At 44.5% G+C, this 57,671-nt stretch carries 55 protein-coding genes and 1 pseudogene (1 of these 56 running past the window's edge); 12 read left to right on the top strand and 44 right to left on the bottom strand.

Features of this window, described 5'->3' with window-relative positions:
* The 4 genes and pseudogenes from NX845_RS18620 to guaB form a co-directional block, all read right to left on the bottom strand.
* Positions 1-1,032, bottom strand: a pseudogene (locus NX845_RS18620) (Na+/H+ antiporter NhaC family protein) (it extends 518 nt beyond the left edge of the window).
* 274 nt (positions 1,033-1,306) lie between these two features.
* Positions 1,307-3,016: a chitinase gene (locus NX845_RS18615; protein ID WP_260257065.1), complete on the bottom strand. Its 1,710-nt coding sequence runs from the start codon at positions 3,014-3,016 to the stop codon at positions 1,307-1,309.
* A gap of 323 nt (positions 3,017-3,339) precedes the next feature.
* Positions 3,340-4,893, bottom strand: a complete 1,554-nt coding sequence (gene guaA / locus NX845_RS18610; RefSeq protein ID WP_017106473.1) for a glutamine-hydrolyzing GMP synthase — start codon at positions 4,891-4,893, stop codon at positions 3,340-3,342.
* A gap of 364 nt (positions 4,894-5,257) precedes the next feature.
* Positions 5,258-6,721: an IMP dehydrogenase gene (gene guaB, locus NX845_RS18605; protein ID WP_004735127.1), complete on the bottom strand. Its 1,464-nt coding sequence runs from the start codon at positions 6,719-6,721 to the stop codon at positions 5,258-5,260.
* A gap of 269 nt (positions 6,722-6,990) precedes the next feature.
* Here guaB and xseA point away from each other — a divergent pair, with 269 nt between their 5' ends.
* A complete protein-coding gene (xseA, locus tag NX845_RS18600) occupies positions 6,991-8,337 on the top strand; it encodes an exodeoxyribonuclease VII large subunit (protein WP_029405079.1) in 1,347 nt (448 codons plus the stop codon).
* A gap of 125 nt (positions 8,338-8,462) precedes the next feature.
* Here the strand turns inward: xseA and ureG are convergent, their stop codons facing one another.
* The 34 genes from ureG to trmJ form a co-directional block, all read right to left on the bottom strand.
* The gene (ureG, locus tag NX845_RS18595; protein ID WP_260257064.1) at positions 8,463-9,104 is read right to left on the bottom strand and encodes an urease accessory protein UreG; all 642 of its coding nucleotides are present in this window, start codon (positions 9,102-9,104) and stop codon (positions 8,463-8,465) included.
* A 46-nt stretch (positions 9,105-9,150) separates the two neighbouring features.
* Positions 9,151-9,831: an urease accessory protein UreF gene (locus NX845_RS18590; protein WP_017079883.1), complete on the bottom strand. Its 681-nt coding sequence runs from the start codon at positions 9,829-9,831 to the stop codon at positions 9,151-9,153.
* Positions 9,832-9,873: 42 nt separating this feature from the next.
* A complete protein-coding gene (locus tag NX845_RS18585; RefSeq protein WP_260257063.1) occupies positions 9,874-10,470 on the bottom strand; it encodes a HupE/UreJ family protein in 597 nt (198 codons plus the stop codon).
* A gap of 74 nt (positions 10,471-10,544) precedes the next feature.
* Positions 10,545-10,997 (bottom strand): urease accessory protein UreE, encoded by a 453-nt coding sequence (gene ureE, locus NX845_RS18580; protein ID WP_004735122.1) that lies wholly within the window; start codon positions 10,995-10,997, stop codon positions 10,545-10,547.
* An 81-nt stretch (positions 10,998-11,078) separates the two neighbouring features.
* Positions 11,079-12,782, bottom strand: a complete 1,704-nt coding sequence (gene ureC, locus NX845_RS18575; protein ID WP_017095400.1) for an urease subunit alpha — start codon at positions 12,780-12,782, stop codon at positions 11,079-11,081.
* Positions 12,783-12,821: 39 nt separating this feature from the next.
* Positions 12,822-13,157 carry an urease subunit beta gene (locus NX845_RS18570; protein ID WP_004735120.1) on the bottom strand — a complete coding sequence of 112 codons (336 nt, stop codon included), beginning with the start codon at positions 13,155-13,157 and terminating at the stop codon, positions 12,822-12,824.
* A gap of 11 nt (positions 13,158-13,168) precedes the next feature.
* Positions 13,169-13,471: an urease subunit gamma gene (gene ureA, locus NX845_RS18565; RefSeq protein ID WP_004735119.1), complete on the bottom strand. Its 303-nt coding sequence runs from the start codon at positions 13,469-13,471 to the stop codon at positions 13,169-13,171.
* Between the two features lie 133 nt (positions 13,472-13,604).
* Positions 13,605-14,552, bottom strand: a complete 948-nt coding sequence (locus NX845_RS18560) for an urease accessory protein UreD (RefSeq protein WP_260257062.1) — start codon at positions 14,550-14,552, stop codon at positions 13,605-13,607.
* Positions 14,549-15,244, bottom strand: a complete 696-nt coding sequence (urtE, locus tag NX845_RS18555) for an urea ABC transporter ATP-binding subunit UrtE (protein ID WP_260257061.1) — start codon at positions 15,242-15,244, stop codon at positions 14,549-14,551. Before urtE ends, NX845_RS18560 begins: the two co-directional genes overlap by 4 nt.
* Before the next feature lies 1 nt (position 15,245).
* Positions 15,246-16,088, bottom strand: a complete 843-nt coding sequence (urtD, locus tag NX845_RS18550; protein ID WP_260257060.1) for an urea ABC transporter ATP-binding protein UrtD — start codon at positions 16,086-16,088, stop codon at positions 15,246-15,248.
* Positions 16,085-17,257, bottom strand: a complete 1,173-nt coding sequence (gene urtC, locus NX845_RS18545) for an urea ABC transporter permease subunit UrtC (protein WP_017095402.1) — start codon at positions 17,255-17,257, stop codon at positions 16,085-16,087. Before urtC ends, urtD begins: the two co-directional genes overlap by 4 nt.
* Positions 17,258-17,267: 10 nt before the next feature.
* Complete coding sequence (gene urtB / locus NX845_RS18540) at positions 17,268-18,896, bottom strand: urea ABC transporter permease subunit UrtB (RefSeq protein WP_102482363.1); 1,629 nt, start codon at positions 18,894-18,896, stop codon at positions 17,268-17,270.
* Between the two features lie 160 nt (positions 18,897-19,056).
* A complete protein-coding gene (gene urtA, locus NX845_RS18535) occupies positions 19,057-20,343 on the bottom strand; it encodes an urea ABC transporter substrate-binding protein (protein WP_004735113.1) in 1,287 nt (428 codons plus the stop codon).
* A 294-nt stretch (positions 20,344-20,637) separates the two neighbouring features.
* A complete protein-coding gene (locus NX845_RS18530; protein WP_004735111.1) occupies positions 20,638-20,865 on the bottom strand; it encodes a zinc ribbon domain-containing protein in 228 nt (75 codons plus the stop codon).
* A gap of 36 nt (positions 20,866-20,901) precedes the next feature.
* The gene (locus NX845_RS18525) at positions 20,902-21,903 is read right to left on the bottom strand and encodes a diguanylate cyclase (RefSeq protein WP_065682656.1); all 1,002 of its coding nucleotides are present in this window, start codon (positions 21,901-21,903) and stop codon (positions 20,902-20,904) included.
* Positions 21,904-22,192: 289 nt separating this feature from the next.
* Positions 22,193-23,113 carry a metal-dependent hydrolase gene (locus NX845_RS18520; protein ID WP_065682655.1) on the bottom strand — a complete coding sequence of 307 codons (921 nt, stop codon included), beginning with the start codon at positions 23,111-23,113 and terminating at the stop codon, positions 22,193-22,195.
* 133 nt (positions 23,114-23,246) lie between these two features.
* A complete protein-coding gene (der, locus tag NX845_RS18515; protein ID WP_004735108.1) occupies positions 23,247-24,728 on the bottom strand; it encodes a ribosome biogenesis GTPase Der in 1,482 nt (493 codons plus the stop codon).
* A 158-nt stretch (positions 24,729-24,886) separates the two neighbouring features.
* Positions 24,887-26,047: an outer membrane protein assembly factor BamB gene (bamB, locus tag NX845_RS18510; RefSeq protein WP_017084409.1), complete on the bottom strand. Its 1,161-nt coding sequence runs from the start codon at positions 26,045-26,047 to the stop codon at positions 24,887-24,889.
* Between the two features lie 10 nt (positions 26,048-26,057).
* Positions 26,058-26,672, bottom strand: a complete 615-nt coding sequence (locus NX845_RS18505) for a YfgM family protein (protein ID WP_065682654.1) — start codon at positions 26,670-26,672, stop codon at positions 26,058-26,060.
* Positions 26,673-26,751: 79 nt separating this feature from the next.
* Positions 26,752-28,020 (bottom strand): histidine--tRNA ligase, encoded by a 1,269-nt coding sequence (gene hisS, locus NX845_RS18500; protein ID WP_017084408.1) that lies wholly within the window; start codon positions 28,018-28,020, stop codon positions 26,752-26,754.
* Positions 28,021-28,090: 70 nt separating this feature from the next.
* On the bottom strand, positions 28,091-29,212 hold the full coding sequence (gene ispG, locus NX845_RS18495) for a flavodoxin-dependent (E)-4-hydroxy-3-methylbut-2-enyl-diphosphate synthase (protein WP_004735104.1): 1,122 nt from the start codon (positions 29,210-29,212) through the stop codon (positions 28,091-28,093).
* 7 nt (positions 29,213-29,219) lie between these two features.
* A complete protein-coding gene (gene rodZ, locus NX845_RS18490) occupies positions 29,220-30,155 on the bottom strand; it encodes a cytoskeleton protein RodZ (RefSeq protein WP_260257059.1) in 936 nt (311 codons plus the stop codon).
* Positions 30,156-30,595: 440 nt separating this feature from the next.
* Positions 30,596-31,738: a bifunctional tRNA (adenosine(37)-C2)-methyltransferase TrmG/ribosomal RNA large subunit methyltransferase RlmN gene (locus tag NX845_RS18485; RefSeq protein ID WP_004735102.1), complete on the bottom strand. Its 1,143-nt coding sequence runs from the start codon at positions 31,736-31,738 to the stop codon at positions 30,596-30,598.
* Positions 31,739-32,211: 473 nt separating this feature from the next.
* Positions 32,212-32,646 carry a nucleoside-diphosphate kinase gene (gene ndk / locus NX845_RS18480; RefSeq protein ID WP_004735101.1) on the bottom strand — a complete coding sequence of 145 codons (435 nt, stop codon included), beginning with the start codon at positions 32,644-32,646 and terminating at the stop codon, positions 32,212-32,214.
* A 106-nt stretch (positions 32,647-32,752) separates the two neighbouring features.
* Complete coding sequence (pepB, locus tag NX845_RS18475; protein ID WP_065206950.1) at positions 32,753-34,048, bottom strand: aminopeptidase PepB; 1,296 nt, start codon at positions 34,046-34,048, stop codon at positions 32,753-32,755.
* Positions 34,049-34,254: 206 nt separating this feature from the next.
* The gene (gene iscX, locus NX845_RS18470; protein WP_065682653.1) at positions 34,255-34,455 is read right to left on the bottom strand and encodes a Fe-S cluster assembly protein IscX; all 201 of its coding nucleotides are present in this window, start codon (positions 34,453-34,455) and stop codon (positions 34,255-34,257) included.
* Positions 34,456-34,547: 92 nt separating this feature from the next.
* Positions 34,548-34,886, bottom strand: coding sequence for an ISC system 2Fe-2S type ferredoxin (fdx, locus tag NX845_RS18465; RefSeq protein ID WP_004735098.1), 339 nt, complete (start codon positions 34,884-34,886; stop codon positions 34,548-34,550).
* A 20-nt stretch (positions 34,887-34,906) separates the two neighbouring features.
* On the bottom strand, positions 34,907-36,757 hold the full coding sequence (hscA, locus tag NX845_RS18460) for a Fe-S protein assembly chaperone HscA (RefSeq protein ID WP_065682652.1): 1,851 nt from the start codon (positions 36,755-36,757) through the stop codon (positions 34,907-34,909).
* 22 nt (positions 36,758-36,779) lie between these two features.
* Positions 36,780-37,295: a co-chaperone HscB gene (gene hscB, locus NX845_RS18455; protein ID WP_009848288.1), complete on the bottom strand. Its 516-nt coding sequence runs from the start codon at positions 37,293-37,295 to the stop codon at positions 36,780-36,782.
* An 80-nt stretch (positions 37,296-37,375) separates the two neighbouring features.
* A complete protein-coding gene (gene iscA / locus NX845_RS18450; RefSeq protein WP_004735095.1) occupies positions 37,376-37,699 on the bottom strand; it encodes an iron-sulfur cluster assembly protein IscA in 324 nt (107 codons plus the stop codon).
* 103 nt (positions 37,700-37,802) lie between these two features.
* Positions 37,803-38,180 carry a Fe-S cluster assembly scaffold IscU gene (iscU, locus tag NX845_RS18445; protein WP_004735094.1) on the bottom strand — a complete coding sequence of 126 codons (378 nt, stop codon included), beginning with the start codon at positions 38,178-38,180 and terminating at the stop codon, positions 37,803-37,805.
* Between the two features lie 33 nt (positions 38,181-38,213).
* A complete protein-coding gene (locus NX845_RS18440; RefSeq protein WP_004735093.1) occupies positions 38,214-39,428 on the bottom strand; it encodes an IscS subfamily cysteine desulfurase in 1,215 nt (404 codons plus the stop codon).
* Positions 39,429-39,455: 27 nt separating this feature from the next.
* Positions 39,456-39,977 carry a Fe-S cluster assembly transcriptional regulator IscR gene (gene iscR, locus NX845_RS18435; protein ID WP_017079865.1) on the bottom strand — a complete coding sequence of 174 codons (522 nt, stop codon included), beginning with the start codon at positions 39,975-39,977 and terminating at the stop codon, positions 39,456-39,458.
* 116 nt (positions 39,978-40,093) lie between these two features.
* A complete protein-coding gene (gene trmJ / locus NX845_RS18430; RefSeq protein ID WP_102445228.1) occupies positions 40,094-40,822 on the bottom strand; it encodes a tRNA (cytosine(32)/uridine(32)-2'-O)-methyltransferase TrmJ in 729 nt (242 codons plus the stop codon).
* A 180-nt stretch (positions 40,823-41,002) separates the two neighbouring features.
* Between trmJ and suhB the strand changes: the two genes are divergently transcribed.
* Positions 41,003-41,806: an inositol-1-monophosphatase gene (gene suhB, locus NX845_RS18425; RefSeq protein WP_004735090.1), complete on the top strand. Its 804-nt coding sequence runs from the start codon at positions 41,003-41,005 to the stop codon at positions 41,804-41,806.
* A 259-nt stretch (positions 41,807-42,065) separates the two neighbouring features.
* Here suhB and secF read toward each other — a convergent pair whose 3' ends face one another.
* From secF to queA, 5 genes are all read right to left on the bottom strand, one after another.
* Positions 42,066-43,013 (bottom strand): protein translocase subunit SecF, encoded by a 948-nt coding sequence (secF, locus tag NX845_RS18420; protein ID WP_004735089.1) that lies wholly within the window; start codon positions 43,011-43,013, stop codon positions 42,066-42,068.
* A 14-nt stretch (positions 43,014-43,027) separates the two neighbouring features.
* On the bottom strand, positions 43,028-44,884 hold the full coding sequence (secD, locus tag NX845_RS18415) for a protein translocase subunit SecD (protein ID WP_004735088.1): 1,857 nt from the start codon (positions 44,882-44,884) through the stop codon (positions 43,028-43,030).
* Between the two features lie 20 nt (positions 44,885-44,904).
* A complete protein-coding gene (yajC, locus tag NX845_RS18410; RefSeq protein ID WP_004735087.1) occupies positions 44,905-45,234 on the bottom strand; it encodes a preprotein translocase subunit YajC in 330 nt (109 codons plus the stop codon).
* Between the two features lie 110 nt (positions 45,235-45,344).
* Positions 45,345-46,481: a tRNA guanosine(34) transglycosylase Tgt gene (tgt, locus tag NX845_RS18405; RefSeq protein ID WP_004735086.1), complete on the bottom strand. Its 1,137-nt coding sequence runs from the start codon at positions 46,479-46,481 to the stop codon at positions 45,345-45,347.
* 194 nt (positions 46,482-46,675) lie between these two features.
* Positions 46,676-47,728 (bottom strand): tRNA preQ1(34) S-adenosylmethionine ribosyltransferase-isomerase QueA, encoded by a 1,053-nt coding sequence (gene queA / locus NX845_RS18400; RefSeq protein ID WP_017092445.1) that lies wholly within the window; start codon positions 47,726-47,728, stop codon positions 46,676-46,678.
* Between the two features lie 334 nt (positions 47,729-48,062).
* Here queA and NX845_RS18395 point away from each other — a divergent pair, with 334 nt between their 5' ends.
* From NX845_RS18395 to NX845_RS18370, 6 genes are all read left to right on the top strand, one after another.
* Complete coding sequence (locus tag NX845_RS18395) at positions 48,063-48,506, top strand: CBS domain-containing protein (protein ID WP_065682650.1); 444 nt, start codon at positions 48,063-48,065, stop codon at positions 48,504-48,506.
* A gap of 275 nt (positions 48,507-48,781) precedes the next feature.
* The gene (locus NX845_RS18390; RefSeq protein WP_017095410.1) at positions 48,782-50,722 is read left to right on the top strand and encodes a methyl-accepting chemotaxis protein; all 1,941 of its coding nucleotides are present in this window, start codon (positions 48,782-48,784) and stop codon (positions 50,720-50,722) included.
* A 443-nt stretch (positions 50,723-51,165) separates the two neighbouring features.
* Positions 51,166-51,576, top strand: coding sequence for a hypothetical protein (locus NX845_RS18385; RefSeq protein ID WP_017084401.1), 411 nt, complete (start codon positions 51,166-51,168; stop codon positions 51,574-51,576).
* A complete protein-coding gene (locus NX845_RS18380) occupies positions 51,573-52,013 on the top strand; it encodes a hypothetical protein (protein ID WP_065682648.1) in 441 nt (146 codons plus the stop codon). The genes NX845_RS18385 and NX845_RS18380 overlap by 4 nt, the downstream gene beginning before the upstream one ends.
* Before the next feature lie 163 nt (positions 52,014-52,176).
* Entirely contained in the window at positions 52,177-52,575 is a 399-nt protein-coding gene (locus NX845_RS18375; protein WP_065682647.1) for a hypothetical protein, read from the top strand.
* Positions 52,568-52,969 (top strand): hypothetical protein, encoded by a 402-nt coding sequence (locus NX845_RS18370; RefSeq protein ID WP_065682646.1) that lies wholly within the window; start codon positions 52,568-52,570, stop codon positions 52,967-52,969. The genes NX845_RS18375 and NX845_RS18370 overlap by 8 nt, the downstream gene beginning before the upstream one ends.
* Positions 52,970-53,033: 64 nt before the next feature.
* Here the strand turns inward: NX845_RS18370 and NX845_RS18365 are convergent, their stop codons facing one another.
* A complete protein-coding gene (locus tag NX845_RS18365; protein WP_004735078.1) occupies positions 53,034-53,939 on the bottom strand; it encodes a hydrogen peroxide-inducible genes activator in 906 nt (301 codons plus the stop codon).
* A 209-nt stretch (positions 53,940-54,148) separates the two neighbouring features.
* Between NX845_RS18365 and NX845_RS18360 the strand changes: the two genes are divergently transcribed.
* The 4 genes from NX845_RS18360 to NX845_RS18345 all read left to right on the top strand — a co-directional run bounded on the left by NX845_RS18360 (position 54,149) and on the right by NX845_RS18345 (position 57,529).
* Positions 54,149-54,757: a peroxiredoxin C gene (locus NX845_RS18360; protein ID WP_004735077.1), complete on the top strand. Its 609-nt coding sequence runs from the start codon at positions 54,149-54,151 to the stop codon at positions 54,755-54,757.
* A 319-nt stretch (positions 54,758-55,076) separates the two neighbouring features.
* Positions 55,077-55,820, top strand: a complete 744-nt coding sequence (locus tag NX845_RS18355) for a copper homeostasis protein CutC (RefSeq protein ID WP_102501051.1) — start codon at positions 55,077-55,079, stop codon at positions 55,818-55,820.
* A 99-nt stretch (positions 55,821-55,919) separates the two neighbouring features.
* Positions 55,920-56,849 carry a LysR family transcriptional regulator gene (locus NX845_RS18350; RefSeq protein WP_102501052.1) on the top strand — a complete coding sequence of 310 codons (930 nt, stop codon included), beginning with the start codon at positions 55,920-55,922 and terminating at the stop codon, positions 56,847-56,849.
* A gap of 128 nt (positions 56,850-56,977) precedes the next feature.
* Positions 56,978-57,529 carry a porin family protein gene (locus NX845_RS18345; protein ID WP_004735074.1) on the top strand — a complete coding sequence of 184 codons (552 nt, stop codon included), beginning with the start codon at positions 56,978-56,980 and terminating at the stop codon, positions 57,527-57,529.
* The last annotated feature ends 142 nt before the right edge of the window (positions 57,530-57,671 follow it).

The following is a 57,671-nucleotide window of genomic DNA, read 5'->3' as shown; positions in this document are numbered from 1 at the left end:
GGTGCTTAATGCCCAAGCCAATACCAAGATGATCGCGACTGGCATCATGTTTCCCATACCTTTTAAGTACACAGAAACACCATCTGAAAGCTTTCTTACACCGTAGTAAGCCATTAGCGAGATTAAGGTAATCGCCGCAAAGAAGTAAGCCGATGATAAAGCAGCTCTGAACGATGAACCCGCGACCTTTTGGAATGGGAAGCCTTGAGGAACTAACATCGCACACAACACCACCAGCATCACTAACAATGGTGCCCAGACAAAAGATGCCTTTGCATTTTTATGCGAGAACGGATTTAGTGATTCGTTATTCACGCCAGAGTTAATTCCCGCTTGGCAATCACGCTCAGCTTTTGCCATTGGCCCAAAATCTAAACCTTTAACGGACACTAACGGGACGATGAAAATCGCTAGGAATGCGTAGAACTGAAAAGGAATTGCACCGATGAAAGCATCCCAATCAGACATGTTGACATTCAACGCCGTGAACTCTTTTTGAATTAGACTCATGATGTAAACGCCCCACCCAATGAAAGGGATAAGAATAGCAACAGGCGACGAGGTTGAGTCGATGATGAATGCTAGCTTCTGTCTTGAGAGTTTTAGTTTATCGAAAAGAGGACGAAAAACAGGGCCAACAATTAAAGGGGTGCCTAAGTCTGAGAAAAATATCACGATTCCACCCAACCATGCTGAAATTTGAGCTTGGCATTTGTTGCTTACCCATTGAGTAACACGTTTTGCAAACGCAACACCACCACCCGACTTCTCCATCAGAGCAACAAAGCCACCGATGAACACCAACAGCATGATCACACCTGCGTTATAGCTGTCGGTAAGTTGAGGGACTAAGTAACCTTTCACCATGGTACCAAACGTATCAAGCGGGTTAAGTTCGCTAAACATACCAGTGAGCATTGCCACACCACTCAGCACGCCTGCAAATAAGCCTATCACCACATTCCTTGTCGCCAACGACAACACTAAAGTAATCACAATGGGGATGAGTGACGTGATATCTGTCTGTTCCATAGGTACACCTTAACCCTAAAATAAAAGGAATAAATATAAATTAAATTTGAATATAAATTCACAACTACCATTTGTACAGAACTTTATCCTCTAACTGGATAATTAGTCTTTGAATGCGCTTCAACATAGCCAAATAGACCAATAGCCCTCCTTAGATAGCCAAGTTCGAAACGAAAAAAAGCCGAAAGTAGAAACTTTCGGCTTTTGATTATTTATATCATTATGGTCGTACTACTGAACTCGTCGGTTAGACCGCTTTTCAGTATTCAAACGATCAATTACAGCTAATTTCATCCCAGAACCAATTCGACTGAACAGGGCTTTCCCATACACCTGGGCCGTTTTTAGCCACGAAACACTTGCCGTTATGCGTCACTTTATCACCGTTACTCACTTGGCTAACGCCCGCTTGCCATGTGATAAACACCGATGGGTCAACGACGACAGGCGGCTCGGTAACAGGTGGTTCAACTGGTGTTGGGTCAACCGGATCAGGATCGACAGGTGCAGGGTCAACTGGCGATGGATCTGTCACGGGTGGAGTTGGCTCTCCAGCAACCAATTTCCAAGGGCCGCCATTGGCAGGGTCATCCCCTTGTGTCCACCATTTCGCTTCGTAGGTTGCACCATTGTGAGTAACTTGGTCGCCAGCGTTGTAAACCTTGGTCGCACTCCAACCGTTACCACCGGGATCAGTACCAGGATCTACCGGATCCAGCTTATCGACCACTTTCACTTCAGGCCAACTCGCATGAGAACCATAAAAGTTGGTCACACACTTCTCGTAATCGCCAGCCACCAGCGCAGAATAAGCGGTTTGGAAGCCCACAAGCTCACATTCAAATGAGTAGCCTTCTGGGCGGTCTGCGTAGTATTTCCAGTTGCCATCCCAGTTGGTGTACAACACATCGGTCGCGCCGTTGAGATTCAAGCTTCCGTAAGGCGTTTGCTGCCAACAAATATTGGCTTCATCCGCTTCTACCGGAATTTGATAGTGCGCCGCTAGCCCTTCCCAGTAACGAATACGGTTAACGGGTTGGCCTTTATCTTTGTTCTGCTCACCACATTCAATACCACCATTAATCACGTTGATTGTGGTACCAAAGCCATAACCAATACCTGCACCCAACTCGCGTTGAGAGGGAGTCCAAGTACGGTCAATCACGTGCAGCATGGCTGGTTTAGGAGCTTGAGGCGTAAGGAAGAACCAGATAGCAGAAGCCAAGTTCAACCAAGAATCAGCAACCAAGCCTGGATTATTCAATAGAACCGTCGCATCACCATCAAACATCACTTCCGAGAACGCGCCGTAGTTAAAATGGTAAGAAAGCTGTTTAGCACCACGTCCGAAGTAACCCTGCCCCGCGGCACATGGCCAACGTGCATTCTGCCAATCGTTCTGACCACAACCCGTGGTATAACCTTCTTGGCCTTCAGACCAACCCATTTCACGAACATGCACCAGCGCTTGCTGCCACTCTTCTAGAGCTAATGGGTTATCAGAGGTGTTGTCTATCGCGATATGACCGCCCGTCTCTTGCGAGAAATGAGCAAAGGCCGTAATGATGGACTTTTTACAAATGGCGTCGGAGTCACGGCCGTCGGTGTACTCTCCACAGAAGGCTGGGAACTTGCCAATCGCACGTAAGAAGCGAGTGTAAGTATATTCTGACGCTGCCATCTGAGTGAGGAAACCCCATTCAGATTGGGGGAAAACACGCTCGACTCGTTTCACGTTTTCAGGATTCGAGGCTAAGCCCGGTTCTATCGCTTCAACAATACTATTGGGACGAGTCTGTAATGCTTGTGACCAGATCGCATACATAGGATCGGATGTTTTCGCTTGTTCAGCAGCTTGTAGGGCCGACTTTTCAACAAGGTAACCATTCGGGTTTTGCGGATCAGGTTGGATGTTCAAAGACGCATGACTTTGCGCTGCCAATGTGCAGCCGAGCACTGTCGCCAAATATTTGATTTTTAACATGATGGATTCTCTTATCTGTCCTTAATAAGTCCATCAAAGAGTATGCTTCACATGTGAAATGGCCTAGCTGTAGCGGTGTGAATTTATAAAAAGTGCGAGTGATCTTTTTGATATATAGCTCAACACAACAAAGCGTCTCATGGTTTCTTGAGCTGATATCTAGTTTCCAACTGATTTGGTGTTTAGTTGTCAGCTATAAGCTTTTAATACCCTGAGTCAGAAATAAAAAAGCCCCGAACTGAGTTCGAGGCTTTTAATAACTAAGTCAAATCATGGCTAAGTCAAATAATAGCTAAATCAAAACTGGTTAAATCTCTAAGAGATTATTCCCACTCGATAGTTGCTGGTGGCTTACCAGAAATATCGTAAACAACACGTGAAATGCCGTTAACTTCGTTGATAATACGGTTAGAAACCTTACCTAGGAAGTCGTATGGTAGGTGTGCCCAATGAGCAGTCATGAAGTCGATAGTTTCTACAGCACGTAGAGATACAACCCAATCGTACTTACGGCCATCGCCCATTACGCCAACTGAACGTACTGGTAGGAATACCGTGAATGCTTGAGATACTTTGTGGTAAAGGTCAGCAGCGTGAAGCTCTTCAATGAAGATAGCATCAGCGCGACGCAGTAAATCACAGTACTCTTTCTTCACTTCGCCAAGTACACGAACACCTAGGCCTGGACCCGGGAATGGGTGGCGGTAAAGCATGTTGTATGGAAGACCAAGCTCTAGGCCGATCTTACGTACTTCATCTTTAAACAGCTCACGTAGAGGCTCAACAAGGCCCATTTCCATATCATCAGGAAGACCACCAACGTTGTGGTGAGATTTGATTACGTGTGCTTTGCCAGTCTTAGATGCTGCAGACTCGATTACGTCTGGGTAGATAGTACCCTGAGCAAGCCATTTAGCATTCTTCAGTTTCTTAGACTCTTCGTCGAAGATATCTACGAATACGTGACCGATGATCTTACGTTTCGCTTCAGGTTCAGCTTCGCCTTCCAGAGCGTTAAGGAAACGTTCTTCAGCATCAACTTTAATGATGTTAAGGCCGAATTGGTCACCAAACATGTCCATAACCTGCTCGCCTTCGTTTAAACGAAGAAGACCGTTATCAACAAATACACATGTTAGTTTGTCGCCGATAGCGCGGTGAGCAAGCATCGCTACTACTGATGAATCAACACCACCAGAAAGACCAAGGATAACTTCATCGTCACCTACTTGTTCTTTAATACGTGCAACTGCATCTTCAATGATAGACGCTGAAGTCCACAGACCTTCACAACCACACGCGTTAAGAACGAAGTTCTCAAGCATTTTTAGGCCGTTTTTAGTGTGCGTTACTTCTGGGTGGAATTGAACACCGTAGTATTTCTTATCTTCGTTTGCCATTGCTGCGTATGGGCAAGTGTCTGTCTCTGCGATTTTTGTGAAATCAGCAGGGATTTCAACCACTTTGTCACCGTGGCTCATCCAAACGTCTTGAGTTGTCTCAAGGTCTGCGAAAAGTGCAGATTCACCCGTTACTTGTACAGCAGCGTAGCCGAACTCGCGCTCAGTAGACGTTGCTACTTTACCGCCAAGTTGCTCAGCCATCGTTTGCATGCCGTAGCAGATACCGAAGACAGGAACACCTGAATCAAATACGTACTGAGGTGCACGTGGAGAATTCTCTTCCGTTACACTTTCAGGGCCACCAGATAGGATGATACCGTCTGGATTGAATTCACGAATATCCGCTTCTTCTACGTCCCAGCTCCAAAGTTCACAGTAAACACCGATCTCACGAATACGACGAGCTACTAGCTGTGTGTATTGAGAACCGAAGTCCAGAATTAGAATACGTTGGTCATGAATATTTTTAGTCATTGTAAGCAGTCTTATTGGCTATGTGATAAAACGGAGGCGAGTTTACTCACCTCTGATTAACTCTTCAAGAAATAAAGCAAACGTTTTCGTAAGTTATCTATAAGGCAATGTTTTGTGAGAATCACTCTCTAAACAAAACAGGCGGTAGATATAATACCAATCACAGTAAGTAAGTGTTCAGGAATAGCGTAGGAAAAAGCTTGAGAACGAGGCAGAATTTTCTGATAAGTAGTTATTCTACAATCAAAAATTCTAACGAAGTTATCGAGATTTTTAACAAGCTAGGATGACCAGTTATTTACTACGATTGGTATATTAATGTGCCGACTAAATCAGCACATTATTCAAACGTTTGGACGTATTATTAACCTAAACGGTAGTTAGGTGCTTCTTTCGTGATTTGAACATCGTGTACGTGAGATTCTTTCATGCCCGCACCAGAGATACGAACAAACTCAGCTTTAGTACGCATGTCTTCAACAGTTGCAGAACCGGTTAGGCCCATGCTTGAGCGTAGACCGCCCATCTGTTGGTGAACGATCTCTTTTAGACGACCTTTGTATGCGATACGACCTTCAATACCTTCTGGAACAAGCTTGTCTGCAGCGTTGTCAGATTGGAAGTAACGGTCAGAAGAACCTTGAGACATAGCGCCAAGAGAACCCATACCACGGTAAGACTTGTAAGAACGACCGTTGTAAAGGATAACTTCACCCGGTGCTTCTTCAGTACCCGCGAACATTGAACCAACCATCACACAAGATGCGCCAGCAACGATAGCTTTACAGATATCGCCAGAGAAGCGGATGCCGCCATCTGCGATTACTGGAATACCGTATTCGTTTGCTACTTCAGCTGCGTCTGCGATTGCTGTTACTTGAGGAACACCAACACCAGTAACGATACGAGTCGTACAGATTGAACCCGGGCCGATACCTACTTTAACCGCACTAACACCCGCTTCGATAAGAGCACGAGCGCCAGCGCCAGTTGCTACGTTACCACCGATGATTTGTAGATCAGGGTATGCAGCACGCGTATCACGGATACGGTTAAGTACGCCTTCAGAGTGACCGTGTGAAGAGTCGATAAGTAGAACGTCTACGCCAGCTTCAACAAGAGCAGCAACGCGCTCTTCGTTACCAGCACCAGCACCAACAGCTGCACCTACACGTAGGCTGCCGCGCTCATCTTTACAAGCGTTTGGTTTACGTTCTGCTTTATGGAAATCTTTTGCAGTGATCATTCCCGTTAGTTGGAAGTCATCATTTACAACAAGAACTTTTTCAACGCGCGCTTCGTGCATTTTCTCTTGAACTTCTTCACGAGTTGCACCTTCTTTAACAGAAGCAAGGCGAGCTTTAGGCGTCATTACTACATCAACTTTCTTAGAAAGGTCAGTCACAAAGCGAACGTCACGGCCAGTAATAATACCAACAAGTTCGTTTGTTTCAGTAACAACAGGGAAACCGGCAAAGCCGTGTTTTTGAGTAAGGGCTACAACATCAGCGATTGTCGCATCAGGGTTTACAGTAACAGGGTGAGAAACCACACCTGCTTCGTAAATTTTAACCTGGCGAACCATTTCAGCTTGCTGTTCAATAGACATGTTCTTATGAATGAAGCCTATTCCGCCTTCTTGTGCCAGTGCAATCGCTAGGCGAGCTTCTGTCACAGTATCCATCGATGCAGAGATCATTGGGATGTTTAGGGAAATATTCTTCGTCAGCTGAGTGCGAAGATCAGCTGTATTAGGGAGAACGGTGGAGTGTGCTGGCACTAGCAGTACGTCGTCGAATGTCAGCGCTTCTTTGGCAATTCTTAGCATTTGCAATATCTCACAATAATAGGAGTAAAAAGAAACAATCCAATCTCATCGTTTCGCCTAATGAGGGCAGCCAATTAAGGAAAATCAAACTGCATTTGGATTAGATATTGCGGACGGATTATACGGCCAACGAAATCGCTTGGCTACACATTTTTGTATTTTTAATTTGCATTTACCCCCTTGCTATGTATTATATTGCCGCTATCTTCCATACTCACGCCCTGTGAGATTCCAAGAAAGACCTTCCTTCAAGGAAAGATAGTGCTTCTATGACTAATCCAAACATCTTTACTGTTTCTCGCCTCAACTCAGAGGTTCGTCTCCTATTAGAAAACGAAATGGGAATAGTCTGGCTCGTTGGTGAAATCTCAAATTTCTCTGCACCTGTCTCTGGTCACTGGTACCTCACGCTTAAAGACTCTCGCGCTCAAGTTAAGTGCGCTATGTTTCGTGGCAATAACCGCCGTGTGACTTTTAAGCCTCAGAACGGTAATCAAGTTTTAGTCAAAGCACGTCTGTCTCTTTATGAGCCACGCGGTGACTATCAACTCATCATCGAAAGCATGCAACCAGAGGGTGATGGTAAGCTTCAGCAAGAGTTTGAAAAGCTTAAGATGAACCTCGCTGCAGAAGGGCTATTTGCCCAGTCCAGTAAGCAAATTCTGCCAGAACATCCTAAGTGCGTTGGTGTTATCACCTCTAAAACAGGTGCAGCCCTCTTCGATATTCTCGATGTACTGAAAAGACGCGACCCGTCATTGCCAGTCATCGTGTATCCGACCATGGTACAAGGTGAAGGAGCTTCGATTCAGATCGCTCAAGCGATTGGACGTGCCAATGAGCGCAACGAGTGTGACGTATTGATCGTTGGTCGTGGCGGCGGTTCATTAGAAGACTTATGGTGTTTCAATAACGAGATCGTCGCTCGCACCATTGCAGCAAGCCAGATCCCGATTATCAGTGCCGTTGGGCATGAAGTCGATGTCACTATCGCGGATTTCGTCGCAGATATGCGAGCTCCAACGCCATCAGCAGCCGCTGAACTGGTTAGTCGTGACAACAGTCATAAAGAGCAAGCTTATGCGTCTAAACGTGCTCGTTTAGTGAGTGCGATTCGTCATGTGCTAATCAAACAAGCACAATCAACTCAAACGTTGAAATACCGCTTAGAGAAACAACACCCGAGCTACCAACTGCAAAAGCAGAGTCAGCAGCTTGATGACCTAGACATGCGTTTGCGTCGTGGTATGACTCAATACCTAAAACAACATGCACAGCGTGTTGAACGTAAACAGCACCAGCTTCAATTGAACTCGCCTGTTAAGCGCTTGGGTGAACAAAAACTGCATCTACAACGTTCAGAGCAAAAGCTATTAGATGCGATGGATAAAACACTGCTAACCACTCGCCACCAGCTAGCCATGGCTGCCGAGAAGTTAGAGACCGTTAGTCCACTTGCCACGTTAAAGCGTGGCTACAGCATTACTCATTCAGCATCGAGCAAGACCGTGTCATCAATCAACGATGTCGAAGTTGGTGAAGTGATCACCACCCAAGTTGAAGACGGTGTAATTGAGTCGCAAGTGACAACAAGAGTCGCTAAGAGTGAGCTTTAGATTCAACTAGGACGTTAAAAATCATTTAAAACCAGAAAGCCCTATCGAATAATCGACAGGGCTTTTTTGTATCTACTGGCTTCAAAAGAGACGACCTGATTCAAATCCTACTCCCTACTCATGATTCACGACTCAGTCGTAAAAGGCTCCTTCATGGTCAGCATTCCTTCCGTCACAATAAAGTTGATGATGAAATCTAAGCCTTGGCTCTCTTTTAGGTTGGTGAACACATATGGCTTGGTTGGACGCATGCGTTGTGTGTCTTGCTCCATCACCTCAAGTGACGCACCAACATACGGTGCTAAATCGATCTTGTTGATGACTAACAGATCGGATCGTGTAATACCCGGGCCACCTTTACGTGGGATCTTCTCCCCTTCCGCTACATCGATTACATAGATAGTAAGGTCGGCTAACTCTGGGCTGAACGTGGCACTGAGGTTGTCGCCACCGCTTTCGACGAATACCACATCGAGGTTCTTATGTAACTTGGCCAACTCTTCCACTGCCGCGAGGTTCATCGAGGCATCTTCACGAATCGCCGTGTGTGGGCAACCGCCAGTTTCAACACCAATAATACGGTCAGGCTCTAGAGCTTCAGCTCGTGTAAGTATCTTGGCGTCTTCTTGGGTATAGATGTCATTGGTTACTACAGCAATGTTGAGCTTGTCTCTAATCGCCTTACATAGCACCTCTAACAATGCTGTTTTACCAGACCCTACCGGGCCGCCAATACCAATTCGAAGGGGTTGCTTATAACTTTCCATTGTCTACTTCCTTATATTCTTTCTGCTACATCGTTCGCGCTAACCGCTACGAACGAAATAGTCGTGTGTATTGTGTTTCGTGCAGTGAACTCGCTAATGCCATCGAAGGCGAAAAGCTGCCTATCATCCAATCTTCTATCGTGCGTGCTTTCTCAATGATCTCGGGAAACGTATTGGTGATATTAATCAGTGCCAACTGACCATCGGTTTGACCTAAAGGCACTAACTTGACCCCTGCGGTAACGATGTTTTCAAGCCAACTCCATAAATAACCCTGCTTGAGGCTCTCTAAATCAATACCCCAATGCTGAGCCGCCATACACATGCCCAACAATTGGTTTGGATGACTATCAACAGAATCCACCAGCGAAATATCGATATCCAAGCGCTTCAACAAGGTGTTCAATGCATGCCCACGCTGCTTTTCCTCCGCTCGCAATTCACTGGTTTCACGGCTTGAGTATAAGTAGTTACACCAATGCTCAATCTCATCGATTTCACCCTTTTCTAGCGCGTGATAAAGACGCTCTAAGATAGGTAATTCCAAAGTTGCGACACTGGAACTGACGATGGTATTAAGCCACTGTTCCATGCTGTTGCGATCGGTCACCCACCCCGCTTCAACCGCTAACTCTAAGCCTTGCGAATAAGTGAACCCACCAATCGGCAACGATGGACTGATCAATTGAAACAGACGATAGACGGCTACATTTTCTGTTGTGGTCATAATCGTGCCCTCAGTCTTCCAGAATCAAATAAGTTCGAGAGCCTACGCGCCTAACAGCAATAGTGCGCTTGCTGAAGCCACGCCGACTGACAACCATTTAGAGTAAACCGCGCGACCAACAAAAGTACCGATAACCATCAGAGCCAAAGCACTGATACTCATGCCTGTTGCAAACTGAGTTAGGTTACTTGCCGCTTCAACGCCATGCGCATAACCATGGAAAAACAACATACCAATCGAAGCCGCTAATACACTGTTCACTCGCTTAGTCGATGGTGAGAACACGTGCCATAAGCATAAGCTGACAACGAATAGAGAAGCGATGATTGCAGGTTCAACAATCACAGAGAAACCTAAGGCTTGGCCTGCGATAAGCCCGACCACCAAAGACGCCAACCCGCCGCCAATCAGAGCGGCTTTTGTCTTGGTGGAAAATGACAGTGCGCCAATTAACAAACCAAAAGCGATCAACATGATCAGGTGATCCATACCTGTCACTGGGTGAGTTAAGCCAGACATAAATGAGTGAGACTCATGAACTGAGTGCGCTCCATGTCCTGGGTGAGCGAAAGCCAATGTTGATGTTGTTAGAGAAGCTATTGTGAAAGTGCATAAGCCTGCAGCTGTTTTAAAGTTCATCGCGAGTTCCTTGCGTTTATAGTTATTAATATTTGTTGTTATATAAATCGTTTAGTGAGTCATCAATGACTCGATTAATGATGGTGATGATGTCCACCAGAGCGACCGCCATAAGCACCGCCTTCTGGTTCAAACGGTTGTTTCTCGGTGGTCACTTTCGCGCCTAAGCCTTCAACCATTTCATCCAAAACATGGTCGTGTTGATAACGAACCCAGCCCGCTTCCACTTGCAGTGGAACATGACGGTTACCAAGGTGGTACGCCACTCGTGTTAACAGGAGCAAGTCTTCACAGTAAACAGTCGAAACGGTTTCTGGTGCCGCTTTCACTTCCACTACCAAGCCACATTCACTTGACAGTTGTTCGCCACCACGCAAGATATGACCTCGTGGTAGAAACAGGCCGGCATTACGTCCGTCATCTAACATCACCTTAAGGCGGCTTTTGATGCGGCTATCGATCGGCAGGCTCAAATAGCCGTCCGGTGCATTTTGTATTTGAGTATTCAGTTGAGTCAGTTCAATCATGCTATTACCTCAATCTCCTTGTGAGATTTATAACGTTTAAAATAAGATCATTATTCAATCAAAGAGCCTTCTGTCGAGCTCTTAAAACAGAAAGTATCTCTGAGCCATTGGCAGCTCTTCAGCAGGCTCACACGTCAGTAATTCACCATCGGCACGTACTTGATACGTCTGAGAATCCACCTCAATCTTCGGCATCCAATCGTTGAGCTTCATGTCGGCTTTGCTAATGTTTCGGCAGTTACTTACAACACCAATCAAGCTCTGCAGACCCAACTGTTTATCAATGTTCTGCGCTTTGGCTTCCTTAGAGACAAACAGCATTGATGTGTTTTGACATGCCTTGCCGTAGCTACCAAACATAGAGCGGTAATGAACTGGCTGAGGGGTTGGGATTGAAGCGTTTGGGTCACCCATCGGCGCCATGGCGATCATGCCGCCTTTCAAAATCACACTCGGTTTCACACCAAAGAAAGCGGGCTTCCACAACACTAAATCCGCCAGCTTTCCTGCTTCAATAGAGCCGATTTCATGAGACATACCATGAGTGATCGCTGGGTTGATGGTGTACTTAGCGACATAGCGTCTTAATCGGAAGTTATCGCTGTAGTCTGAATCTTCTTTTAGGCTGCCGCGCTGAACTTTCATCTTGTGCGCGGTTTGCCAAGTTCGAGTGATCACCTCGCCTACACGTCCCATTGCTTGTGAGTCCGAAGCGATCATCGAGAACGCGCCTAAGTCATGAAGAATGTCTTCTGCGGCAATGGTTTCACGGCGAATACGCGATTCGGCGAACGCGACATCTTCAGCAATCGATGGTGAAAGGTGATGACACACCATCAACATATCCAAATGCTCATCGACGGTATTGATGGTGTAAGGTCGTGTTGGATTGGTTGAGGAGGGCAAAACGTTCGGCTCACCTGCAGCACGAATAATATCGGGAGCATGACCACCGCCCGCACCTTCGGTGTGATAGGTATGAATCACGCGATCACCGATTGCGCCAAGTGTCGATTCAACAAAACCCGATTCATTCAGAGTGTCGGTATGAATCGCAACTTGTACGTCCATCTCGTCAGCCACATTCAAGCAGGTATCGATTGAAGCGGGAGTGGTTCCCCAGTCTTCATGCAACTTCAAACCCACGGCACCTGCCGCTACTTGTTCGCGTAGAGCTTCTGGCTGACTTGCATTGCCTTTGCCTAACAAGCCAAAGTTCATAGGGAATTGATCGAGTGACTCCAGCATGCGGTGCATGTTCCAAGGCCCCGGCGTACATGTGGTTGCGTTGGTACCTGTGTTTGGCCCGGTACCACCGCCAATCATGGTAGTCACACCCGACGCCAGTGCTTCTTCAATCTGTTGTGGGCAAATAAAGTGGATGTGTGAATCAATGCCACCAGCAGTCAGGATTGAACCTTCACCGGCTAAAATCTCCGTGCCCGGGCCAATCACAATATCAACGCCCGGTTGAACATCTGGGTTGCCCGCTTTGCCCAATGCCTGAACGCGGCCATCTTTGATTGCGACATCTGCTTTTACGATGCCCCAGTAATCCAACACAATCGCGTTAGTGATCACCAAATCCGGTGTCTCAGCACTTGGACGTTGGCTTTGCCCTTGTCCATCACGAATCACTTTACCGCCACCAAACTTCACTTCGTCGCCGTATACGGTGTAATCTTTTTCAACTTCTAGCCATAAATCAGTGTCAGCAAGACGCACTCGGTCACCGACTGTTGGCCCAAACATTTCGGCATAAGCCTGTCTGGATATCGTCGCCATGTTCAATCCTTTGTTATTTTCATTATTCCGTGGGAGCGCTTAGAGCTTGCCCATCACCTTTCCTTGGAAGCCATAGATCTCTAACTTACCGGCGTAACGCACTAACTCGACGCTGCGCGACTGACCCGGCTCAAAGCGGGTTGCAGTACCAGCAGGGATATTGAGTCGAAAGCCTTTAGTGGCTTCTCGGTCAAAGATCAGCGAAGGGTTTGCTTCATAGAAGTGGTAATGAGAGCCAATTTGAACAGGACGATCGCCAATGTTTTGAACCTTAACGGACGTTGTGTCACGGCCTTCATTGAGAGTGATGTCACCGGGAGCGGTTTCGACTTTTCCGGGAACGAATCCTGAGTATTGTTTTGTTGAACCAGCCATATTACTTCTCCCTACACGATAGGTTCATGAACGGTCACCAGCTTGGTGCCATCAGGAAAAGTGGCTTCGACTTGTACATCAGGGATCATGGAAGGGATCCCCTCCATAACGTCATCGACAGTAAGCAGTGTGCGTCCAAAATCCATCAACTCTGAAACGGTTTTACCCTCGCGGGCACCTTCGAGAATGGCACTGCTGATCAGTGCAATAGATTCTGGATAGTTGAGTTTTAAGCCTTTTTGTTTGCGCTGCTGTGCCAGCATTCCTGCGCAGAAGATAAGTAGCTTATCTTTTTCTCTTGGTGTTAATTCCATTTAGCCGCCCGCTGTTAGTGTTGTTTTCTTATTGCTCAAAAACACATGAGCAGTAAGTGGGATTCAATCACAGCAAGCTTGAAAAAATGTACCTAGGGTCGGAAGTCACCCTAGGTACAAAAAGGGCTAATCGCTAAGTCGCCCAAATCCTTGGTAAATCAGGAGTCGTACCACATAAATGAGAGCGAGTTGCTTGCCATATCTGACCAAAGGCCTGGAGGATATCTTCACTCCAATTACCCAAGGCTCGCACTACAATCAATCCTTCTATCTGAGTCGCGCCCAATATTAATGTGAGTTCACTCGACGTTTTTGATGTAACTGATTGCTGTGAAGCTTGCTGTGTAATAGATAAGAGCAAGCTCTGTACCAACTCTAAATCTTGCTTCTCATTTGAGGTGATATAAAAGGTTCCCATCATTGAATAATCAAGTAACCCCATATTTATCATTAACTTATCGCCACCGTGAAAATTAAAACCTTCAGTCAGAAGCCTTTGATTATCAAGATAGATTTCTGTTTTCCCAACGAGGTGACCATGCTCGAATCCCTCATTCTGTGCAGGACGTCCAAAACAGTGCATCTCCCAACCCCAAAATTGTGCACCCTTTTCTAGGCGAATTTCAGTGTCTAAACGAACGTGTGCATTCGGGAAAAAGATGTTCTCTTGCGGCATCCATTCCAAGCGAGCACCTTTCTTCACTCGTAGGGTCTGCTTCTGCTTGGCGTACTTGTTGTTTGAGCGATAAAACTTGGTCGCACCGGGTGTGGTGATCAACGCATGCGCACCGCTTTCGATGGTCGCTTCAATATTGAGAGTGTCACCTCCTACCACTCCGCCGGGGGGATGAAGTAAGTAGGTGTGACACGTTACCCCATCAGGATACAAGGGACGTTGCACCGCAAGCGGACCAGACTGCTGACGATTCTTTAATACGGTTTTATCACCACGGTCGACAAAGGTGAGGTTTAAGCTCGCCTGCCAACCGTCTCGGATATCTTGTTCGATGGTCTCATTCAGAGACAACACTCCCGCTAAAGAAGCATTTATTGCTTCGCTCGAAGAATATAGAGAGCTCATACGGTTAGGTACTCCTTAATCAGGGATTCATTTAGCCCTGTCATTTCACCTTCAGCTACCTGACGACCACGGTCGAGAATGCAAAATCGGTCACCGACCTTTCTCGCAAATGGCAGCTTCTGTTCAACAAGCAGGACGGTGAGTCCCATCTTCTCGTTGAGCATGAGAATGATGTCACCAATCTCTTGCACGATATTGGGCTGAATACCTTCTGTTGGTTCATCCAAGATCAACAGTTTTGGATTAACCACCAGCGCACGCCCAATCGCGAGTTGCTGCTGTTGACCACCAGATAAATCACCACCGCGACGATGCAGCATCTCTTTTAACACTGGGAATATATCGAAGATGAACTCTGGGATCTTACGGTCGCCCTTTTCTCGAATCGGCAAGCCGACTTCTAGGTTTTCTTGAACCGTGAGCATCGGAAAGATCTGACGACCTTGCGGCACATAACCGATGCCTTGGCGAGCACGCTCTTCGGCATCGGTTTTAAGAAGCGGCTCACCCGATAACGAAATGTCACCGCTCTCGACCTTAACTAGCCCCATGATGCATTGCAGCAACGTCGTTTTACCGACACCGTTTCGTCCCATTAACACTGTGCACTTGCCTTCCGGGATCTGCATATCCAAATCCCACAGCGTGTGGCTCTCACCGTAATATTGATTAACTGATTTAACCTCTAGCATCCTATTCTCCGAGATAAACTTGTTTAACTTCAGGGTGAGCCTGCACTTGATCCATAGTGCCTTCAGCCAACACGTGACCTTGATGAAGCACGGTGACATGGCTAGCAATCGAACGAACGAAATCCATATCGTGTTCAACCACGACCACTGAGTGCTTGCCTGCCAGTGAGTTAAGTAACTCAGAGGTGCGGTCCATCTCTTGGTGAGTCATCCCTGCAACGGGTTCATCCACCAGCAATAGCCTAGGGTTTTGCATCAATAACATGCCTATCTCTAACCACTGCTTTTGTCCGTGAGACAGGTTACCTGCCAAATTCGCCGCTTCGTCTTTTAAATGAATCAGCTCAAGCACAGAGGTAAGTTTGTCTTTCTGTTCACCAGACATCACAGCAGTGAACGTCGCCCACACTGAACGGTCACCAGCCATGGCTAACTCAAGGTTCTGCCACACGGTTAAACACTCAATCACGGTCGGCTTTTGGAATTTACGCCCAACGCCTGCATTGGCGATTTCGGATTCGTTCATCTTCAATAAGTTGATGTTCGAACCCAACCACACTTCGCCAGTATCTGGCTTAGTTTTACCTGTGATGATGTCCATCATGGTGGTTTTACCTGCGCCATTAGGGCCAATGATGCAGCGCAGTTCTCCTTCATTGATGTAGAGGTTGAGATCGTTTATCGCTTGGAAACCATCGAAACTTTTGTTGACGCCTTCCACATACAACAACACGTTATGGCGAGTATCGATGGCGGGATGAATATCAGGTTTAAGGTAATCAAAGACTTGGTCTCGACGAGTGAACGCCTGAACCGATTCCTTTACGCTATTAAATGTGGTCATGCGATCACCTCCTTGGCTTTGTGCTGATCATCCTTATCTTTATCTTGGTTTTTCCCATTTGATGCCTTGCGTAGCTGCTGCCATTTTTCACTGACAAAGCCAATTACACCTTGTGGGAAGTACATGGTCGAGAGAACGAATAATCCACCCAGAGCAAATAACCACACCTCTGGGAACTCAACCGTAAACCAGCTCTTGGCGTAGTTGATGATCAATGCCCCAACAATGGCGCCAAACAGGGTGGCACGACCGCCTAAGGCAACCCAAACCACAATCTCAATCGAGTTAAGCGGAGCAAATTCACCCGGGTTAATGATGCCAACTTGAGGAACATATAAAGCCCCGGCAATACCCGCGATAACCGCAGAAAGAACGAAGACCCACAGCTTGATGCCATCGACGTCGTAACCCATAAAGCGAGTACGTGACTCTGTATCACGAATCGCTAATGCCACACGACCTAATCGACTGGTCACCACCATACGACAAGCGATGTAGCTAAAAATGAGCGCAATGCCAGTCGCGACAAACAGACCTATCTTGACCGCATCACTCTGCAAGCTCAGACCTATGATGTCTTTGAAGTCTGTCAGTCCATTGTTACCACCAAAGCCCATCTCGTTGCGGAAAAATGCCAGCATCAATGCGTAAGTTAACGCTTGAGTCATGATAGAAAGATACACACCAGACACACGAGAGCGGAAAGCTAAATAACCGAACAAGTAAGCCAATGCGCCCGGCACTAGCACCACCATCAGACAAGCAAACCAGAACTGATCAAAGCCCTGCCAAAACCACGGCAACGCAGACCAATCAAGGAACACCATGAAATCTGGTAAGACTGGATCACCATAAACCCCACGGTCACCAATCTGACGCATCAAGTACATGCCCATCGCATAACCACCAAGCGCAAAGAAAGCACCGTGGCCGAGGCTCAATATTCCGAGATAGCCCCACACAAGATCGAGCGCCAACGCCAACATTGCGTAGCTCAGGTATTTGCCCATCAGCGAGATAGTGAAAGTCTCGACATGAAGCGGGTGTCCACTTGGTAACATGGTGTTAGCCAGTGGGATAAGAATGACGGCCGCAAGAATGGCAAGGATGGTCAGTTGGCCACCTTTGTCACCACGCATCGCCGAAAGTACAAATGATTTTGACTGCATGATGTTGTCCTTAACCTTCAGCCGCACGACCACGTTGTGGGAAGAGTCCACGTGGGCGTTTTTGAATAAATAGAATGATGAAAACCAGTACCAGGATCTTAGCGAGAACCGCACCAGCCCATGGTTCTAAAATCTTATTGAACAGACCAAGGCTTAAGCCAGCGACTAGCGTGCCCCATAGGTTGCCAACACCGCCGAACACCACCACCATGAATGAGTCGATGATGTATGCCTGCCCCATATTTGGACCCACGTTGGTCAGTTGAGAAAGTGCCACACCCGCGACACCCGCAACGCCAGAGCCTAAACCGAAGGTCATCGCATCAACTCGCTCAGAACGAATACCCATCGCACGAGCCATGCCACGGTTTTGAGAAACCGCACGAACCTGTAAGCCTAGTGGTGTCTTTTTCAGAACCATTAATAAGCCCATAAACACCAAACCACAGAACAAGATGATATAAAGTCGGTTGTAAGTCAGGGACAACATTGGGTTCAATTGAAGTGCGCCAGACATCCATTCAGGTGTGCTCACTGAGCGGTTCAAAGGAGAGAAAATCGAGCGAACGGCTTGCTGCAAGATCAAGCTAATACCAAAGGTCGCGAGTAAGGTTTCCAATGGGCGACCATAAAGATGACGAATCACACTTCGCTCGATCACAATGCCCACCAAACCAGAAACAATAAACGCAGCAGGGATAGAGAGTATCAGTGCCAAACCAATATGATTGGGCATCAACAATTGCATGACATAGGTGGTATAAGCGCCAATCATGATCAACTCGCCATGAGCCATGTTGATAACACCCATCACACCAAAGGTAATCGCTAAGCCAATGCCCGCCAGCACCAATACCGAGCCTAAGCTCAAACCGAAGAATACCGTTTCTACACCCGAATAGAGTGCTTGGCTTTGTTGATAGCTATCCATCGCACGTTCTGCTGCAGCGGTAATGCTTGGATCTTGCTCACTGTTCAGTAGTTGGTTCAGTGTTTTCAGAACGACCGAGTGTTTGAAGTCGCCAACTCGTTCAATTGAAGCCACACGATCTTCAATGGTGGCACTGTTATTAAGAGAGGTGGCAATCGCTAACGACAAATCCATTAGCTCAGCTACTTTGCCATCTGATTCATTGGTTCTGAGTTCAGTTAGTCGTTCGATAATGTCAGCGTCTTTGGTTCCTAACAAATCCAAAACCGCTTTATAACGCACATCAGGATTGCCGCTGTTCAGTCCAATAGAAGCAATTTCCCCGCGTAATATCCCGCGAAGTTTGTTATTCACACGAACCTTTTTAAACTGTCTCGCATTCTCGATATTAAGCGTTGAATCAGTCCATACTGACTGAGCTGACGTTGCCGTTTTGATGTTTTGAATGAGGTAGAGCTGTTTGTACTGCTCGCTCTGTTTCTCATTGAAGTAGTAAAGGTTTCCGTTTAACCAGCCATCTAAAATAGGTTTCGACACATCTTCCGTTTGCGTCTCAATCACCCAATCGATAGCTAATTCTTTATCCGATGTTTTCTTACCAACTAGCGCCTTGGTAAAGCTAGCTTCATCCGTTATTCCAGCAAAAGCCAACTGAGCACTGACTGCCATGAGCAACAGCGCTTTAAATACGTTTAATACGTTTTTCATCCCTGCTTCCTTAACCAACCAAGTTAGATATTGTTATTTTTACTTGGAGGATGTGTGGATAGTGGTTGTTACCTGAAACGATGAGCCTTCCGTTCGCTTCGCCCGTTAAACAGACGCGTTCTTCCCAAACCGAAAGGCTCAATATTCCTGAATTGACGCTCTAGTTACCGCCAGAACACTTCTTCGTTTCGACGTTAAACGCACCACATGAGAATGGCTTCGACCAGCTAGAGAACAGTTTTGCCGATTCAGGTAAGTAACTCGACCAAGCATCACCCGCCACTAGACCTGTGGTTTCCCAAACGATATCGAATTGACCATCGTCTTGGATTTCACCGATCAGGACTGGTTTAGTAATGTGGTGGTTTGGCAACATGGTTGAGTAGCCGCCAGAAAGGTTAGGAACAGACACGCCAATCAAGGCATCTTGCACAGATTCAGGATCGGTTGTGCCCGCATTAGTGACCGCTTGAGCCCACATGTTGAAGCCAACATAGTGCGCTTCCATTGGATCATTGGTGACACGCTTTTCACTCTTGATGAACGACTGCCACGTTTCAACGAACTCTTCATTGGCTTCAGTATCAACACTCATGAAGTAGTTCCATGCCGCTAGGTGACCCACCAGTGGTTCTGTGTCCATGCCTGACAGTTCTTCTTCACCAACAGAGAATGCAATAACTGGGATGTCTTCAGATGAAATGCCTTGAGCGCCTAGCTCTTTATAGAAAGGTACGTTCGCATCGCCGTTCACAGTAGAAACCACAGCGGTTTTCTTGCCTGCTTCGCCGAACTTTTTGATATCAGAAACGATAGATTGCCAATCAGAGTGACCAAATGGCGTGTAGTTGATCATGATGTCTTCTTCTGCGACACCTTTATCTTTTAGGTAGGCTTCAAGGATCTTATTGGTAGTACGTGGATAAACGTAATCGGTACCTGCAAGTACCCAACGCTCAACTTCAAGCTCTTCCATCAAGTAATCCACTGCAGGGATCGCTTGTTGGTTTGGCGCGGCACCGGTGTAGAAAACGTTTTTAGAAGACTCTTCGCCTTCATACTGTACTGGGTAGAAAAGGATACTGTTGAGTTCTTCAAAAACAGGCAGCATGGATTTACGTGATACCGATGTCCAACCACCGAACACCACATCCACTTTCTCTTTTTCGATAAGCTCACGTGCTTTTTCTGCAAATAGCGGCCAGTTTGACGCAGGGTCAACCACGACAGGCTCTAGCTTCTTGCCAAGCAAACCGCCCTTTTTGTTCTGCTCTTCGATAAGCATTAGCACGGTATCTTTTAGCGTGGTTTCACTGATCGCCATAGTGCCAGAAAGTGAGTGTAGAACACCGACCTTGATGGTCTCATCAGCAGCAAACACTGTTGCAGAAGAAAATGAAAGTGTTGTACACAGTGCAGCTAGCGATAAATTGAACACCTTGTTCATGATATTACTCCATAATTGTATTTTTGTTATTCAATTACAGAGTTACAAGAAGAGTGCCAAACTTAAAAAGCAATCAATAAATTTATAAGCTTTTGTATTAATTAAACTTAATAGCAAGCCACACCAATAAAGTGCATAGCAATCATGTCACTATGTTTCATACTGGTGCAGTGACGATGAGAATGAACCAAGATGACACATTCCTGTTCATCAGATACAAAAAAGACCCAACACTTTGGTATTGGGTCTCTGGTATAACATAACCAATGGTCGTTCAAACCATGCTGTTTAAGGCTATTCCGCTGGTTGGAATTCGAATTTTACTCTCGACTTAGACTTCAATTCGTTGCAATCGGCATTACAAAAATAACTCGCCGCACCACAGGCTTGAAGCTTCTCAAGTTGGCTGCTGCACTCAGGGCAAAACCCAACTTTAGTAAAGTGAGCCTGACAACTTTCACAGTGATACTTGCCATCCCAAGCTAGCTCAGACTGACACTTAGGGCAGATATTTTCACTCATTAGCATTTCCTAATTTACGACTATTTTTACAATCTACTACCGCTGAGACTTCGCTTGCTTGATTTGGTACATGTTCTTATCAGCTTGTGCGATCAACAGGTCTAATCCTTGAGGATCTTTCTCACAAGACAACCCAACACTCACTGAGAACTGCACATCATTGATATAAAGCGCTTGTTGCAGTGCTTTCTCTAAGCTGTGGTAGAAACTAACAACGCTTTCTTGATCATCAAAGCAAGAGAACACCACAAACTCATCGCCACCGTAACGCCCTATCTTGGCACATGCTGTGGTTGCCTCATCAAGAACTTCGGCAACCGCCAACAGCACATCATCACCAAAACTATGACCATAGGTATCGTTGATCGATTTGAACTTATCGACATCAACAAACAGACACGCCATCACCTTTTCTGAAAAACATCGCTTAGCCAACACTTTCTCAGCTTCATTAAACAATGCGCGACGATTCAAGCAATGGGTAAGAGAATCACGATTGGCGAAAAAGTTAAGCTGATTCTCCAACTCGAACTTTTCTAGTGCTACCGAATACAGGGAAGCCAGTAGTTCTAAGATCTCGAGCTCAAATTCATGCGGCTCAGATATGTACTGGCTATAAATGGCAAAGGTACCCAGTACATGACCGCGCGACGAGATAATGGGTACCGACCAACAGGCATGCAGATTCGCTTGATTGGTGAGGGCTAAAAAAGGTGCCCAGTTTGGGTGTGCATTTATGTTGGAGACCATCACTGCTTTCTTGAGTGCAGCCGCCTCGCCACAAGAACCAATCCCTGTACCAATCCCAACCCCTTCTATCTGCTGATTGTAAAAATCAGGCAGGTTTGGGGCATATTCAAGATGCAAAGTTTTAGACTCTGAGTTGAGCAGTAAAATTGAAGCCATACGCTGCCCAAAAATCTGCTCGGTAAGCTGAATGATCTTATGATTTAAATCTTTGCGATCCATCCCAAGAGCAAGCTTGCGCAGCAAACTATTGACGGCTCGGTGGCCTTCTAATAAAAATTGTTGTTCCATTCACTAAAGCTTTCAATTGTGTAATAGGGTACAGCTTGTTCTTATGCAAGCTTACTATTGGTTAATAATAACACACTAAATAAGCCGTACACACAATCGAAGATCATAGGTTGATCTTTCGCTTTATCTATTTTGATCAGCGATCTACCCCAAAAAGAATATTTATATCACCACACACCGAAAGCATAAGTTACATGTGCTGCATTTCAATTTTAAATGGTCATTTATATTAAAAGTTACATATAAAAACAAAATAAACAGCACAAGCCAATTCGATCTGTAGTCTAAATCATCGCATTACATGCGTCAGCATTTCAATATGCTGGTCATCTAACTGAGTTAACTTAACCGATAAAGACTTAAGCTCTGACGTATTCTCGATGTGAGTACCACCACACGGAATAGACACTAAAGTGTCGCTATCCAACTGCCATTCCCAATAGCGAGAGTCTGTTAATGCCTCACCTTCCAGTCTCATTGCTACTGGCGTTGAGTCTGCAAGCCAACCTTTAATCATTTGATTAATGTCGGCTTCGATACCATCAAGATTGGTTAACATGTCTGCAACGTTCAAACCGCGCTTCTTGAGGGTTTTTCCCAAACGATACTTATCGGTACACAACTCTGGAGTCACAAAGCTAGTCACTTGCGCGTAGCTATTGAAATCGTAGCTGCCAAGTGGATCTTTTCGGTCTGCATCTTTACGCCAATAACTCTCAGCCAATACTTTATTCAAGGCTAGGAAAGCGATGTGGCCAGCGCTGTGACCACGGCTCAAACTAGCTTGATACTCTTTATCAACCGACAACAGGACTTCGTCGCTAACCTTAATCATAGAAGCAGATGCGGGGAGCTGGTGGACAACCACAAACGCCCACCCTTCCGTATCACGCTTAACAGGGATATCTTCTGCGATATGAAGCTTGCCAGTAGATTGTTCTATTGCACCAACAAGACAGTCTTCAACTGGATATTGCACGTCACCAACATTCACAAAACCTTGGTCTGCTGGGTGGTCTGGCCAAATATGACTTACTGGGTGGAAAGGTGTCATGTCGGTGATCAGGTAGGTTTTGCTGTCATCGTTTTCAACGTACAACGCCTTTGCATTGATCTGCCAAGCCTGATGGCAAAATTGAGTAATGGTTGGTGTGATAACTATTATTGGTTTCATGGATGTCGCTGGTGTCATTGGATCGCTAGTGGTCATATCGTTCTTCTTTTGAAATTGAGTCTAATTCGTTAACCCATCACGATATGGAGATATGAGGTTATGGCTTAACGTGAATTTTACTTAAAAAAATACCCGAGACAGGCTCGGGTATCAAATCTATTGGAAAGGTTTACTTACGACCTTTAACCATGCTCATCATACGCTTACGTTTGCGTTCTTGAGAAATTGTCAGCTTGGTTGTCTTAGCTTCAAATGGGTTCTCGCTGTTCTGGAATTGAATGCGAATAGGTGTACCCATAATCTCTAGTGAACGACGGTAGTAGTTCATCAAGAATCGTTTGTATGAATCTGGCAAGTTACGTACTTGGTTACCGTGGATAACGATAATCGGTGGGTTGTAGCCACCAGCGTGCGCGTATTTCAATTTAACACGACGGCCACGAACCATAGGCGGTTGGTGATCATCAGTCGCCATCTTCATGATACGAGTTAGCACAGAAGTACCAACACGAGTCGTTGCTGACTTGTAAGCTTCTTGAACAGATTCAAACAAGTGGCCAACACCTGTACCGTGAAGTGCAGAGATAAAGTGAATACGTGCGAAATCAACGAAACCTAAACGACGGTCTAGTTCTTTCTTAACGCGATCTTTAACATCGCTGTCTAGACCATCCCACTTGTTTACTGCAATAACAATTGAACGACCAGCATTCAACGCAAAGCCTAACAAGCTTAAATCTTGATCAGAGATGTTGTCTCTAGCATCAATAAGCAGCAATACAACGTTAGCATCTTCAATCGCTTTCAGTGTTTTAACCACTGAGAACTTCTCTACTGTTTCGTTGATATTTTTACGACGACGAACACCTGCAGTATCAATCAGAACGTATTCACGCTCATCACGCTGCATTGGAATGTAGATAGAGTCACGAGTTGTGCCTGGCATATCGTAAACAACAACACGTTCTTCACCAAGAATACGGTTAGTTAGTGTTGATTTACCAACGTTAGGACGGCCAATGATCGCTAGCTTAATTGGTTGATCTTGAAGGCGCTTGAATTCTTCTTCAGCTTCTTCTTCAGTGAAATCAACTTGCTCTTCTTCTTCGTCTTCAAACTCAGTTAAATCGCTTACTTCGCCATTCTCTGCTTTTAACGCTTCTGCGAACGGGTTAAGAGCAAGATCAATCAACGCTGTTACGCCACGACCGTGCGCTGCAGCGATTTGGTACATGTCTTCTACGCCTAGTTGCCAGAAATCAGCACTTGCAGCATCAGGGTCGATACCATCAACCTTGTTTACTACTAGCATTGAAGGCTTTTCTAGTTGACGAAGGTGCTTAGCAATAGCCACGTCTGAAGGTGTTAGACCCGCACGGCCATCTACCATAAATAGAACGACATCAGCTTCATCAATCGCCGCTAGCGACTGTTCAGCCATTTTAGTTTCAACACCTTCTTCGGTACCGTCGATACCACCAGTGTCAATAACAATAAAGTCATGCTCGCTAAAATGAGCATGACCGTATTTACGGTCACGCGTTAAGCCAGGGAAATCCGCAACCAATGCATCACGAGTTCGAGTCAATCGGTTAAATAACGTAGATTTACCTACATTCGGACGCCCTACTAGAGCAACAACAGGTACCATAACAACCTCTACAATTTCTTCTCTAAATGTAGTTATAGGTAAGCACTTGATCGCAAGTTTAAACTCTTACCTATAACCACACGGTTTATTAATTCATAACAACAAAACGGCTCCTAGCTGTTACCAACCAGGAGCCGACTGTGAATTGTATCACGCTTTTATTGGCTAATCGTTAGTTTCTTTACATCGCCATTGCGAGTCGTCACTAAGTAGCCTTCAGGCATTTCAATTGGCGCAACCGCAAAGCCGCTATCATCGACGAGCTGTTGAGCAACAAACTCACCCGATGAACGATCTAACCAGTGCAGATAACCTTCTGTATCACCAACAACTACATAACCATTAATAATAGCAGGTGCTGTCAGTAAGCGGTTTTCTAACAATGGAGTGCTCCAAAGTTCAGTACCACTACGCGCATCAACCGCAACCACATGGTCTTTGTCGGTAACAACGAACAAACGGCTACCATCACTCGCTAAGTCAATCGCTGACGAGTAGTTACGCTTCCAAATTGGCTTACCAGAACGGAGATCGATAGCGATTAGTTGACCATTGATACCTACGGTATACAGGGTTCCGCCAAGAACAATCGGTGATGCATCAACATCAACCAAGCGATCGATTTCCGTTGCACCTTTTGGTGTGCCTACTGGCTGTTGCCAAATAAGCTGACCACGGTCAACAATAGCGGCTGCTAAACGACCATTTGCAGTCCCCCAGAATACACCACCAGAAACCGCAACAGGCGAGCTATCGCCACGAAGTGTTAGGCTTGGAACTTCAGTGCTAATCGTCCATTTTTGTTCGCCGCTTTCTTGATCTAACGCGATCAGCATACCGCGACTGGTATGAACAATAACCATGTTGCTTTCAGTTGCTGGGGATGCAAGCACCTCACCATTCACTGATACACGCCACAGCTCTTCACCAGTTGATTCATCCATCGCGATCACTTCGCCATTTTCAGAACCAACAAATACTTTGCCGTAAGCCGCCGTTAAGCCACCCGATAAACGAGCCAGTACTTCTTTCTCAAGATCGACTTTCCACAGCTCTTTACCTGTTTCAGGGTCAAGCGCTTTAACCATACCTTCACGGCTCGCAACAAACACTTTGTCGTAAGCCAATTCTGGCGTTAGTTTTGAAAAGTAGTGGCCAACACCATCACCAACCGACGTAGACCATTCCTGACTAGGAGTGAACTCGCTATTTACTGTTGGTACTGGCGCCATGATGACGGTGTCTTCTTCACCCGCACAGCCAGCCAATAGGCCAAGAGCAATCGCACACAACGCCGCTTTTGGAAACATCTTCTTCATTCAAAGCGCCTTATTTAGCTAGGTCGTCAAGTTTGATTTGAAGCGTTTGGCTCGCATCAGCTGCTTGTTGTGCTTCAGAGTAAGCACTGTAAGCCGCATCTGTATCGCCTTTACGAAGTGAGATATCACCACGCAGTTCAGCAACACGGCCTGTCCAAGATTCGTCAGTCATCGCTTCAAGATCAGTCAATGCTGCGTCAAATTCACCTTGCTCAGCTTTGATACGTGCAGCACGGTAAGTCAGTAGAGGCGTAAGTGCCGCATCCTTAGTTGCCGATTTTGCCCACTCAAGCTGTTCAAGTGCAGCTGCAAGGTCACCCGCTTGAACTTGCGCTTTTGCTAATTGCATAGCAGCAAGTACAGAGTATTCAGCGTCTTTGTTAGCGTCGATAAAAGCTTGAATATCAGATTGAGCATCAACGCCCTTAGCATCAAGAGCTGAAATTACAGAGGTGTAGCCTTCTGAAGCGACTTCACGCGCTTCAACGACTGAATCTTGGTAATAGCGCCAGCCAAATAGACCGCCTAAACCAATAACTGCACCAAAGACTACGGCTTTACCGTTCTCTTTCCACCAATCTTTAATGGCTTCAACTTGTTGCTCTTCGCTATCGTAAAGTTCCACTTCCTGTCCTCTTTAATTCTTTAAACGCCAGCATAGTGCTGACGTTGATATTCATGATGAGCGTTTGCTCAATGGCTAATTAGATTAGCGCAGCAACTTTCTCTGCAACGTCCGTTTGAGACACGGTTTCTTGCTCGCCGCCAACCAGATCTTTTAGCACAACTGTATTGTCAGCAACTTCGTTCTCACCAAGTACCAGTGCTACAACAGCACCTACTTTGTCAGCACGTTTGAATTGCTTCTTGAAGTTACCACCACCGAAGTGGTTCATTACACGTACGCCTTCAACGGTGTCGCGTAATTGATTCGCTAACTGCATGCCCGCGATCATAGTACCTTCGCCAGCAGCAACCACGTATACGTCAACGCTACGGCGAACTTCTGTTAGCTCTAGCGTTTCCATCATAAGAACCAGACGCTCTAGACCCATAGCAAAACCAACAGCATTGGTTGCTTTGCCGCCTAGTTGCTCAACAAGACCATCGTAACGACCGCCGCCACAAACTGTACCTTGAGCACCAAGACTGTCAGTGATCCACTCAAATACTGTGCGGTTGTAGTAATCTAGGCCACGTACTAGACGCTCATTAACTTGGTATTCGATACCAACAGCGTCAAGAAGTTCACACAAACCAGCAAAATGTTGCTTCGATTCTTCACCTAAATATTCAGATAGTCGAGGTGCGTCACCTAAGATAGCTTGAACATCCGGGTTCTTAGTATCAAGTACACGTAGAGGGTTAGTGTGCATGCGACGTTTGCAGTCTTCATCTAGCACATCAATGTGTTGCTCAAGGAAAGTCACTAACGCAGTGCGGTAGCTTACGCGATCTTCTTGAGAACCGATTGAGTTTAGCTCGAGGCGAACGTGCTTATCGATGCCTAGTTCACGCCATAGACGTGCTGTCATCATGATAAGTTCTGCGTCAACGTCTGGACCGTCTAGGCCAAACACTTCAACACCACATTGGTGGAATTGACGGTAACGACCTTTTTGAGGACGCTCGTGACGGAACATTGGACCCATGTACCATAGGCGCTGCTCATCACGGTTGATAAGGCTGTTTTGAATACATGAACGTACACAACCTGCTGTGCCTTCTGGACGCAGCGTTAGGCTGTCGCCATTACGGTCATCAAAGGTGTACATCTCTTTAGAAACAACGTCTGTCTCTTCACCAACCGCACGGCTAAATAGGTTCGTTTCTTCAACGATAGGCATACGTACTTCGTTGTAACCGTATGCACTCACCACACTTTTAACTGCGCTTTCTACTTTCTGCCACAGTGGTGATTGAGTTGGTAGGCAGTCGTTCATGCCTCGAATTGCTTGGATATTTTTAGCCACAGTATTTATTCCGTAATTTCTCACGATCAGGTGTTAGTGCGAATAGACAAACACACCCCATCGCGTTGTATTAATCTTCTAAGTTTTCTACATCAATGCGATTTGCTTTATCAAGCACCGATGCTTTTGCTCGGATCTTCGCTTCAAGCTTGTCGACAAGGTCATCGTTGTCAAAACGCTCTTTCTGACGCTTACCGTCTTCGTAGAAGGCACTCTTACGAGCACTACCCGCAAGGCCTAAGTGAGACACTTCAGCTTCACCAGGGCCGTTAACGACACAACCGATGATAGAGACATCCATTGGAGTCACTATGTCTTCCAAGCGCTCTTCAAGGGCGTTAACAGTGTTGATAACATCGAATTCTTGGCGAGAACAGCTCGGACACGCAATGAAGTTGATACCACGTGAGCGAATGCGCAAAGATTTAAGAATATCAAAGCCAACTTTGATCTCTTCGATTGGATCTGCTGCTAGCGAGATACGCAGCGTATCGCCGATACCTTCAGACAATAACATGCCCAAACCTACAGCCGATTTCACAGAACCCGCACGAGCTCCACCCGCTTCAGTAATACCTAGGTGAAGTGGTTGGTCAATCTGCTTAGCAAGCAAACGGTAAGAACCGACGGCTAGGAATACATCAGAAGCCTTCACGCTGACTTTGAATTGATCAAAGTTCAGACGGTCTAGGATATCGACGTGACGCATTGCAGATTCAACTAGCGCTTCTGCTGTAGGCTCTGTGTATTTCTCTTGGATCTCTTTTTCAAGAGAACCACCGTTAACACCAATACGAATCGGGATATTCATATCACGAGCACAATCCACAACAGAGCGAATGCGGCTTTCGTTACCGATGTTACCTGGGTTGATACGCAGACAGTCAACCCCATACTCTGCCACTTTAAGAGCGATACGGTAGTCGAAGTGAATGTCAGCAACCAAAGGAACAGAGACCTGCTGCTTGATTAGCTTAAAAGCTTCAGCGGCCTCCATAGTCGGTACAGATACGCGAACGATATCTGCCCCCACTTTTTCCAAAGCTCTAATTTGAGCGACGGTCGCGGCGACATCTGTTGTTCTTGTGTTGGTCATGGATTGCACAGCAATTGGTGCACCATCACCGATCGGCACATCACCCACATAAATACGGGTTGATTTGCGACGAATAATAGGAGATTCGTGTTGCATATTAACTCTAAGGTAAGGTTATTCTAGCTACTTTGCCTGAAGTATACCCAGAAAGGTCGACAGGTTCACTTGCAAATGTCATCGATACGCCTTCAGGCGCACCCAGAATCACTTTATATGGTGCAGTTCCAGAAAGATTTAATGTCTGGCCTGCTTTTTTAATGCCAGTAGATAATGTTTTGCCCGAAGCATCTTTCACTTGGACCCAACAATCAGCAGAGAACTGCATCACTAGCTCGTTAACCACAGCTTCAGGCGCTACAGTCTCTGGTTCCGCAGTAACAGAAGCAACGTCTGCTGCTTCTGGTGCTTCTTCAATGACTTCAACGGGGTCAAGAGTTACTGAATCTTCAGCTGAACTCACTTCAGTAAGCTCATCAGAATTTTCAGTAGCAGGAGATGTCTCTGCGTTTTGTTCTGCTTCAATCACTTCGAGTGAAGTCAGCTCAGGATCAAGCGACTCTTCTACCACTAGCTCTTCCGAGCTTTCAGTATTGGCTAAAGATTGAGATAAGGTGTCTTGCTGTTGGTTCTGCCACCACCAAAGTGAGGAGATACCCACAATCACAGCGAAGATGCTCCAAGTAAGGAGCATAATACGGCTGTTGTGCTTCTCGGTTTTAGTCTTACGAGAGAAGCTCAACATTTCTTGTTCTTGATGTTGGGCATCACCAGAATGATGAAGCGCATTCAACACGACTTTTTCATCAAGATTGACGTATTTCGCGTATGAACGAATGTAACCACGCATAAAGGTGGCAACCTGATCTGACTCGAATTGGTTTTCTTCAATTTGCTGGATAAGCGTAACGCGTAACTTCAAGCGATCAGAGATCTGCTTTTGTGTTAAACCAAGAGATTCTCGTTTATTTTTGAGCAGCGTTCCCGCTTCAATTGCTGGAGCGACAGTTTCTTGCGTTTGTGTTTCTTGTTCTGTGTTCATAGAGAGTGAACTTCTAAAGTATTATTGCAGGTTGATGAGAGCATTTTTTATTTTCGTTTAAGCTCAATCTTACAACCTACTATGTGGAATTTTTCCTGTCACCCGGTTCATCAACCCTTAAAGTAGAAAACCACACACTGTTGGTGAGCGACTTTCTCAGGAAGCTAGTTTATCAAGTAGCCAACCTAAATAGACACATTGACGATTATCGGGTAACAAGCGAGCACTTAAATTAATTTAAGATTATTTAATCATAAGCTAATGCCATTACAAGGCAAAAACACTTTCGACAAAATTTACCGTCAGCTCATGGTTTTGTCCAAAATTTAACGAAAAATGTAAGAAAGCGTGGGGAAAAAATCCAATTATTGGAAATTCACCTTCCAGAAAAGCAACAAGCCAGAAGGATTCCTTCTGGCTTGTTTAGTTCTAAATGGTATTTAAACCGCTTTTACTTGAATCACATCACCTGCGATTAAGTTAGCTTCAGAGGCGGCTTTCAGCATTTTAGTACGCTTGGTTCTATCAATGACATCACCAACCAGCTGACCACATGCGGCATCAATATCATCACCACGTGTTTTACGAACCGTTACTGTGTAGTTGTATTCCATCAGCGTTTTTTGGAAGCGATCAATTCGAGAGTTGCTTGGCTTCTTGTAAGGCGAACCCGGATAAGGGTTGAATGGAATCAAGTTGATCTTACAAGGCGTCTCTTTCATTAGCTCAGCAAGTTCACGAGCATGGTCCATATCATCATTCACATGATCCAATAGAACGTACTCAACCGTTACTTTACCGCGGTTAGCATTTGAAGAAGCAATGTAACGACGAACCGATGCTAGGAAATCTTGGATATCCCAACGGTCGTTGATTGGCATGATTTGGCTACGTAGTGCATCGTTTGGTGCGTGTAGAGAAATCGCCAGAGCTACATCGATGTTGTCTGTCATCTGATCAAGACCAGAAACAACACCAGATGTTGATACTGTCACACGACGCTTAGACAGTGAGAATCCTAGATCATCAAGCATCAGCTCTAATGATGGAATTAGGTTCTTCATGTTAAGCAGAGGCTCACCCATACCCATCATTACGACGTTAGTAATTGGACGACGACCCGTATCTTTCTCTAAACCGATTTCACGTGCAGCGCGCCAGATTTGACCAACGATCTCTGAAACTTTCAGGTTACGGTTGAAGCCTTGTTGAGCCGTAGAGCAGAATTTACATTCTAGTGCACAACCAACCTGTGAAGATACACATAGCGTCGCACGGTCACCATCAGGGATGTATACCGTCTCAACGTCTTGGTCACCAACGCTCATAGCCCATTTAATGGTGCCATCTGCAGAGTGCTGAGCTTCAGAAACGATAGGTGCAACAATCTCACAGCGATGCAGCAGTTTCTCACGTAATTTTTTGTTGATGTTGTTCATTTGTTCGAAGTCATCGACACCGAAGTGATAAATCCACTTCATCACTTGCTCTGCTCGAAACGCTTTCTCATTCAGTTCTTCTGTGAAAAATTTACGAAGACCTTTACGATCAAAATCGAGTAGATTGACTTTAGCTGTGGTCATGATGCCTCTCAATGACGGAACAATAATTAAGGGCGCGAATTGTACAGGCTTTACGCAACTTCAACAAGCGCTGTAAAACCCTGTGTTTATTAAGACATTCAAAGTTAAGCGATTAAAACTTGAACAATTGTTTTGTTCGGTCTGAGAATACCTAAATTAAAGAAAAGATTCCCGATTACGCTCCTCCGTCGCTTTCGGGAATGACGTAAATAATCTCCACAAGCTCACCAATACTTACCACAAGATTGTGGCTCCCGCCATTCATCGCTATCAGGTCATGAACTCCTCAAAGCCCGTCATTCCAGAACTGAGGAACGAGGTATCTGGAATCTCCAACAACTAACAGAGATTCCGCTTACACTCCTACGTCGCTCTCGAGAATGACGACTAAATAGATTATCGAGAATGCAAAGTCCACATACGAAAAAGGCTTCACCGAAGTGAAGCCTTTATTGATACTTGCTGCTGTCTGCTTATTCAGCTGGACGCGGGCAAATTTCAGATTCTGGGAAGAAGAATTCGATTTCGCGTGCAGCAGATTCAGGGCTATCACTGCCGTGTACTGAGTTGTAACGCATGCTGATTGCGTAGTCAGCACGGATAGTGCCGCATGCCGCTTCTTCTGGGTTAGTTTTACCCATAAGTTCACGGTAACGAGCGATCGCATTTTCGCCTTCAAGTACTTGAACCATGATAGGACCAGAAGTCATGAACTCTTTTAGTGGTCCAAAGAACTCTTTACCTTCATGTTCTGCATAGAAGCCACTTGCTTGCGCTTCAGTAAGAGAAACCATTTTAGCGGCAATAATCTGTAGGCCTGCTTTTTCAATGCGGTGGTAGATTTCACCAACAAGGTTACGCTTAACTGCATCCGGCTTAACAATTGAGAACGTTCTTTCTAGAGCCATAGGGATTCCTTCACTTCATTTTTTTGTTATTAAATACTGAAATTACTAAGATCATTCGATCTGAATTTATGAATAAGCGGTATCGAAATACCGCTCACTCTTATTATTATTTTGCTTGGTCGATAAGAAGACGAGCCAGTGTACGAACACCCATACCGGTCGCGCCTGCAGCCCACTTATCACTTGATGACTTACGGTAAGTACCCGCGCAGTCCATGTGAATCCAACCTTTTTTGTAGTCATCGACAAAGTAAGAAAGGAACGCAGCAGCGGTACTTGCACCCGGTGTGTAATCACCAGAGCTGATGTTTGAAAGATCAGCAAAGTTTGAAGGCAACATGCCGCGGTGGAAGTCAGCAAGAGGCAATGGCCATAGACCTTCTTTCTCTTGATTTGCCGCCGTTAGTGCTTGGTGAGATAACTCATCATCGAAGCTCAATAGTGCGTGATAATCATTACCCAGTGCGTTTTTAGCCGCGCCGGTAAGCGTTGCACAGTCGATGATCAACTCAGGGTTTTGTGCACTTGCGTACATCAAACCATCAGCAAGAACCAAGCGACCTTCAGCATCGGTATTCATGATCTCAACCGTCTTACCATTTTTGTAAGTAATGATGTCGCCAAGCTTCAATGCACGACCCGAGATCATGTTCTCTGCACAACATAGAATAAGCTTAATACGCTTGTTCAGGCCGCGTTCAATCGCTAGACCTAAACCACCCGTAATAGTCGCCGCGCCGCCCATGTCAGCCTTCATTGCTGTCATGAATTGACCTGGCTTGATGCTGTAACCGCCTGAGTCGAAAGTGATACCTTTACCCACAAGACAAGCAAACACGGGTGCGTTTTCATCGCCAGTTGGGTTGAAGTCCAGTTGAAGCATTGCAGAAGTACGCTCAGAGCCGCGGCCTACCGCGTAGATGCCTTCCCAACCTTCGGTTAGTAGGTCTTTGTCTTTAACGATTTTCGCTTTAACTGTGCCCGCAGGAGCCACTGACTTGATGTATTCCGCAGCCATCGTCGCTAATTGACGAGGTGCCACTTCTTCAGCGGTTTTGTTGATAATGTCACGAGTCCAATCAGTAGAGCGAATGCGAGCTTCTAGCTCAGCTTGGTCGGTTTCTGAAAGTGTATCCCATTCCAATGCATTCTTTTTCTTTGGTCCACGGTAGCCTTGGTAGAAAGCCCAAACGCTTTCTAAATCCCACCCTTCCCCGCTAAGTGAAACCAATGCGATACCTTGTCCGTCAAGCGTACGACCAGCACGTTGAACCGCCCCTAAATCGTGGCCTTCACCAATGTGAATTGTCGCTCCCGCTTCAGAAAACGATAAAATAGCTCTTGCTCCCCACTGAGGCTGGGCAGCTTCTTGACTTAAAAATACTGACATCTGTGTAGACATGATTTCTCCTTGTCATGAACCACCTTGAGTGTGTGGTTCTGATTATTTTTTATTAGCGCACTGATGTTAGCATTATGTAGGAGGAAAATGTCATTTTGATAAAAAAACGGACCATAAGGTCCGCTTTTTTTAGTAAGAATTGTTAACTTGGCTGTGTTTTATATTGGATAAATTCCAACCAGCGGCCAAATTATAGAACAAGAGGGCTAGTCCATCTCATCCATCCAGCACAAAATAATGGCCTCTAGAATTTTCTCGTTCGAGTGATTCGGCTCATCATCAAAATCTTCAAGATCTAACACCCATTGATGCAAGTCCGTAAAACGTACGGTTTTAGGATCGGTACCTGGGTATAAATCACATAGTTCAATCGCAATATCTCGCGAATCAATCCATTTCAAGCTCATAACACTTCCTTATATTTATCAGCGACGATTTGTCATCTTCATGATTTATATTCTATGCCAGTTTTACTAACAGTTTTAGCCGAGCTGAGTTCTTAGTGCTCTTCAGAAGCTAGGTTCAATGTGTACTTTGGAATCTCAACAACAAGGTCAGTATCCGCCACTTTAGCTTGGCAACCAAGACGAGATTCCATTTCCAGACCCCATGCTTTATCTAGCATGTCGTCTTCTAGGTCATCACTTTCTTCTAATGAGTCGAAACCTTCACGAATCACAACGTGACATGTAGTACATGCACACGATTTCTCACATGCGTGTTCAATACCAATACCGGCCTTCAATGCAACATCAAGAACCGTCTCACCAGTTTTTGCTTCTAAAACAGCGCCTTCTGGACATAGATCTTCGTGAGGTAAAACAATAATCTTTGGCATGTTTATCTATTCTCTAACTATTAAATATTATCGACTGACTGACCTGACAGTGCAGCTCGAATTGATTTATCCATACGACGAGAAGCAAAGTCTTGGCTCGCTTTGTCGGTATTCTTAATTTCTAGTTCAATGGCATCGGCATTATCGCCGTTGCGCACTTCAATCAGTGCTTCAATCGCTTGAACAAGTTGTTCTTTGCCTTGCTCATTAAGCAGCTCGTCACCATCGGCTTGCATTGCAGCAATTAGCCCTTCAATAACGCGGTCCGCTTCTACGCGTTGCTCAGCTAGAGCACGCGCTTGCATGTCTTCTTTTGCAAACGTCATCGAATCTTTCAGCATACTAGCCACTTCGTTGTCACTTAGACCGTAAGAAGGCTTAACTTGGATTTCAGCTTGAACGCCAGTGCTCTTCTCCATCGCGGTAACCGATAGCAGGCCATCAGCATCCACTTGGTAAGTGACACGAATATGCGCAGCACCTGCTGTCATTGGCGGAATGCCTTTCAGAGCAAATCGAGCTAGTGAACGACAGTCGTCGACCATTTCACGCTCGCCTTGCACGGTGTGCACTGTCATTGCCGTTTGACCGTCTTTGAACGTGGTAAATTCTTGTGCGCGAGCAACAGGGATCGTGGTGTTACGAGGGATGATCTTTTCGACCAAGCCACCCATAGTTTCGATACCTAAGGAAAGTGGGATAACATCTAGAAGTAGCATCTCAGAGTCAGGCTTGTTGCCAACTAAGATATCCGCTTGAATCGACGCACCAATCGCAACCACTTCATCAGGGTTAATGCTGGTTAATGGAGTACGACCAAAGAAGCCACCCACCATTTCACGGACAAGTAAGGTACGAGTTGAACCACCAACCATAACCACTTCCAGAACTTCGTCCGCGTCAACTTCAGCATCTTTCAGTGCGCGACGGCACGAAAGTAGCGTTTTCTTAACTAATGGCTTGATGAGCTCTTCGAACTCTTCACGAGTTAATGAACCAGACCAACCTAGTACGTCAACATCAACACTTTCAGCTTCAGATAAGCCAATCTTCGCTTCTGTTGCTGCGTCTAGAAGAATACGGTTCTGTTCTGCCGTTAGCTCTGATAAGCCCATTTGCGCTTGGAAATGTTCTGCAATCAAATGGTCAAAGTCATCACCACCTAGCGCAGAGTCACCACCCGTTGCTAAAACTTCAAAGACACCTTTAGATAGGCGTAGGATAGAGATATCAAACGTACCACCACCCAAGTCATAAACGGCGATTACCCCTTCTTTACCGGAATCCAGACCGTAAGCAATCGCTGCGGCAGTAGGTTCATTAAGAAGACGTAACACGTGAAGACCAGCAAGTTGCGCAGCGTCTTTCGTACCGGCACGCTGTGCATCATCAAAGTACGCAGGAACGGTAATCACTGCACCAGATAGCTCGCCACCTAGTGTTGACTCAGCACGTTGACCTAGCGCTCGCAGAATGTCTGCTGATACTTGAATTGGGTTCTTGTTGCCTTGCTCTGTGCGAATCACAGGCAAACCATTATCACTTTCTTCAAACTGATATGGCAGAGACGGGTATCGCTGTTGAATATCTGACAGTGAACGACCGATTAATCGCTTAACTGAGATAATGGTATTTTTAGGATCAGTTTGTGCATTTGCACGCGCTTCATTACCAGTCGTATAAGATTCCGATTGGTAGTGAACAACTGAAGGTAAAATGCTTCGACCTTGTTGATCAACGAGTGTACTCGCCTCGCCACTGCGTACTGCAGCAACCAACGAGTTTGTTGTACCTAAATCAATACCCACAGCAAGCTTATGCTGGTGAGGAGCGGCGCTTTGCCCTGGTTCTGCAATCTGAAGTAGTGCCATGGAGGTGTCCTTGTTATACAAACTAGCCGATCAAACGATCTTCAACTAATTCGATTTCATTCTTTAATTTTGCAATAAACTTAAGCTTTCTTACTCGGTCTGCAGCTTCAAGCCAAGCTTCGCTTTCGAGTTCTTGTTGGATAGCGCTTAATTGTTGTTTATACATTTTGCTAACCTTGCCTTCAAATGCAAATAGCGCATCTTCGGGATCAGAACTGTCTGCGATGTCTTCTAGCTCTTCACGCAGTTCCATTTGCTCCATCAGGAACATCGGATCTTGCATGGTTTGTTGTTCGCCACGAATGTCTTCACCGTGTTGAACCAGCAGGTATTCTGCTCGGCTGATTGGATTCTTCAATACCTGGTACGCATCATTGATTTGTGCCGCTTTTTGCACTGCTAATAAGCGATCTCGCTCAGAAGCTATCGCAAATTTATCAGGATGGAATTGGCGTTGCAGATCTCTAAACTGAGAAGAAAGAAGGCTACCATCCAGTTGAAACTGAAGTGGTAGCCCAAATAATTCGAAATGATTCATGTAAAGGTGGTCCTAAGTTTAGGCTCTTTGTTCAGAGCCTAATTTTATTCTTCGCTTACAACGCTTAACGATTCAAGCGTTTAAACATTGAAGCTCTCACCACAACCACATTCGCCTTTCGCGTTCGGGTTGTTGAATTCAAAACCTTCGTTTAGGCCTTCTTTTACATAATCAAGCTCAGTACCATCTAGGTATACTAGGCTCTTTGGATCAATGATGACCTTAACACCTGAATGCTCAAACACTTCGTCTTCTTCGTTAAGCTCGTCAACGAATTCCAGTACATACGCCATACCCGAACAGCCAGTAGTTTTTACTGCTAAGCGTAATCCGAGACCTTTACCACGGTTATCTAGGAAAGCTTGAACTCGGCTTGCTGCCGTATCTGTCATGGTGATGGCCATACTACAACCTTGTGTTTTATATAAATTGAGAACTCAGGTGGGAGCACAAAGGGTGCTCCCAAATATTACTTATTTTTTCGACGTGATTACGGTATTGAAGCGATTAGTGCTTCTTTTTGTAATCCGCAACAGCTGCTTTGATCGCATCTTCAGCAAGAATTGAACAGTGAACTTTTACTGGTGGCAACTCAAGCTCTTCTGCGATTTCAGAGTTTTTGATTGCAGCTGCTTCATCAATACTTTTACCTTTAACCCACTCAGTTACTAGTGAGCTAGAAGCGATTGCGCTACCGCAACCGTAAGTCTTGAATTTTGCGTCTTCAATAATACCTTCTGCAGATACTTTGATTTGCAGTTTCATTACGTCACCACAAGCTGGAGCGCCAACCATGCCGCTACCTACACTTGGGTCTTCTTTATCAAACGAACCTACGTTACGTGGGTTTTCGTAGTGATCAATTACTTTTTCGCTATATGCCATGATAGTTACCTCGAATCCTCTATTTCCGTGAGATTAGTGATGAGCCCACTCAACAGTGTTCAAATCAATCCCTTCTTTATACATATCCCATAGAGGAGACATGTCGCGTAATTTATTTACCGCTACACGAATTTGTGCAATCGCGTAGTCGATTTCTTCTTCCGTTGTAAAACGGCCGAATGAGAAACGTACTGAGCTGTGTGCCAGTTCATCGTTCAGACCAAGAGCACGTAAAACGTATGAAGGCTCTAGGCTTGCTGATGTACATGCAGAACCTGATGATACTGCTAGGTCTTTAAGAGACATAAGCAGAGATTCACCTTCAACGAAAGCAAAGCTCACGTTTAGGTTGTGTGGTACACGTTGGTCTAAGTCGCCGTTTACAGTTACTGCTTCTAGATCTTGAACACCTTTCAGTAGGCGCTCGCGAAGTGCTAGTGCGTGATCGTAATCTTTCTGCATGTCTTGTTTAGCGATAGCAAACGCTTCGCCCATACCCACGATTTGGTGAGTAGCAAGAGTACCAGAACGGAAACCACGTTCATGACCGCCACCGTGCATTTGCGCTTCAAGGCGAATACGTGGCTTACGACGAACGTACAAAGCACCGATGCCTTTAGGGCCGTATGCTTTGTGTGCAGACATAGAGATAAGATCAACTTTCATCTCTTTTACGTCTAGTGGGATTTTACCCGCAGACTGCGCCGCATCAACGTGGAAGATGATCTTGCGTGCACGACATAACTCGCCGATTGCACCGATATCTTGGATTACACCAATCTCGTTGTTTACGTGCATGATAGAAACTAGAACAGTATCTTCACGCATTGCAGACTGTAGCTTGTCTAGATCAATGATGCCGTTTGCTTCTGGCTCAAGGTAAGTAACCTCAAAACCTTCACGTTCTAGTTGGCGACATGGATCAAGAACTGCTTTGTGTTCTGTTTTACACGTGATTACGTGCTTACCTTTCTTCTCGTAAAAGTGCGCTGCACCTTTGATAGCAAGGTTATCTGACTCTGTAGCACCTGACGTGAAAACAATTTCACGTGGGTCTGCATTTAGTAGATCGGCAATTTGCTCACGAGCATTATCTACTGATTCTTCTGCCTGCCAGCCGTAACGGTGTGAACGAGATGCAGGGTTACCGAAGTTACCGTCCATCGTCATGCATTGAACCATTTTTTCAGCAACACGTGGATCGACTGGGCATGTAGCTGAATAGTCAAAGTAAATAGGCAGTTTCATTTTCTACTCCAATGTAAAAACTGACCGCTAAGAGCGGGCATTAACACCGTGAGGTGCTGCACTAATCGTTGTAGTGCTCGTATTTTTATGTGCAAAACCATTATTAACCGCAAGATCGATATCTTGACGATCAGAAATCTGTAAAACTTCGTTATCTTTCATTAGCTCACCGAGCGTAATGTCGTTTAAGAAGCTGCTGATTCGGGAGCTTAAATCACGCCATAAAGTGTGAGTTAAACAACGACTACCACCTTGGCAGTCTGCTCGACCGTGACACTTAGTTGCGTCCACTGATTCGTCTACTGCAGCAATCACAGTTCCGACAGCGATGTCGCTCGCTTCAGCACCTAAACGGTAACCACCGCCAGGACCACGAACACTAGCAACTAAGCCAGCTTTACGTAACTTAGAAAATAGTTGTTCTAAGTAAGATAACGAGATGCCTTGTCGCTCTGAAATGTCAGCCAGAGGAACTGGGCTCTTTTGCGAATGCAGTGCTACATCTAGCATAGCTGTTACCGCATATCTTCCTTTAGATGTAAGTTTCATATCACACCGTATCCACATTGTTTATGTGGTTGGAATTTTCCCATACCCGACTAAATTGGTCAAGTATTTAGTTGACTATTTTAGTCAGGTATTCATCCCTACAAGCAGAGTGGGTTTTATTTGTCGTTTTTGCTCTTCTCAATTGAAGTCAAAATACCACGTAGAGTATTGATCTCTTGCAGTTCAGGACGAGCTCGGCTGAACAGACGACGTAGCTTGTTCATCACCTGACCCGGTTTATCCTTAGAGATAAATTGGGTATCAATGATCACTTTTTCAAGGTGTTCATAGAACATTTCTAGTTCTTCGTGACGTGGGTACTCATCTTGTTGCTGTGGTTGATATTGGCTCGCAACTATATCAAGGTGTGCCACGCGAACTTCATAGCTTAGCGTTTGTACCGCCATTGCTAGGTTCAGTGAACTGTATTCAGGGTTGGCTGGGATACATACATGGAAGTGGCACTTCTGAAGCTCATCGTTAGTCAAGCCAGTGCGCTCACGACCGAAGACTAATGCTACAGGGTGCTTTTGACCTTCAACGGCAAACTTTTGTCCGCACTCACGAGGCTCTAGCATTGGCCATTCAAGCGTACGTGAACGTGCACTTGAACCAACCACCAAACCACAGTCTTTTACTGCTTCATCCAATGTAGACACAATGGTCGCGTTTTCTGCGATGTCACCAGCACCCGCAGCCAGTGCTAAGGTCTGCTCGTCAACTTCACATTGAGGGTCTACAAGAACTAATTGACTCAAACCCATCACTTTCATTGCGCGAGCTGCTGATCCGATATTTCCCGAATGAGACGTACCAACCAGAACGACTTTTACATTGTCTAACATGCTATATGACACCACTTTAAAAATAATCGCGAGATATTAACACATAGCTAAGTAAAATGGTCAGACCCTTCTCGTAATGTGAATTCAAGAGTTCAAAAAACAACCACTTCCCTTTTGCAAAAAATTTGGTATACTCGCCGCCGCTTTAAACTGTTCTTTAACATCTTGTGGGAAAAACCTATGCATCCAATGCTAAACATTGCGATACGCGCTGCGCGTAAAGCTGGCAACCATATTGCTAAATCTCTAGAAACAACTGATAAGATCGAATCGTCTCTAAAAGGTAACAACGATTACGTTACTAACATTGCTCAAGAAGCTGAGTACATGATTATTGAGACAATCAAATCATCTTACCCAGAGCACAGCATTATTTCTGAAGAGTCAGGCCTGACTGAAGGTAAAGATTCTGACGTACAATGGATCGTTGACCCACTAGATGGCACCAACAACTTTGTAAAAGGTTTCCCTCACTTCTCTGTATCTATTGCTGTTCGTATGAACGGTCGTACAGAAGTTGCTTGTGTTTATGACCCAATGCTAAACGAGCTATTCACAGCTCAACGTGGCTCTGGCGCTCAACTTAACAACGCTCGTATGCGTGTTACTCAACTTAAAGACCTTCAAGGTACTGTTCTAGCGACTGGTTTCCCATTCAAGCAAAAACAACACTCTGAATCTTTCATGAAAATCATCTCTGGTCTATTCGTTGATTGTGCTGATTTCCGTCGTACTGGTTCTCCAGCTCTTGACCTATGTTACCTAGCAGCTGGCCGTGTTGACGGTTACCTAGAACTAGGCCTTAAGCCATGGGATCTAGCAGCTGGCGATCTAATCGCTCGTGAAGCTGGTGCTATCATGACTGACTTTGCTGGCGGCACTGATTACATGACGTCTGGTAATGTTGTTGCTTCAAGCGCGCGTGGTGTTAAGTCTATTCTTAAGCACGTTCGTGAGAACTCTAACGAAGGTATGCTGAAGTAATTCAGACCTTACGTTAATGCTCCTTTTTTCAAGGGCGCATAGAAATTTCAAAGCCTCGCTATTGCGGGGCTTTTTTGTATCTGCGATACGAGCTACGAGCTACGAGCTACGAGCTACGAGCAAGATGGCGGTTAGTTGCGACGAGCACAATGCACTTCGCCGATAAATTACGTTGAGTTTATCGACAGAATACAGTCGTAAAAAAACCGCTAGTTGCCTAGCGGTTTTTTTGGTTCAGCGAAAATTGTTAAGCCAAGGCCTAAGGCATTTCGTCAAACTCTTCACCTTCTTTATCCACTTGTGGTGGCATTAGGTGTTCACGCGTAATACCCAACTTCATAGCGAGTGCAGATGCAACGTAGATAGAAGAATAAGTACCAACAGTAATACCCAATAGAAGTGCAGTCGCGAAGCCGTGAATCATAGCACCGCCCTGAGCGAACAGCGCGATAACTACGAATAACGTTGTACCAGAAGTAATCAATGTACGGCTCAATGTTTGTGTGATTGAGCTGTTCAGTACTTCAGGTGCTTCACCCTTACGCATCTTGCGGAAGTTCTCACGAATACGGTCAAATACGACTATGGTATCGTTGAGGGAATAACCGACTACCGTTAGCAAGGCTGCTACGATGGTAAGATCCACCTCAATTTGCATTAGAGAGAACACACCCAGTGTGATGATAACGTCGTGCGCCAGTGCTAGTACCGCACCTGCTGCCAAACGCCATTCGAATCGCACTGACACATAGATCAAGATACAGATCAGAGAGACAAGGATAGCAAGGCCACCCGCTTCTGTTAGCTCGTCACCCACATTAGGGCCAACGAACTCGATACGACGCATCTCAACTTGCTCACCAGTACCATCTTTAATTGCAGACAGGATCTGGTTACCAAGCGTTTCGCCAGCAACACCGTCACGTGGACGTAAACGAACCATTACCTCACGTGCAGAACCAAAGTTCTGTACCGTTGCATCACCGAAACCTTCCGCTTCTAGTGCACTACGGATATCAGGTAGGTTTGCTGGTTGCTCAAAACCCACTTCAATCAGGGTACCACCGGTAAAATCTAGACCCCAGTTCAACGATTTCGTTGTTAAGGTAAAGATGGCAGTACCAATCATCAAGATTGAGAATAAAAAGGCAACCTTTGACCAACGCATAAAGTCGATCATTTTTTCTGCTTTTAGAATCTGAAACATATTAATTCCTAGCCTTAGATCGACAGTTTCTTAACGCGTTTTCCGCCATACATCAGGTTCACGATACAACGTGTCCCGACAATAGCTGTAAACATTGAAGTTAAGATACCGATAGACAGCGTTACCGCGAAGCCTTTAATTGCACCTGTACCTACAGCAAATAGAATGATTGCTGTTAGTAGTGTGGTGATATTGGCATCGGCGATGGTGCTAAATGCGTTCGCATAACCTTGGTGAATCGCTTGTTGTGGACTGCGTCCATCTCGAAGTTCTTCACGTATACGCTCAAAGATAAGTACGTTGGCATCGACCGCCATACCAACCGTCAATACGATACCGGCAATACCTGGCAGAGTCATAGTAGCCCCCGGGATCATCGACATCACACCGATAATCAACACCAAGTTAGCCATCAGAGCAACGTTCGCAATCAAACCGAAAGTACGGTAGTAAAGCAGAGTAAACAACATTACTGCAGCCATACCCCAAACCATCGCCATGATACCCATATCGATGTTTTGTTGACCCATAGATGGACCAATCGTACGTTCTTCTACAATCGAGATAGGCGCAATCAATGCACCAGCACGTAGTAAAAGTGCCAAGTTATGAGCTTCAGCCGTTGAGTCGATACCCGTAATACGGAAGTTACGACCTAGCGCAGATTGAATCGTCGCTTGGTTAATCACTTCTTCGTGCTTACTTAAGATCACTCGACCTTCTGGTGTTTTACGACCGCTGTCTTTGTACTCTGCAAATACCGTAGCCATAAGCTTACCGATATTCTGACGAGAGAATGTAGACATCTTGCTACCACCTTCGCTATCTAGCGAGATGTTAACTTGTGGACGACCATATTCATCAACACTTGAGCTTGCATCAGTAATACTTGAACCGCCTAGAATAACGCGCTTCTTAAGTACCACAGGGCGACCATCACGGTCTTGCTTGATTTCGCTACCCGCAGGGGCACGACCAGAAGCGGCAGCGGCTAAGTCAGCACTACTATCAACTTCACGGAACTCAAGTGTCGCCGTTGCACCAAGAATTTCTTTAGCGCGCGCCGTGTCTTGAACACCAGGCAATTCCACTACGATACGGCTAGCACCTTGACGTTGAACCAAAGGCTCAGCAACACCAAGTTCGTTAACACGGTTACGTAGAATGGTAATGTTTTGCTCTACTGCGTAGTTACGGATTTCTTGAAGACGAGCATCTGTAAAACGAGCAACCAAAGAGAAACGACCATTAGATTCTGAATCTACGAACGTCATATCTTGGTGCTTAGATTGCAGTAGCGATTTCGCTTCAGCAAGCTGCTCTTCGTTACGTAGAATCACTTCAACTGCATCTTTACCCGATGGGCGAATAGCACGGTAACGAATTTTTTCTTCACGAAGTTCACTACGGAAGGCTTCTTCTTGTTGGCCAACTAGCTTTTGCATCGCAGCATCCATATCCACTTCCATTAAGAAGTGAACACCACCACGTAGATCAAGACCCAGTTTCATTGGTGCAGCACCAATAGATTCAAGCCAATCAGGAGTTGAAGCCGCAAGGTTTAAAGCAACGATAACATCATCACCTAGTGCTTCTGTGATGATATCACGGGCACTAATTTGCGTATCTGTATCGTTAAAGCGAACAAGAATGGAACCGTTTTCTAGAGCAACGGATTTAGTAGAAAGGTTCTCTGCTTCCAGAGCATTGGTGACAGCATCCAGCGTAGACAGATCTACAGAGGCGCCACGCGCCCCTGTAACTTGAACTGCCGGATCTTCACCGTATATATTCGGAAGTGCGTACAACGCGGCGATAGCGATGGCAAACACCACCATCAAATACTTCCATAACGGATAACGGTTTAGCACAGCGAGGATCCTCTAGCTGTTTATAGTGATTTCAGAGTACCTTTTGGTAGCACTGCTGTAACGAAGTCTTTCTTGATAACAACTTCGTTGTTTGCGTTCAGTTCGATAGCAACGTAGTCGCTGTCTTCTGCAATCTTAGTAATCTTACCGATTAGACCGCCGCTTGTTAGAACTTCATCGCCTTTGCCCATAGAAGACATAAGGCTCTTATGCTCTTTTACGCGCTTAGCTTGTGGACGGTAGATCATGAAGTAGAAGATCACAGCGAACATACCTAGCATGATAAGCATTTCGAAACCGCCGCCTGCTGGTGCACCTTCTACTGCTGCGTGAGCTTGAGAAATAAACATTAAAAACATCCTCTATTATATTTTGGTAATTGTTTGTCTAATTGGGTTGTATCCCTTTATTTTCAAGCCCCAACTCTCGGAAGAGAGATGGGGCTCGCAAAAAAGAAATACTAAGATTCTTTACCTAACGGTGGCACTTCACGCCCCATTCTTGCGTAGAACTCAGCAACGAACTCTTCAAAACGGTCTTCATCAATAGATTGACGAATGTCTGACATAATTCGTTGGTAGAAACGCAGGTTATGAATCGTGTTCAGTCGAGCACCTAGGATTTCGTTACAACGATCCAAATGGTGCAAGTACGACTTGCTGTAGTTCTTACAAGTGTAACAGTCACAATCTGAATCTAGTGGTGTTGTATCCGTTTTATGCTTCGCATTACGGATCTTGATCACACCTTCAGTGACAAACAGGTGGCCATTACGTGCATTTCGCGTTGGCATTACACAGTCAAACATGTCGATACCGCGACGAACACCTTCAACTAAGTCTTCAGGTTTGCCTACGCCCATTAGGTAACGTGGCTTATCTTCAGGCAGCTGAGGGCATGTGTGCTCAAGAATACGGTGCATGTCTTCTTTTGGTTCGCCTACTGCTAGGCCGCCAACAGCGTAACCGTCAAAACCAATTTCTGTTAAGCCTTTAACGGATACGTCACGAAGGTCTTCGTATACGCCACCTTGAACGATACCGAATAGTGAGTTCGGGTTTTCTTGCTTGTCAAAGTGATTGCGTGAACGCTGAGCCCAACGAAGAGACATCTCCATTGAGTCTTTAGCTTCTTTATGCGTCGCAGGGTAAGGCGTACATTCGTCAAAGATCATTACGATGTCTGAGCCTAGATCCTTTTGGATTTCCATCGACTTTTCAGCGTCCATGAAGATCTTGTCACCGTTTACAGGGTTACGGAAGTGAACACCCTCTTCAGTGATTTTACGCGTCGCACCTAAACTGAATACTTGGAAACCGCCTGAATCAGTCAGGATAGGTCCTTTCCAGTTCATGAAATCGTGCAAGTCACCGTGCAGTTTCATGATTTCTTGACCAGGGCGTAACCATAGGTGGAACGTATTACCTAGCAAGATTTCAGCACCTGTGTCTTTCACTTCTTCAGGTGTCATGCCTTTAACCGTACCGTAAGTACCTACAGGCATGAATGCTGGTGTTTCAACGCTACCACGTTCAAACTGAAGTTGACCACGACGTGCGCCGCTGTTTGTTTTTTTTAGTTCGTATTTTAATTTCACGAAGCCTCCAATATGCCAGAGAAACAATCTGACTGATAATTCAGAACCTTAAGCTAAACATAAGTTCAATCTAGCGAGTTCTATGAGGAGCGGTCGCGTATTCCTTGCGAGAGATTAGACAGACACCCTGCCCGACTCCTAGCTTACTGCTAGCACCCGTAAATTCTGCTTATATCGTTTATAACCAGCTAAAATTAGCTCGTTTTCTTATTGATGAACATCGCATCACCGTAGCTGAAGAAACGGTATTCGCTCTTCACTGCGTGATCGTATGCGCCCATCACATTGTCATAACCAGCAAATGCACTCACCAACATGATCAATGTTGATTCTGGTAAGTGGAAATTGGTAATCAAGCAATCCACCAACTGGTATTCATAACCAGGGAAGATGAAGATTTCTGTGTCACCAAAGAAAGGAACTAACTCAGTGCCATTTTTCAATGCATCTTGAGCCGCACTTTCTAGTGAACGCACAGAGGTTGTACCGACAGCGATAATGCGTCCGCCGCGAGCTTTTGCTGCGGCAACGGCATCAACCACTTCTTGCGGTACTTCAACGTACTCTGCGTGCATGTGGTGATCGTTAATATTATCTACTTTTACCGGCTGGAACGTGCCAGCACCAACGTGAAGCGTCACGTAAGCAAACTCGACACCTTTTTCTTTCATGCCAGCCATTAGCTTGTCATCAAAGTGAAGGCCTGCTGTTGGCGCTGCAACCGCACCCGGCTTTTCATTATAGACAGTCTGGTAGCGCTCTTTATCTGCATCTTCATCAGGACGATCGATGTAAGGAGGCAGTGGCATGTGACCAACACTGTTAAGAATTTCTAGAACGCTTTGATCGGAAGTGAAATGGATTTCAAACAACGCATCGTGACGCGCCACCATTTCAGCTTCATACTCATCGTTCTCACCAAGGAACAACTTAGTGCCCGGCTTCGGTGATTTAGAGCAACGAACATGCGCAAGAATGCTTTTCTCATCGAGCATACGCTCCACTAGCACTTCAAGCTTACCGCCTGAGGCCTTGCGACCGAATACACGAGCAGGAATCACGCGAGTGTTATTAAAAACAACAAGATCGCCTGGCTCAACCAAGTCTAAAACGTCTTTAAACGAACCATCAGCTAGGTTACCGCTGTTGCCATCTAATTTAAGCAGGCGGCTTGCTGTGCGCTCCTCTTGAGGGTAGCGAGCAATGAGTTCATCTGGTAGGTCAAAGTGAAAATCTGAAACTTGCATGTTTGTAGTCTTGTCTTAGTTGATGAGATTTGTGCTGTTGACGAATAATAAATCATGGTTGCAGATCAATCGTTACGGTAAGTCAATCGTTACCAGAAACACATCACAAACACGACTAAAAATTTCGCAGTGGGCTAGTATAGGCACACGAGCCGCAATAGCAAGGTTTACAGCACTGGATTATTGTAAAGAGGCGTAAAATAATGCCACTGATTCACCACCTCAAACTAAAAAATTAGTTGCATAAAACTCACCCAAGAATGCGTCAGATCTCAGTTATTTTTTGGATAAAAAACTATAGTAATAGCAACAAATAAAAAAGAAGGAGGTTCGTATGATCAAGGTTGAAGATATGATGACTCGCAACCCTCATACTCTATTGCGCTCACACTCACTGGCCGATGCTAAGCACATGATGGAAGCGCTTGATATCCGCCATATTCCGGTCGTTGATTCCGACAGGCAACTACTTGGCGTCGTCACACAGCGAGACGTTCTAGCCGCTCAAGAATCCAGCCTACAAAACATCCCACAAGCTCAATCTTTTACTCTTGCCACTCCCCTCAACGACATCATGCACAAAAGTGTTATGTCGGTAGAGCCGCGTGCGGGTTTAAAAGAGTCAGCTATCTATATGCAGAAACACAAAGTGGGCTGTTTACCTGTCGTAGAAAACCACGAACTAATAGGCATTATTACAGACAGCGATTTTGTCACGATAGCGATTAACTTATTAGAGCTACAGGAAGAAGTAGAACCGGAAGAAGTAGAAGGTTAATCAAGGTTGTTTTACCCGCTAACCCCCTAGAGCCTTTCAATCCAAGGCTCTTTACATGTCCAACTATCACATATTCACTGTGAAACTCACTACAACCCTCATTTCTTCTTAGAGACCTGTTCCAAAAAATGAGCATCTCAACAAACCTATCTGACTTATTGTTCTTACATATGAGAATGTAAGACTCTAATTAGATTTATTGATATATCTATCGTTTGGATAATGTAAAAATTTGTTAACAATAAAAACAAACTGCCTTTCTGGGAATGATACTTATGAGTTTAAAGAAATTGCTGTCCTTGGGTTTTGGCGTGATTCTTGCGCTAATTTTGGTTATTTCAGTCGTTGCTTCATTGCGCTTTTATCAATCTAGTCATGGGTTTAATACCTATCGTTCTCTTGCATTAACCAGTGTATCCACTGGCCGAATCCAAGCCAACATATTGGAAGCTCGTTTATCTGCATTAAAATATATAAAGAACCCTGTTGCATCGCATGCTTCGGAGCTCAATAAGCGCATCACAACATCAATTCAGTTGATTGACGAAGTATTGGACGCTCATATCGACGACCTACATAAAAATGAGTTTTTAGCGATAGAGAAGCAGCTTAAACAATACAGCCAAGGCTTTAACCAGGTTGTACAACTGGTCAATACTAGGAACAACTTAGTTAAAGAAAACTTGGATCCATCAGGTCTTAAGATGCGACAAGCAGTGACTAACTTGATGATGCAAGCTTCTGCTGAAGAAGATTTAGAAGTTGCTGTCAGTTCAGGGCAACTTCAACAACATGTGTTGTTATCACGATTGTATGCTTCTAAATTTTTGACTAGCAACAAAATAGAAGATGCTCAACGAGCTCAAAAAGAGTTTGCATCCGCCACATTTCTCGTAGAAACCATAGAATCTCAATTGATGTCAGCCGAGCAAATTCGTTACTTAGCTGATTTTAATAATGCCTTTAAAACCTACCGAGTCACTTTTTCAGAAGTTGTTAACACGATAAAGGAACGAAACAACATCGTTTCTGGAACCCTTGATATTGCTGGTAGCAATGCGGCGAAAACAATTGAAGAAATAAAGCTCTCTACCAAGTCAAAACAAGACTCTGTCGGACCAAGCATGGTTGAACGATTTTCAAACGCTCAATTTATCTTAGGTGTGCTTTCAATTATTGTTATCGCGATTGCCCTTGGCATTGCCATCTCGATTTATCGTAGCGTCTGGAAAGTCGTAGGGGGAGAGCCTAGCGACATTCAAGCAATTGTAGAGGAAGTCGCTTCCGGTGACCTTTCAAAACAGATTCCAATAACAGGCAAAGAAACGGGTATATACGCAAACATTTTAGAGATGCGTCAAGAACTACGTCGTATCATCGATGGCTTCCACCAAATTTCAGACAATGTTTCAGCGGCTTCAGTCGAGTTAACGGCCGTGATGAGTCAAACAGAAGGGAACGCTCAACAAGAACTGAGCCAAATGGAGCAAATAGCAACGGCCATCAATGAGCTTTCTAGTACTGCGAATGAGGTTAGCCATAATGCAGCTAGTGCTGAGAACGCGGCAACTGGTGCAACTTCCAATGTTAAAAAGGGCGGCGTTTCACTCGATGCCTCAGATGATATATCTCGCAAGGTTGAAGACTCAATCGAAGAGACATCAAATATCGTCAATCAACTGCAAGAGTACTCGGTAGAGATCGGTACTGTTATTGAAGTGATCAACTCCATCTCTGAACAAACGAACTTGCTAGCACTCAACGCAGCCATTGAGGCCGCACGAGCTGGTGAGCAAGGGCGTGGTTTTGCTGTCGTTGCTGATGAAGTTCGTTCTCTGGCCGCTAAAACGCAACAATCAACTGTCGATATTCAAGAGATAATCTCTCGACTTCAAGCACAAGCAAAAGATGCCAACCAGTTCATGCAATCTAACCTGTCGTTAGCCGTCGAGTCGCGTCATTACAGCGAACAGCTTAGAACGGCATTCGCATCAATAACGGAGTCTGTTGGCCTGATTTCAGATATGAATACACAAGTAGCAACAGCATCTGAAGAGCAATCAGGAGTCACACAGGATATTTCACAAAATGTTTCTTTGACCTTTGATATCGTTCACCAAAATGTTTCAGGAATCGAACAAAGCAAGCAAGCGAGTGAAGAGCTGTCTTCATTAGCAGTGAAACAAAAAGACTTACTGAGCTTTTTCAAAATCTAACGCTATAGATAAAGTAGAAAGAGCCTCATAAAACTATGAGGCTCAATATTAGGTAACTTTAATCGATAGAAATGCACTGCCGCTTACCCCGTAACTCATTACAATAAACAACCAATCCGCACATCATATCAAATATAAAACTAGTTGAATAATACATTGATGGGGTTTATATTACCCGCCATATACAACCACCTCCGTAATAAAGTGAAAAAATCATATTTATCAATAGGCTTGATGCAGAGGTTATAACGAATTCAGCTCCTGTCATTGCTTGTATCACTGTTGTTACATTCACAGTAGAGGATGTAGCTGCTTCTTCCGGAGTGTTGGAAACTTATATAAAAGCAATTGACGACTATTCATTTGGTCCACTTAATGGTTCGGAGAATATACTGGCATCTCATTATGAGGCGCCCAAAAAGTTACGGTTCTTGAGAGTACAAATGAAAGTATCAAACTATAAATATTCAATAATATGCCTAGTAATCATCACTGTATGCAGTTACCCATTCATATACTTCCCTTCTGGAGAGTATGATTCAGATAGAATTTACTTTGTTACTGTAATTAGTTCATTCATTGCATTTTTTTTATTAACATACACTATCGTACAGCTAGTACTAATAATAAAAAATAGAGACGATAAGCACCAATCTGAAAATCATCGTCTCGGTACTTATTTTATTATCGCTATATCACTATCTACTTTTTATTACTTAAAAGTTGAAGATTACAAGGAAAGTAGCACTAGCCACATATATTGTGGCTCAATAATGAAAATGAAACTGAGAAGTTCTGTGGGGCTTTTAGAAAAGTTTGCGCTTTCAAAAGAAAAATGTGGTAACGGTTTATGAATAAATCATTTCCATTTTTTAAGTTTTCTCTTGTTATCTTTAGCTATAGTTTCCTATCTTTTTTAGTTTATGGACTTGCAGTAGATACCTACCAATTTTGGGTGTCCAGTATAGAAAAGCAAGCCAGAGTCGTAAGCCTTGATCATGTTCAAGTTCATACTAAAGGGTCTAAAACTTATTATTATAAACTAGAGATAGATAGCAACTTATCAATTCATGGATTTGATTTTGAATTAATTAAAAATGAGAAATATAATATTTTAACTATTAAAGATGGCAAAAAAATCATACTCGGAAGTAAAAATAGCAGCCTATTCTATATATTTAAATCTGTATTTGGTTTTACTATCACTTATAGTATCATCGCATTCATAACTTATATGTCATATAAACTCGTAAAGTACTATTTCACAAGACCTAGAAATCCATACAACTAGAAAATTCAGGTTTATCTATCGAATAAATTATCGAGGTTGAATAAGATTTACAGCAGGTCATAACTTCCGATAAAAATTAGGTTAAATAAAATTAAAAAATATAAATTTCAATCACTTACTAGCACTTACACAGTACTGCAGCAGAATGAACACAGGAAAAGATATGAAACTACGCAAGCACAAACAAGCTATTAGGTTTACGATTATATTATTAATCAGTTCTTACCCTATATTATACTTCCCACTCGGCTCTTATAGAACCGATAAAATATATCTCTTATCAATACTACTTACTCCTGCTTTCTTTTGGGCTTTTTTCATAAGTATAGTTCAATTAAAATTGATATTTAAAACAAAGAAAGATCATATTAGAATGAAAAATAAAACTTCATATGTTTTACTTGCTATATCGTTAATTCTTTCTTTTCTATATTATTTTAAAATGGAAGATTATAAAATAAACAGCCCAACTCATATATACTGCGGCCCAGAACTAGAATTAAAAAGCTCGCGTGGTATATTTGAAAAATTCGCCATCACTGAAGAAATGTGTAATGAATAAAAATATCATCAAATACTATAGGTTATATAAACCTATAGTAAAAAGAATGGATTCAATAAAAACAATCAGGTTATCTAGTAGATTATTCAAATTTTATAGTTTATTTATGTTATTTTTCATAGGTATGAGCCTAATAATTTCAGGGGGAGATTCTTTAATTCCTTTAGCTACCGAATTAGTAAAAACTATAGTTATATTATTATCATCTTATTATGTAAATAGTTCCATCAATCGATTCTATGCAATTATTTTAGCGCTAACCCCACTGCTGGACATTGGAATTGGATTTTTTTATGATATGCCAATGGAGCCTTTAAATATAATGCTTAGCTTTATTGCATTAAAATGTTTATATGCCGTATTAAAATACCACCAGTTTACAAAAAATAGTTAAGTACGAACCTTACCCTGCCACTATGCAAGGTAAGGTTGAATACATCTAAAATGACGACAGTCTTTTAAAGCAATTCAGACACCACATCCGCTAACTGATGGAATGTCTCTAGACGAGACGAACTTGGTCGCCAGACCAGACCAATATCTCGGTACGCTTGCTGACCAGGAGGATCAATAACCACTAGGTTTTGGTTTTCCAATAAGCCATGATCGATGGCCATCTGCGGAATAAAGGTGGTTCCCAAACCATTTGCTACCATTTGCACTAATGTGTGGAGGCTTGTGGCGGTGAACGGATTTATCTTCTCTTTGTCGGTTAACTTACAAGCTGATACCGCGTGCTCGGTTAAGCAGTGCTCGTTCTCCAGCAAAAATACAGACTCATCTGGCAAGTCATCGTATTTAATCGGAACACGAATGCCATCTGCTTGATTACGACTGATCACCATTCTGAACGGGTCTTGCCCAACAACTTTACTCTCCATGTTGTCGATATCGACAGGCAGAGCCAGAATCAACACATCTAACTCACCATGACGTAATGCAGCCAATAAGTTAGTCGTCGTGTCTTCACGTAACAGTAAGTTCAACTGAGGAAAACGATGATTGGCTTCTTGAACCAAATCACACAGAAGGAATGGCGCAATGGTAGGGATACACCCGACTCTTAGCTGCCCTTGCATCGCGTCTCCATTACATAGATTTCCAAGTTCGACAAGATCTTGCCCTTTCGCCAATAGCTCTCGACCGTGCTTAACCACCAGCTCACCCGCTTGAGTGAAAACCAATGGGCTCTTTTTATCTTTCTTCTCATAAAGAGGACAACCAATCAGCTCTTCGAGGTTTTGAATGCCTTTACTTAGCGTAGATTGACTGACGAAACAGCGATCCGCAGCGTCGCTAAAGTGACGGGTTTCGTGAAGGGTAACAAGATAATGAAGCTGCTTTAGACTTGGCCATTTATTCATGAAATTACTTTGTAATATGAGTAGGATAAGTTACGTAAAGGTCAGTAGACCTAAGGACTGGGCAAAGATTAAGCTCATCGCTTTTTTCGATTAACTTAATCTATTTAATTCGCTTTTTTCTATAGTACCGATTGTACTATAGTTTGTCCCGTAGAAACGGAGCCCAAACAAAGATGTGTTGGGCCAACTAATTTTTTAGGAGATTCCAAATGGTACTAGTAGGTCGTCAAGCCCCTGACTTTACTGCAGCAGCTGTTCTAGGTAACGGTGAGATCGTTGATAACTTCAACTTCGCAGAATTCACTAAAGGTAAGAAAGCTGTAGTTTTCTTCTACCCACTAGACTTCACTTTCGTTTGTCCTTCAGAGCTAATCGCTTTCGACAACCGTCTAGAAGATTTCCAAGCTAAAGGCGTTGAAGTAATCGGTGTTTCAATCGATTCTCAATTCTCTCACAACGCATGGCGTAACACTGCTATCGCTGATGGCGGTATCGGTCAAGTTAAGTACCCTCTAATTGCTGACGTTAAGCACGAGATCTGCAAAGCATACGATGTTGAGCACCCAGAAGCAGGCGTTGCTTTCCGTGGTTCTTTCCTAATCGACGCTGACGGCCTTGTACGTCACCAAGTAGTTAACGATCTTCCACTAGGTCGTAACATCGACGAAATGCTACGCATGGTAGACGCACTAAACTTCCACGAGAAGAACGGTGAAGTTTGTCCTGCACAATGGGAAGAAGGCAAAGCAGGTATGGACGCATCACCAACAGGTGTTGCTGCGTTCCTATCTGAGCACGCTGACGACCTAAGCAAGTAATTACCTCTTAAGCCTGAACTCAACTCAGGTTAATGGTTGGAAGACTCTCTATAAAGAGAAATAAAGCATAAGCTAATAGCGCAAAGCGCACCGCCAATCAGTTAAGAAGTAAAGTCCTATTAAAAGCCCGAAGTTAACGCTTCGGGCTTTTTTCATATCTATTCGACGGCCTTTCATTTCCCCAAAGCTCCCTCTGCAACATTTAATAGAGGTAATTACAAAAACAAACTTTACCCCTATTTTCCTCTGCGACCACCTATTCATATCCGTATCTAGATTGCTATGATTTCATCAGTATCTTTTTGAACGGATAAACATGATGAACACCGAAATTGAAGTCTGTATCGATAACTTAGAATCTCTACATAACGCACTATCTGGTGGCGCGAATCGAATTGAGCTTTGCTCTTCATTGGCACTTGGCGGGTTAACTCCAAGCTTCGGAATGATGAAGCAAGCCGCAAAAATTTCGTCTATTCCTGTCTACGCGATGATACGACCAAGACAAGGCGACTTCATTTTCGATAACGACGATATGCTCTGTATGCTTGAAGATATTGAAGCTTGTGCAAGTGCTGGGTTGGATGGAGTCGTACTTGGTGTATTAGCGCCGAACGGAAGTATTGATATGCCAAAAATGCAGCAACTGGCTGACAAAGCGCACTCATTGAAGCTTGGAATGACGTTCCATAGAGCCATTGATCAAAGCTCTGATTACCAAACAGCATTAGAACAGGTCATCACACTTGGATGTGAAAGAATCCTGACATCAGGGCTCGCTGTTAATGCTGAGCAAGGCATCAATGTGCTCGCAGATATGGTCAAACAAGCCGATGGCAGAATCGATATCATGGCTGGCGCTGGCGTCAATGCAACGAATACTAAGATGATTCAAAGTACCACCCAAGTACCTGCACTTCACCTTTCAGGTAAATCGACAAGACCGAGTCTAATGGAAAGCAACTCAAGCGCTCAAATGGGCAGTGATGATATTGATGATTATCAGATACCAGTAACTGATGCTAGCAAGATATCCAGTGTGAGAGCCGCTCTCATCGCTTAGGGCAATAGTCGCTAACACAAATCCAGAGAACCTCGCTGACTAATCTAACTGACTGACGTATATTAGATTTAATAGCGCAGAAAATTTTCATGGATAGATATGGCTAAAGACTTATTCAGCTCTCTTGATTTAAACCTGTTACGAACATTTCTGATTGTTTATCAAGAACAAAACACCAGAAAGGCTGCGGAGCGTTTATTCGTTTCTCAGCCAGCGGTTAGCCAAGCCCTGCAAAAGCTAAGACACCACTTCAACGATGACCTTTTCGTTAAAGTTCATGGAGGTTTGCAGCCTACCGCTTTCTCAGAACAACTCACCAATGAAATAAAGCCGTTCATGGACGGTCTATCTGTCGCGATCAATACATCAAACACTTTTGATCCAAAAGAGATCGATTACACACTCAAAATAGCGCTATCACCTATCGTGCTATCTTGTTTATCTGGTTCTTTATTTAAAATGATAAGAGAGCAAGCACCGAATGCGAATCTAGAATTAGTCTCTTGGACCAATGCTTCTGTTTCTGACATTCAGAAAGGTGAGGTATTGATGGGGATCAGTTACCTTGGCAGTAAAACGAGTAAAGAAGTTTATACGAAAAAGTTAATTGAACTAACAGGGCGTATTTTTGTAAGAAAAGACCACCCTTTAGAGCAAGAAATCGTTACACCCTACGATGTGGCAGGCTACGATATCGCTTCACTAGTCACACCCGGTTGGAACGACAACCATAGTTTGGCATCGGATATCCTAACTAATCTCTCCGTTGAACATAATGTTGGTTTCCGTAGTGAGCTAATTATGGCGGTCATTGATGTCATTCAACACACAGATATGTACATGCCACACTCGAATCTTTTCCTCGTTGATAATTACCCAACCCTACGCGGAATCGATGTTGTGATAGATGGCGAGCCTCCCAAAACTCCTGTTTACTGCCATTTACATATTAAAAACAGAAACTCCCCTATTACCAATTGGCTATTTGAGTTAATACAAAAAGCACTATCAACTCAGGTTAATAAGTAATGCTTATTATAGAGATACCAATATCTACTTAGCCGAAAAATAAAACACTGTTTAATATTAGCCCTATCAAAACGGATACTGAACTACGAAGGATCGTGCAGTTAAGTTAACCCTAAATAGAGACTAATATGAAAATTGCACTTACTACCCTAATTTCAGCTTCACTACTTTCTGTTCCAGTTCTTGCAAACAACTTTGACAGCCAACACCGTGTGGGTATCGGTTACAACCAAACTCAGGTAGACGACTGGCTAACCGATGACACAGTTGATTGGGGTAACGGTATCAAACTTGAATATGGTTATGAATTTAACCGTATCGTAGGTATCAATGTTTCTTACGCAACGAATAGTGACGACGAAAACGTTGAAGGTATAAAAGCCGAGATCGATGGTTACAAATTCCAAGTTGATGCTGATATCGGTTATAAATTTGAATTAGATGGCTTCTCTTTGAAACCTTATGGTGTTCTGGGCCTAGCTCGTCAAAGTGAAGATAATTCAATTAGCATCCTAGACAAGAAGTGGACTGAATCATACAACGATACCAGCTTCGTTGTTGGCCTAGGTGGTCGTGCTGAATTCGGACCACACCTATACACTGACATGCGCTTTGAATTCGCGAGCTACGATGACGTAGATTACGAAACATTCTCATGGACTGTCGGTTACCGCTTCTAATAGATTGAAAAAGCCAGCGTCTAAGCCTGTCTCTTGATCACAAGTCTGGTTAATCAAGAGACTTGGCGAGTTCATACCCTTCAAGGATGGTTTGTAACCTAAGCCATCCTTGCCATAACGTCTTTATAGAAGCGCGACCTGT

The organism is Vibrio sp. NC2 (assembly GCF_025195005.1).
Taxonomy (GTDB): Bacteria; Pseudomonadota; Gammaproteobacteria; order Enterobacterales; family Vibrionaceae; genus Vibrio; species Vibrio splendidus.
This window is presented reverse-complemented; position numbering and strand designations above follow the sequence as displayed.

What these genes read in the sequence shown, in the direction of transcription:
- NX845_RS18615 (WP_260257065.1), bottom strand. Translation starts at nt 3,016, where the DNA reads ATGTTAAAAATCAAATATTTGGCGACAGTGCTCGGCTGCACATTGGCA.
- guaA (WP_017106473.1), bottom strand. Translation starts at nt 4,893, where the DNA reads ATGACTAAAAATATTCATGACCAACGTATTCTAATTCTGGACTTCGGT.
- guaB (WP_004735127.1), bottom strand. Translation starts at nt 6,721, where the DNA reads ATGCTAAGAATTGCCAAAGAAGCGCTGACATTCGACGACGTACTGCTA.
- xseA (WP_029405079.1), top strand. Translation starts at nt 6,991, where the DNA reads ATGACTAATCCAAACATCTTTACTGTTTCTCGCCTCAACTCAGAGGTT.
- ureG (WP_260257064.1), bottom strand. Translation starts at nt 9,104, where the DNA reads ATGGAAAGTTATAAGCAACCCCTTCGAATTGGTATTGGCGGCCCGGTA.
- NX845_RS18590 (WP_017079883.1), bottom strand. Translation starts at nt 9,831, where the DNA reads ATGACCACAACAGAAAATGTAGCCGTCTATCGTCTGTTTCAATTGATC.
- NX845_RS18585 (WP_260257063.1), bottom strand. Translation starts at nt 10,470, where the DNA reads ATGAACTTTAAAACAGCTGCAGGCTTATGCACTTTCACAATAGCTTCT.
- ureE (WP_004735122.1), bottom strand. Translation starts at nt 10,997, where the DNA reads ATGATTGAACTGACTCAACTGAATACTCAAATACAAAATGCACCGGAC.
- ureC (WP_017095400.1), bottom strand. Translation starts at nt 12,782, where the DNA reads ATGGCGACGATATCCAGACAGGCTTATGCCGAAATGTTTGGGCCAACA.
- NX845_RS18570 (WP_004735120.1), bottom strand. Translation starts at nt 13,157, where the DNA reads ATGGCTGGTTCAACAAAACAATACTCAGGATTCGTTCCCGGAAAAGTC.
- ureA (WP_004735119.1), bottom strand. Translation starts at nt 13,471, where the DNA reads ATGGAATTAACACCAAGAGAAAAAGATAAGCTACTTATCTTCTGCGCA.
- NX845_RS18560 (WP_260257062.1), bottom strand. Translation starts at nt 14,552, where the DNA reads ATGAGCTCTCTATATTCTTCGAGCGAAGCAATAAATGCTTCTTTAGCG.
- urtE (WP_260257061.1), bottom strand. Translation starts at nt 15,244, where the DNA reads ATGCTAGAGGTTAAATCAGTTAATCAATATTACGGTGAGAGCCACACG.
- urtD (WP_260257060.1), bottom strand. Translation starts at nt 16,088, where the DNA reads ATGACCACATTTAATAGCGTAAAGGAATCGGTTCAGGCGTTCACTCGT.
- urtC (WP_017095402.1), bottom strand. Translation starts at nt 17,257, where the DNA reads ATGCAGTCAAAATCATTTGTACTTTCGGCGATGCGTGGTGACAAAGGT.
- urtB (WP_102482363.1), bottom strand. Translation starts at nt 18,896, where the DNA reads ATGAAAAACGTATTAAACGTATTTAAAGCGCTGTTGCTCATGGCAGTC.
- urtA (WP_004735113.1), bottom strand. Translation starts at nt 20,343, where the DNA reads ATGAACAAGGTGTTCAATTTATCGCTAGCTGCACTGTGTACAACACTT.
- NX845_RS18530 (WP_004735111.1), bottom strand. Translation starts at nt 20,865, where the DNA reads ATGAGTGAAAATATCTGCCCTAAGTGTCAGTCTGAGCTAGCTTGGGAT.
- NX845_RS18525 (WP_065682656.1), bottom strand. Translation starts at nt 21,903, where the DNA reads ATGGAACAACAATTTTTATTAGAAGGCCACCGAGCCGTCAATAGTTTG.
- NX845_RS18520 (WP_065682655.1), bottom strand. Translation starts at nt 23,113, where the DNA reads ATGACCACTAGCGATCCAATGACACCAGCGACATCCATGAAACCAATA.
- der (WP_004735108.1), bottom strand. Translation starts at nt 24,728, where the DNA reads ATGGTACCTGTTGTTGCTCTAGTAGGGCGTCCGAATGTAGGTAAATCT.
- bamB (WP_017084409.1), bottom strand. Translation starts at nt 26,047, where the DNA reads ATGAAGAAGATGTTTCCAAAAGCGGCGTTGTGTGCGATTGCTCTTGGC.
- ispG (WP_004735104.1), bottom strand. Translation starts at nt 29,212, where the DNA reads ATGCAACACGAATCTCCTATTATTCGTCGCAAATCAACCCGTATTTAT.
- rodZ (WP_260257059.1), bottom strand. Translation starts at nt 30,155, where the DNA reads ATGAACACAGAACAAGAAACACAAACGCAAGAAACTGTCGCTCCAGCA.
- NX845_RS18485 (WP_004735102.1), bottom strand. Translation starts at nt 31,738, where the DNA reads ATGACCACAGCTAAAGTCAATCTACTCGATTTTGATCGTAAAGGTCTT.
- ndk (WP_004735101.1), bottom strand. Translation starts at nt 32,646, where the DNA reads ATGGCTCTAGAAAGAACGTTCTCAATTGTTAAGCCGGATGCAGTTAAG.
- pepB (WP_065206950.1), bottom strand. Translation starts at nt 34,048, where the DNA reads ATGTCTACACAGATGTCAGTATTTTTAAGTCAAGAAGCTGCCCAGCCT.
- iscX (WP_065682653.1), bottom strand. Translation starts at nt 34,455, where the DNA reads ATGAGCTTGAAATGGATTGATTCGCGAGATATTGCGATTGAACTATGT.
- fdx (WP_004735098.1), bottom strand. Translation starts at nt 34,886, where the DNA reads ATGCCAAAGATTATTGTTTTACCTCACGAAGATCTATGTCCAGAAGGC.
- hscA (WP_065682652.1), bottom strand. Translation starts at nt 36,757, where the DNA reads ATGGCACTACTTCAGATTGCAGAACCAGGGCAAAGCGCCGCTCCTCAC.
- hscB (WP_009848288.1), bottom strand. Translation starts at nt 37,295, where the DNA reads ATGAATCATTTCGAATTATTTGGGCTACCACTTCAGTTTCAACTGGAT.
- iscA (WP_004735095.1), bottom strand. Translation starts at nt 37,699, where the DNA reads ATGGCCATCACCATGACAGATACGGCAGCAAGCCGAGTTCAAGCTTTC.
- iscU (WP_004735094.1), bottom strand. Translation starts at nt 38,180, where the DNA reads ATGGCATATAGCGAAAAAGTAATTGATCACTACGAAAACCCACGTAAC.
- NX845_RS18440 (WP_004735093.1), bottom strand. Translation starts at nt 39,428, where the DNA reads ATGAAACTGCCTATTTACTTTGACTATTCAGCTACATGCCCAGTCGAT.
- iscR (WP_017079865.1), bottom strand. Translation starts at nt 39,977, where the DNA reads ATGAAACTTACATCTAAAGGAAGATATGCGGTAACAGCTATGCTAGAT.
- trmJ (WP_102445228.1), bottom strand. Translation starts at nt 40,822, where the DNA reads ATGTTAGACAATGTAAAAGTCGTTCTGGTTGGTACGTCTCATTCGGGA.
- suhB (WP_004735090.1), top strand. Translation starts at nt 41,003, where the DNA reads ATGCATCCAATGCTAAACATTGCGATACGCGCTGCGCGTAAAGCTGGC.
- secF (WP_004735089.1), bottom strand. Translation starts at nt 43,013, where the DNA reads ATGTTTCAGATTCTAAAAGCAGAAAAAATGATCGACTTTATGCGTTGG.
- yajC (WP_004735087.1), bottom strand. Translation starts at nt 45,234, where the DNA reads ATGTTTATTTCTCAAGCTCACGCAGCAGTAGAAGGTGCACCAGCAGGC.
- queA (WP_017092445.1), bottom strand. Translation starts at nt 47,728, where the DNA reads ATGCAAGTTTCAGATTTTCACTTTGACCTACCAGATGAACTCATTGCT.
- NX845_RS18395 (WP_065682650.1), top strand. Translation starts at nt 48,063, where the DNA reads ATGATCAAGGTTGAAGATATGATGACTCGCAACCCTCATACTCTATTG.
- NX845_RS18390 (WP_017095410.1), top strand. Translation starts at nt 48,782, where the DNA reads ATGAGTTTAAAGAAATTGCTGTCCTTGGGTTTTGGCGTGATTCTTGCG.
- NX845_RS18385 (WP_017084401.1), top strand. Translation starts at nt 51,166, where the DNA reads ATGAAAGTATCAAACTATAAATATTCAATAATATGCCTAGTAATCATC.
- NX845_RS18380 (WP_065682648.1), top strand. Translation starts at nt 51,573, where the DNA reads ATGAATAAATCATTTCCATTTTTTAAGTTTTCTCTTGTTATCTTTAGC.
- NX845_RS18375 (WP_065682647.1), top strand. Translation starts at nt 52,177, where the DNA reads ATGAAACTACGCAAGCACAAACAAGCTATTAGGTTTACGATTATATTA.
- NX845_RS18370 (WP_065682646.1), top strand. Translation starts at nt 52,568, where the DNA reads ATGAATAAAAATATCATCAAATACTATAGGTTATATAAACCTATAGTA.
- NX845_RS18365 (WP_004735078.1), bottom strand. Translation starts at nt 53,939, where the DNA reads ATGAATAAATGGCCAAGTCTAAAGCAGCTTCATTATCTTGTTACCCTT.
- NX845_RS18360 (WP_004735077.1), top strand. Translation starts at nt 54,149, where the DNA reads ATGGTACTAGTAGGTCGTCAAGCCCCTGACTTTACTGCAGCAGCTGTT.
- NX845_RS18355 (WP_102501051.1), top strand. Translation starts at nt 55,077, where the DNA reads ATGAACACCGAAATTGAAGTCTGTATCGATAACTTAGAATCTCTACAT.
- NX845_RS18350 (WP_102501052.1), top strand. Translation starts at nt 55,920, where the DNA reads ATGGCTAAAGACTTATTCAGCTCTCTTGATTTAAACCTGTTACGAACA.
- NX845_RS18345 (WP_004735074.1), top strand. Translation starts at nt 56,978, where the DNA reads ATGAAAATTGCACTTACTACCCTAATTTCAGCTTCACTACTTTCTGTT.